Below are 56013 nucleotides of genomic sequence, written 5' to 3' on the forward strand. Positions count from 1 at the left end.
CGGCATCCGGAGGCCGCCGCCTACGCACCGGGCTCCATCCTCTGACCCGCGCCGTGCCCCCGTACGCCCGGCATCACCGCCGCGGAGTCGGGGGCCGTCCGCGACCGCCCCGTCCCGAGGACGCCGCCGGACGAGCGCAGGGGATCGGCGGGGGCGCCTCGTCGGGTGAGGCACCCCGACCGCTCCCCGCCCTTCGCGCTCGGGGGCGGGTCCGGTCCTGCGGCTCAGCCGGCGGTCACCAGCAGGAGTGATCGGGTACGAGGACCCGTTCGGACGCGGAGTCCGAGGATCGAGTCAGGGCGGATCGACCTCGGTGACGACGGCCAGCAGCTGGTACGGCAGCTCGGCGGCCCACTTCGAGACTCCCAGCACCAGCCACCGTCCGCCGGCCCGCCACAGATGGACGTCCGGCACCGACGCGCTCAGCAGGGCCCAGGGCTCCGGTATGCGCTCCCCCGCGACGGAGGCGGCGAGCATCGAGCCCAGGCTGAAGACCTGGGGAGGGCCCCATCGTGTGCTGAGCACGGCGGCGAGGGCCTCCCGCTCCGCTGCGAACTGCTCCCCGACCGCCTCCAGATGGGATGGGTCGTCCCAGAACTCCTCGCTCGTGCTCAGCTCGGCCGTGTGGTAGCCCGGAGCGCTGCTGCCCACCGCCGACCGGCCCGGCCGCACGGGGAACGGCCGGGAGCGCAGCAGTTCGATGGTCGCCAGATGCCGTGCGCTGGTCATGCGTTCAGTAAACCCTTCCCCACTGACATATGACGGACTGTCAGGTCATTTGGCGATGGGCGATGGGGCGCCCGCCACCGTCGGTGCTCGCCGCACCCGGGTCCGGGATGGACGCACCGCCCGACCCCGATGCCCGACCCCGATGCCCGGCCCGGCCCGGGAGTGCACGGCGGGGAGAGCACGGCGGGGCCGGCGACGGCGGAGCGGCGTCCCGATGTTCACGGCGGAACCGGCCGTCCCGGGATCGCCGGGCGGCGGCTCCGGGTGCTCGCAGCGCCCGTCCGCCATTGAGTACGATCCGCCAGACACGCGTACGAGCGGGGAGGGCACACGGTGGGGCACCTGACCGGAGGCGACCCGTCGCTGCTGCGGCGGATCAATTCCGCGGTGGTGCTCCAGGCGCTGCGGGGATCCGGCTCCCCGACACTCACCGATCTGGCCCGGATCACGGGTCTGTCCCGGCCGACCGTCGAGGGTGCCGTGGAAGGCCTCGTCGCCTCGGGGCTGGCGGTGGAGGCGGGGCACGACGGGGGAGAGACCCGCAGGCAGGGGCGGCCGGCCCGCCGGTTCCGGTTCCGCGCGGAGGCCGGGCATCTGCTGGGTGTGGAGATCGGGCCGCACCGGGTGGCCGTGCTGCTGTCCGGTCTGGACGGCCGGATCATCGGGACCGGCTCGCGAGAGGTCTCCGAGGCGGCCTGCGCCGACGAACGCCTCGAACGGACCCGCGGCGTCGTCGCCGACGTACTGCGCAGGACCTCGGTGGCCAGGAGCAGCCTGCGCGCGGTCGGGGTGGGCACACCGGGCATCGTCGAGGCGGACGGCACGGTACGGCTGGGCACGGCGCTGCCCGGCTGGACCGGGCTCGCCCTGGGCGAGCGGCTGAGGCGGTCGTTCCGGTGCCCGGTGCTCGTGGAGAACGACGCCAACGCGGCGGCCGTGGCCGAGCACTGGAAGGGTGCGGGGACCGACTCCGACGACCTCGTCTTCGTCCTCGCGGGGCTCAGCCCCGGGGCGGGGTCCCTGATCGGCGGGCGGCTGCACCGCGGCTTCGGCGGCGCCGCCGGCGAGATCGGCGCGCTGCATCTGCTGGGCAGGGAGGCCACACCGGAGACGCTGCTGTCGACGACCGGCGAGCCGCTGCACCCGCTGGACGAGCGGGCGGTCGCCGGGGTGTTCGCCGAGGCGCGGGTGGGCGACGAACGCGCCCGCGCGGCGGTCGACCGGTTCATCCAGCGGCTGGTGCACGATGTGGCGGCGCTGGTGCTCGCGCTCGACCCCGAACTGGTGGTGGTCGGGGGCTGGGCCGCGGGGATCGACGGGGTGCTCCCTCCGCTGCGGGAGGAACTGTCCCGCTACTGCCTCCGGCCGCCCCGCGTGGCGCTGTCGCTGCTCGGCGAGGCGGCGGTGGCGACGGGGGCGTTGCGGCTGGCGCTCGACCACGTGGAGAGCAGTTGTTCGCCGTCGAGCCGGCGGCCCGGCGCTGACCCCCGCCGGGCCGGGTGGGTGCGGAGTGGTGCGGGGCGGAGCAGGGCGGTCAGGGCGGAGCAGAGCGGTCAGGAGGCGCGGCGCCGGCCGTCACCCCGGTCCGCGAGGTCACCCCGGTCCACGAGGTCGCCCCGGTCCACGAGGTCGCCCGCGTCGCCGAAGGTCAGCCGGCAGGTGTCGGCCCGGTAGGTCGCGACGGACGCGGCGGCGGTGCGGCCCGCCGAGAAGTACCGGGTGGTGACGACGAGTACCGGCGCGCCGGGGAGCCGGTCCAGTTCCCTGGCGTCGTCGGCGCGGGCGGAGCCGAGTTCGACGGAGCGGTCCTGGCCGTCGAGCGGAAGGCGCCGCAGTTCACGCAGTACCGCTCGGGCGCGGGTCACTCCGGAGGGGGGACCGATCGCGGAGGCGTCGGGTACGAAGGGGGCCGGGACGTAGAGGAGTTCGGCGGCCACCGGCCGGCCGTGCGTCCCGAGGAGTCTGCGGACGATGTGCACGCACTCGTCGCTCTCCGTGTCCAGCAGGCGCGCGACGGCCGCGGGCGGGACCGCGAGGGCGCAGTCGGCGGCCTGCCAGGCGTCACCGCCGGCGCCGGGCCAGTCGTTCGGGGAGGTGGAGACGTCCACGCCCATACGGGGCGGGGCGACGGTGGTGCCGACGCCGCGGCGGCGTTGCAGCCGGCCCTCCAGTTCGAGTTGGTCGAGGGCCTGGCGGAGGGTGGCCCGTGCCACGCCGAAACGGGCGGCGAGTTCACGCTCGTTGGGCAGGATCTCGCCGACCGCGAACTCGGAGTCGAGCGCTTCGCCGATCACGGTCTTCAGGTGCCGGTACTTCGGCTCCGGCACCGTCGCCGGCTGCGTGGTCCCCACCCTGTCCTCCGCGATCACCGTGGCCCCGGCGGTATTTACGCGCCCTTGTTTATTAAAGGTTCCTGCACTATCCCTGCGACCATAGGGCGGCCTCCACCCTTGGTCAAGACCAATCCCGGGCCCGTTTCGCAGGGCGGCCGGCGGATGCCGCGGAGCGCTCACGTGGTGTTCCCGCCGCGGTGAGGTGGTCCCGCCGTCGTCGTCGACCGCGTGGAGAAGGCGGTGGGTGCTCCCACCGCGGTCGGTGTTCACGCCGCGTTGGGTGCTCCCGCCGCGGTGAGGTGGTCGCCGCGCCGGCCGACGTCCCGGCCGGCGCGCCCCCGCGGCGGGGTGCGCACGGAGCCGCCCGCGATCGGGCCGGACTCGAAGGCGGAAGACGCCATGAAGAGCCGCCGCGGGGACGGCGGCAGAGCGCGGCGGCGGGCGCACCGCCCGGGGCGGCCGAGCCCCGCGACGGGAGGGCGCGACGGCGGGTGGCGGCAGCGGGGCGCGCGGTCTTGGAGCGCTATGCCGTGAAGGCGGTGAGCTTGTCGGGGTTGCGGACGATGTGCACGCATGCCACGCGTCCGCCCCTGACCTCGATCTGGATCACGCTGTCCGGCTTCCCCCCGGCCACCACCAGCAGGCCCGGCGCGCCGTTGACGTCGAGGAGGCGGTACTCGGTGTCCGGGAGGGCCTGCCGGGCCACCGCGCACAGGAACCGCCCCACCTTGTCGGCGGAGTGCAGGACGCGTACCGGCGCCTTCGCCTTCCCTCCGCTGTCCCCGACGAGCCGGACGTCGGGGGCGAGCAGTCGGAGCAGCCCGTCGAGGTCACCGCCGGACGCCGCGGCCAGAAACCGTTCGGTCAGGTCGCGGCGTACGGCGGGATCGACGTCGTACCGGGGTCTGCGCTCGTCGACGTGCCGCCGGGCGCGCCCGGCGAGCTGCCGTACGGCCGCCTCGCTGCGGTCGAGGGTGGCGGCGATCTCCCCGTACGGGAAGCCGAAGGCCTCACGCAGCACGAAGACCGCGCGCTCCAGGGGGGAGAGGGACTCCAGTACCACGAGCACGGCGAGCGACACGGACTCCGCCAGTTCGGCGCGCTCGGCGGAGTCGGGGGCGGTGTGCCCGGACCGGGTCGCGACGGGCTCGGGGAGCCAGGGCCCCACGTAGGACTCACGGCGCGACCGCGCCTGCCGCAACCGGTCGATGGCGAGCCGGGTGGTGATGCGCACGAGATACCCGCGGGGCTCGCGGACGTCGGAGCGGTCCTCGGCGGACCACCGGACCCACGCGTCCTGCACCACGTCCTCGGCGTCGGCGAAACGGCCGAGCATGCGGTAGGCCACCCCCGCCAGCACGGAGCGGTGGGCCTCGAAGACCTCGGTCGCCGTATCGCCTGCCACAGGTCCATCCCAGCCCACCGCCAGGGCCGATGTCCACACACTCCCGGTGCGTCGCCGGCCACATCCGCACCGCGGCGCGAGGCCGCGGGACGACGGCGGTGCGGCGGAGCCGCGCCGTTCGGCCAGCCCAGCGCCCGCTTCCGGCGGGCGCGTTGGCGGCACCGCGGCTCCCGGCCCTCTTGCCCGCCGGTGCTACCGAAGGGTAGTCATTGTCGGCAAGGCGTATGAAGTCATCGTCAGGAGCGGCAGCATGGTCTCGAGGGTCTCTTTCACGGTCGACTCCCCCGGCGGTCCCCGCACGCTGCCGGTCGCGTACGAGCGCCGCGGCACGGGTGAGCCGCTGCTGCTGCTGCACGGCATCGGCCACCACTGGCAGGCCTGGGAACCGGTCCTCCCGCTGCTGGCACCGGAGCGCGAGGTGATCGCGATCGACCTGCCCGGGTTCGGCTCGTCGCCCGCGCTGCCCCACGGCATGTCGTACGGACTTCCCGCCGTCGTCCCGGTGCTCGGCGCGCTCTGCGAGGCGCTCGGAGTCGAGCGGCCGCATGTCGCCGGCAACTCGCTCGGCGGGCTGCTGGCGCTGGAACTCGGCCGGCAGCGGCTCGTACGGTCCGTCACCGCCCTGTCGCCCGCGGGTTTCTGGTCGCAGGCCGAGCGCAGATACGCGTTCGGGACGCTGCTCGCCATGCGCCGCGGCGCCCGGCTGGTGCCCGAGCCGGTGCTCGGCAGGCTGTCCCGTACCGCCGCCGGACGGGCGGCGCTGACCGGCACCATCTACGCCCGCCCCGCGCGCCGTTCACCAAAGGCGGTCGTGGCGGAGACCCTCGCCCTGCGCGACGCCACCGGCTTCCGCGAGACGCTCGACGCCGGCCGCGGAGTGCTGTTCACCTCCGATGTGCCCGATGTCCCCGTCACGGTCGCGTGGGGCGCCCGGGACCGGCTGCTGCTGCGCCGCCAGGGCGTCAGGGCCAAGCAGGCCATCCCCGGTGCCCGGCTCGTCCGGCTGCCCGGCTGCGGCCATGTGCCGATGAACGACGACCCCGCCCTCGTCGCCCGCGTCATCCTCGACGGCAGCCGCTGACCGGCGCGCGGCGGGCGCGGTCCGCCGCGGACTCGGTCGCGTCCCGCCAGGTGGCGTCGGCGGTCATGCGCCTCGCCGTCCGGCACCCGGCTCGCGGCGGTCTCCGTGCCGGGTGCGGTACACGAAGCAGCCGAGTCAGGCGCCTGGAGCGCCCCAACCGGTCGAAGTGCTCGGCGTGACCTGCGAGTTCCGATCCGCTGACCGGCTACACCACCCGGCTGGACGCCATCCGCGGGCGCGATCCGCCCGCGGGCCCGGAACCCCGCGGGCCCGGAACCCCGCAGGCCCAGAACCGCGGGCCCGGAACCCCGCAGGCCCAGAACCCCGCAGGCCCAGAACCGCGGGCCCGGAACCCCGCAGGCCCAGAACCGCGGGCCCGGATCCCCGCGGACTCGGCCGAGCCGGCGGGCCAGTCCGAGGGGCCGCCGGGCCGGTCCCCGTACGGCTTCCCGTACGGCGGACGCGGCCGCCTCCCGCGCGAGCCCGCCGCCGCACTTCCAGCCGTCCCTGCTCACCGACCGGCTCGACGTGCCTGCCTTCCGGCAGCCCCGTGGTCCCGTGCCGGCGTGCGGCCCGCGCACCGGTCCTCGCGGCCACTCGCGCGGGCCGGCCGTGGATGGTGTCCCGCCGAGTGGTGTAACAGCGATCGCCGTATAGCCCCTGGTCGAGGCGCGGATCGAGGCGGCCGCGCCCACCCCCTTCTGCCGGTGTGTCAGCAATAGGAGGCCGCGAGCCGTCCGCCGCGTTCTCGGTCGCGATATAGCCCGAGGTCAGCCGGATGAGGTGCGCGGCAGAGGCCGTCGAACCTGACCGCCCATCAGGCAAAGGATGATCACGAACGGGCCGATTGTGACCACGACCTGCACTTTCACCTTGATCCCGTTACACCACACGAGGGGACACGACCCGGCCGTGCCGCTCGGTGGCCCCGCCGCACCGGGGGCGGAGAGCGTCGTGTGCGGGAGGGCCCGCGCTCGCCGCGCCGCGAGCGGATGCGGCCGTGGCCGCCCCCGGCCGGGCGCGAGCACGCCCGCAGACGCCCGTCGTACGACGAACGGCAATGAGGCGGATGGCGTCCCGCCGAGTGGTGTAGCCGATCAAGCTGGCGGAATCCGCATGTCGCGGCCCGAATCGCCGTCGCCGGCGGCCCTGTTGGGGCTCGCCGAGCCGGGACCAGCGGTGATCGCACGACGGACCGCAGCGGCACGTACCGGACGGCTCCGAAGCGGAGGCGACGGACCGTGATCGGCTACACCACGACGCGGGACACGACCATGAGGCGCGGATCCGCCCCGAACCGCCGGGCGCGGGAAGCCGCCTGCTCCCGTCGCGCGGCCGGCGGCCGCCGGGCGGGTCTCGTGGTCACCGGCCCGCGGCCGGCCCGCTCGGCGCAGGTCGGCCGGGAGACGACGTTGCCGGGCTCGTCGCCCTTGGTACGGTCGAGCCGAACCGGCCCGCGGACACGGCCCGATCGGCCTCCGCGACCGGTGCTCACGCGGCGGCGCGTTCGATGCCCGGGGGCGAAGTCGCCCGCCGGCGGCGAGCGTCGGCGGGCACGGAGGGAGACACTCTCCATGGCCGCCGCCCGCGTGGAACGGCGCGTGGCCGCCGCCCGCGCGGAAGGGCGCATGGGCGGCTCGCTTCGAGCAGGCCCGCCGGCCTCCACGAGCCGGCCGTGCGGGGCGGCTCCGCCCCGCGCATCGCCCGAGCGGGCCGGCTGCCGAGCGGGCCGGGTGCCGAGCGGCGCCTTGCGTCAACGCCGCGATCCTTCAACGACAAACTTGGAAGAAAACGGGCCATAACATGCAAGAATCCGCTTTAACCCATCAGTCACAAAGCGTTCGTGATCACGCAACACCACTCGGCCAGAGTGGCGCCATGACCGATGTGAACTCCGCGACACGCACCCGCCGCCACCACTGGCGGCGGGACCTCGTCGAACTGGCCGCACTGTTCACCGCCGTCGCCGTCGCCGACGCCATCGCGAACACGATCGCCCACGGCCCCGACGGGCCCTGTCTGCTGATCGCCTCGGCCGTCACGCTCATCGCCACGGTCGCGTTCCACACCTGGTGGGCACGCCGCCACAGCCACGCACCTCCGGCCGCCGACACCGGCGGTGCCACAACCGGCGGCTCGGGGACCACCGGTGCGTCCCGGACCACCGGCGCGTCCGGTGCCGGCGGCCCGGCCGGCGCGCGGGGACCGGCTCCCCGTGAGACCGCGCTGTGGCGCATGCGGACGACCGTCCGGGACGAGCCGGGCAGCCTCGCCGCCCTGTGCGGGGCCCTGGCACGGCACCGGGTGGACATCCTGACGCTCCAGACGCATCCGCTGGCCGACGGCACCGTCGACGAGTTCCTGCTGCGGGCACCCGCCGCCCTCGAGGCCGAGGAGATCACCCGGGCGGTGTCGTCCGCCGGCGGCAGCGGCACCTGGATCGAGCGCGCGGACGCCCACGATCTGGTCGACACCCCGACCAGGTTGCTGGGCCTCGCCACCCGGACCGCTCTGGACACGGCCGAACTCCCGCTGGCACTCAGGCAGTTGCTGGGCCGCTGCACCATCCGCTCGCGGCCCGCCGAAACCCTCGGGGGCCGGCCGGGCGTCGAGCAGGTCCCCGAGGAAGGCGTCCTGGACGAGACGGTGATCCGGCTGCGCGACCCGAACGGCGGTACGATCACGGTCGAGCGCCCGTGTCCGCCCTTCACCCCGACCGAGTTCGCCCGGGCCCGCGCCCTGGTCGAACTCGACGCCCGCCTCGGCCCGCGCGTCCCGCGCTCCCAGGACGTGCTGACGCTGCCGGAGGGAAACGAGATCACCGTCCGCCGCGCGGACCAGGGGGACGTCGCCGCCGCCCGCGCGATGCACGACCGCTGCTCGGCGCGGACCCTGGGGATGCGCTACCACGGGCCGGTCGCCGACGCGGACCGCTATCTGAACCATCTCCTCAGCCCCCGGTTCGGCCGCACCCTCGCCGTGGAGACGGTGTCCGGCCGGATCGTCGCCCTCGGCCATCTGCTGTGGGACGGCGACGAGACCGAGGTCGCGCTCCTCGTCGAGGACGAGTGGCAGCGGCGCGGGATCGGCGCCGGACTGCTGGGCCGGCTGGTGGCACTGGCCGTCGAGGCGGGGTGCGAGAACGTGTACGCCGTGACCCGGTCGTCCAACACCGGCATGGTCGCCGCCATGCGCGGGCTCGGCCTCCCGCTCGACTACCAGGTGGAGGAGGGCACCCTCGTGATCACCGCACGCCTCGACCCGGCTCCGGCGCGCTCAGGGCTTCCGCCGGACGCATCGTGTTCGCTGACCCGGGAGCCGGAGCGGGAGCCAGAGCCGGAGCGGGAGCAGGGGCCTGAGCCGGAGCGGGAGCCAGAGCCCGAGTGGTCCCGTCCGGGCCGGGCCGAGCGCTGAGCGCCCCGCACAGATCGGCCCAGAGGTCCTCGACGTCCTCCAGCCCGACCGACATCCGCAGCAGCCGGTCGCTGACGCCCGCGGCGCGCCGGTCTCCCTCGGCCACGATCCGGTGGCTGATGGAGGCCGGGTGCTGGATCAGCGTGTCGACGCTGCCGAGGCTGACGGCGGGCGTGATCAGCCGGACGGCGGCGATCACGTCGCGCGGGTCCCCGCAGACCTCGAAGGAGACCATCGCGCCGCCGACCGACGGATAGTGGACCCGGGCGACGCGAGGGTCGGCGGAGAGCCGGCGGGCGAGGTCGGCGGCGGTCGCCGACGCGGCCCGGACCCGGACCGGCAGCGTTGACAGCCCCCGCAGCAGCAGGTAGCCGGCCATCGGGTGCAGCACTCCTCCGGTCGCGAAGCGCACCTGCCGCAGCGCGGCGGCGAACTCCTCGTCGCAGGCCACCACACCGCCCATCACGTCGCCGTGGCCGCCGAGGTACTTGGTCGCGCTGTGCAGCACGAGCCGGGCGCCCTGCTCGGCGGGCCGCTGGAGCACCGGGGTGGCGAAGGTGTTGTCGACGAGCAGCGGGACCGAGCCGCAGGAGTGGGCGAGCGCCGCGATGTCGGCCTCGGCCAGCGTCGGGTTGGCCGGGCTCTCGACCATCACGAGCCCGGTGTCGGGCCGGATCGCCGCGGCGACGCCCGCCGGGTCGGTCCAGGTCACCTCGGTGCCGAGCAGTCCGCCGTCCAGCAGGTGGTCGCTGCACCCGTACAGCGGCCGGACCGCCACCACATGGCGCAGCCCCATCGAGGCCCGGACCAGCAGCACCGCGGTCAGGGCGGCCATTCCGCTGGCGAAGGCCACCGCGTCCTCCGTACCCTCGAGCCGGGCCAGCGCGGTCTCGAAGCGGGCCGTCGTCGGGTTGTCCAGCCGGGCGTAGACGGGCGGACCGTCCAGCCGCCCGCCGGTGGAGGCGAAGGCGTCGATGCGCGCGGCCTCCCCCTCCACGTCGTAGGAGGGGTAGGTGGTGGACAGGTCGATCGGCGCGGCGTGCAGGCCGAGCCGCACGAGGTCCTCGCGTCCGGCGTGCACGGCTTCGGTGGCGAGCGCCCGGGTGGGTGCGGGGGCGTTCGAGGGGGCGAATTCCATGGCGCGCACTCTGGACAATTACCGGACGGTAGGGCGGTTACTCCGTGCTACGTTCGGGCCATGGCTGATTCTGTCGTTCTGGACCCGGTCGATCTTCACATACTGCGCGTCCTGCAGAACGACGCACGGACCACCTACCGGGAGGTGGCCGCCGAAGTGGGCGTCGCGCCCTCCACATGCCTGGACCGGGTGAGCCGGCTGCGCCGCAGCGGGGTCATCCTCGGGCACCAGCTGCGACTGGATCCGGCCAAACTCGGAAGAGGGCTCGAGGCGCTCCTGATGGTTCAGGTCCGTCCGCACCGGAGGGAACTGATCGGTCCGTTCGTCGAACGGATCCGGGCCCTGCCGGAGTCACGTGCGCTCTTCCATCTCACGGGGCCCGACGACTATCTGGTGCATGTCGCCGTGACCGACACGGCGGACCTGCAGCGGCTGGTGCTGGACGAGTTCACGTCACGGCGTGAAGTCGCCCGTGTGGAGACCCGACTGATCTTCCAGCAGTGGGACTGCGGTCCCCTGCTGCCGCCCGCTCAGGACGCCACCGGGCATGCTCATTTGTCAGCCGACCGGAGCCCCGCGAGACCGGCCGGTGATGACGCCGGCCACCCGCGCGTATCAGGATGAGCGCATGCCAGAGACACCGAGCAGCGTGCTGCCCCGCCAGGTCGCCGACGCCTATGTCGACGCCCTCGTCGCCCTCGACCCGATCATCGGTACCTACCTCGGAGTCCCGGAGAGCGCGGGCCTCCTCCCCGACTTCTCCCCGGCCGGCCGGGAGGCCGTGGCCGAGCTCGCCCGCGCGACGCTCGTCCGGCTCGACGAGGCCGAGAAGCTGCCCGGCGCGGACTCGGACGCCGAACGGCGCTGCGGCCGTCTGCTGCGGGAACGGCTCACCGCCGAACTCGCCGTGCACGACGCCGAGGAGGGCCTGCGCATCGTCAGCAACCTGAGGTCCCCCGCGCACAGCGTGCGCAACGTCTTCACCGTGATGCCGACGGCGTCCAAGGAGGACTGGACGGCGGTCGCCGAACGCATGCGGGCGGTGCCGGACGCCCTCGCCGGCTACCGCGCCTCGCTGGCCCTCGGGCTGGAGCGCGGGCTCCCCGCCGGTCCGCGCGCCACGGCCGCCTTCCTCGCACAGCTCGACCAGTGGACGGGCGGGACCGGCCGCGCGGACGGGACCGACGGAGCAGACGGAGCAGACGGAGCGAACGGCAGCGGCTGGTTCGAGGACTTCGCCGCCACCGGCCCGGACGGACTCCGCGCCGAACTCGACGCCGCCGCGGCGGTCGCCACGTCCGCCCTCCGCTCCCTGCGCGACTGGATGCGCGAGGTGTACGCCCCCGGAGTCGAGGGTGCCCCCGACACGGTGGGCCGAGAGCGCTACGCCCGGTGGGTCCGCTTCTTCAACGGTACGGACATCGACCTCGACGAGGCCTACGCGTACGGCTGGTCCGAGTACCACCGGCTGCTCGGCGAGATGGAGTCCGAGGCCGACAAGATCCTTCCGGGTGCGGGCCCCTGGGACGCACTGGCCCACCTCGACGTGCACGGCACCCACATCGAGGGTGTGGAGGAGGTGCGCGAGTGGCTGCAGGGGCTCATGGACGAGGCCATCGCCGCCCTGGACGGCACCCACTTCGAACTCGCCGACCGGGTAAGGGTGGTGGAGTCCCGGATCGCGCCGGCCGGCAGCGCCGCCGCTCCCTACTACACGGGACCCTCCGAGGACTTCTCACGCCCCGGCCGGACCTGGCTGCCGACCATGGGCGAGACCCGCTTCCCCGTGTACGACCTGGTCTCCACCTGGTACCACGAGGGCGTACCCGGCCACCATCTGCAGATCGCGCAGTGGGTCCACGTGGCCGACCGGCTGTCGCGCTACCAGGCGACCGTCGGCGGGGTGAGCGCCAACGCGGAGGGCTGGGCGCTGTACGCCGAGCGGCTCATGGACGAACTCGGCTTCCTGCCGGACGCCGAGCGCAGGCTGGGCTATCTGGACGCCCAGATGATGCGCGCCTGCCGGGTCATCGTCGACATCGGCATGCATCTGGAACTGGAGATCCCCGCGGGGTCGCCGTTCCACCCCGGCGAGCGCTGGACACCGGAGCTGGCACAGGAGTTCTTCGGCCGGCACAGCGGACGGCCCGGCGACTTCGTCGAGAGCGAGCTGACCCGCTATCTGTCCATGCCCGCGCAGGCCATCGGCTACAAGCTGGGAGAACGGGCCTGGCTGCTGGGAAGGGAGCGTGCCCGGGAGGCACACGGCGACGCCTTCGACGCGAAGGCATGGCACATGGCGGCACTGTCGCAGGGTCCGCTGGGCCTGGACGACCTGGTGGACGAGCTGTCGAGGCTGTGACGGCGGGAGTCGTACCGCGAGGTCCGGACGCACGGGCCGCCGGGCGGTCCGCCCGTGCGTCCGGACCGAGCGGGATCCCGTGGTGCGGCGGCGCCCGATGAGCGCCGCCGCACCGCTCGGCACCGGCGGCAGCCGCCCCCGGCCGGTGGGGCAGCCCCGCGGTCCGCTCCGTCTTCTGCGCCGCGGGGGCGGATGCGACGGCGGTGCCGTTCGCCCCGCACCGGGACACGGCCGCAGCGCTGTGCCGCCGCGCTGCGATGAGGGCTGCCGGGCGAGCGGCCCGAAGGGCGCAGGAAGACGTCCTGGTGGCCGTCCATGAGGCGCGGCAGGACGGGCGGACCCAGGCGGGACATCGCGTACATGATCGGGGGCGACTCGCCCTCGGGCATCGCCGCGAAGGACGCCGGGGGGAGAGAGGATCCTCAAGGAAAGCCTCGCCTTCGTCCGGCTCCGCCACCCGCACGGCGGCTGCAAACCGTTCCACGATCTGCTCGGCACGACTCCCGAGATCCTCGAGGCACACCGTGTCACGGGCGACGACTGCTCCGTGCTGAAGGTCGCCGCCCGGTCCATGAGCCACCTCGAGGAGATCGCGGGCCGGATCGGACTCGGCGCCGTGACGACGAGCGTCGTGTACTCCTCGCCCCTCCCCCGGCGGCCGCTCAGCCGCCGACCGGGGACGACCGCAGCCGCACGGCCGAACCGTCGCGCTCCTTGACCACCTCGAGCCGGGCGGGGATCCGGCGGCGCAGGTCGGCGACATGGCTGACGATGCCCACGCTGCGGTCGCGTTCCCGGAGCGAGTCGAGGACGTCGAGCACCTCGTCGAGGGTCTGGTCGTCGAGGCTGCCGAAGCCCTCGTCGATGAACAGGGTGTCCAGCCGCGCGCCGCCGGCCTCGTCGGTGACGACGTCGGCGAGGCCCAGGGCGAGCGCGAGCGAGACGAAGAAGGTCTCCCCGCCGGACAGCGTCGCCGTGTCCCGCTCCCTGCCGGTCCACGCGTCGACGACGTGCAGACCGAGTCCGGAGCGCTTGCCGCCGGAACGGGCGTCGGAGTGGACCAGCGTGTAGCGGCCCGCGGACATGCGCCGGAGCCGTACGGTGGCCGCCGCGGCGACCTGCTCCAGCCGGCCCGCCAGGACGTACGACTCCAGGCGCATCCTGCGCTCGTTGTCGGCGGAGGTGCCCGCGGTGAGGCCGGCGAGCCGGGCGACGCGCTCGTAGTCGTCGCGCAGCGGGCCGAGGCGGCGTGCCTCGGCCGCGGCCAGACGCGACAGCCGGTCGAGTTCCGCACAGCGTTCCCGGGCGGAGTCGAGCGCCGAGACCGCGTCGCGCAGTGCGCTCTCGGCGGCGTCGAAGACGCGCAGCGCCGCCTCGGGCCGGGCGGGCGGGCCGGCTGCGGCCGCGCGGGGTCCCGGTTCGGCGAGGCGGTCGGCCACCGCGGCCTCCTCGGCCTGCCAGGCGTCGAGCCGCCGCTGAAGGTCGCGCTGTCCGGCGTCGTCCAGCAGCGCGGTGGCCGCGTCGGCCGGGGTGCCGTACCCGGCCCGGAACGCCGCGTCGGAGAGCCGGTCGTCGGCTTCCTTCAGACGGCGCGCCGCGGTGTCCGCCGCGCGGACGGCCTCCGCGGCCTCGTGGAGCAGGGCGATGCGCCGCTCCAGCAGCGCGGTCCGATCGGCGACGGTGCCGCTGCCGCCGACGGCCCGCGCCACCTCCGCGTCCAGCACGGTCTGCTCGCTCTCGAGGGCCTCCCGCCGCGACGTCCGCGCGACGGCCCGCCGTTCGGCCTCCTGCCGCGCCGCCAGCCGCTCGCCGTGCTCCCGCTCGGCCCGGTCCAGTGCCTCGCGGGCGTCGTGCGTCCCGGCCGCCAGCGCGTGGGCTTGCCGGTGCTCGCGCTCCAGCCGGGCCACGACCTCCTCCAGGGCCGTGAGGGCGGGGTCGGCGGGCGCGGCGTCCGCCGTGCCGCCGCCTGAGTGCTCGGCGACGGCCACGGCACGGGGGGACCCGCCCACCGCGGTGGGGTCCGGGGCGGCGGCGGGGTCCCGCCGGACCTCCGCGGCGCCGCCGGCCGGTGCCTGAGTTCCCCGAGCGCCCGGGCCCGTCGGCTCACCGGCGCCGTCCGCCGCCTCTCCGCCGCGCAGGTCGTCGGGCGCCGCGGACGGTGACGGCACGGACGGCGACGGAACTCCCGGCTCGGACACGAACGACGACGGAACACCCGGCTCGGACACGAACGACGACGGAACACCCGGCTCAGGCACGGACGACGACGGGACACCCGGCTCGGACACGAACGACGACGGAACACCCGGCTCGGACACGAACGACGACGGAACACCCGGCTCGGACACGAACGACGACGCACGCCGGCCTCCACCGTCACCCGGGACCTCGGGGGCCGACTCGCGCGCCGCCTCCCTCGCAGCCGTGAACGCCCCCCGCAGCACGGCCAGTTCCCGTTCGGCCTCGGCGCGGGCGCGGTCGGCGGCGGCGTACTCCTCATAGGCGGCGTCCTCCGCCGCGCGGTCGACATGGGCCTGGCCCGGCCTCGCCGGTGCGGGGTGCTCCGTGGCGCCGCAGACGGCACAGGGTTCGCCGGGGGCGAGCCCGGCGGCGAGTTCGGCGGCGATGCCGAGGAGCCGGCGCTCCTTGAGGTCGAGCCACTGCTCACGGGCCGCGCCGGCCCGCTCGCCCGCGCTGCGTCGGTCGTGCTCGACGGCATCGGCCCTGGCGGCCAGCCCGTCGCGGTCACGGGCGGCGGTCACCCGGCGGCGGGCCGGTTCCAGCCGTCCCGCGAGGTGTTCGGCGCGGGTCGCGGCCTCCTGCGCGGCCTCGATCCGGTCCTGTAGCGAGCGGCGCACCGTGTCCCAGTCGGCGAGCCAGCCCTCCGCGTCCCGGAGGATCACGTCGTCATCGCGGGACTGCCGGTCGAGTTCGCCGAGTTCGCGGGCGATGCCGGCGCTGCGCAGTTCGGCGCGGCGCGCGGCGTCCAGGCCGCCCAGTTCCTGCCGGAGTTCGTGCTCCAGTTCGGAGAGCCGCTCCGCTCCCGTGTCGGCCAGTGCCGCGGGGAGGGCGGCCCGGACCCGCCGGGCGGCGGCGTCGGCCGAGTCGTGCTCCCGTTCGGCGTCCTCGCGCAACCGCAGCGCCGGACCGACCAGTTCGGCCCGGCGGGCCTGCTCCAGGCGTGCTCGTGCGCGTTCCGTCGCGGGCCGCCGCTCCGCCAGTTCCCCGGCCCGCCGTACGGCGTCGTCGTGGCGCCGCTGGAGTGCGGCCAGTTCCCGTTCCGCGTCCAGCTCGTGCCGGGCGGCGGACTGGCGGGTCCGGGCCGCGGACCGGGCCGAGGCGGCGACGGCGAGGGATTCCCGGGCGTCCGCGCGGGCCACGGCGGCCCACTGCAGCACCGCGTCGGCGAGGCCGGGGTCTCCCGGCCGGTGGGTGGGGGCGGGCCAGGCGCCGGCCGCGTTCCCGGCCGCCTGGCCCATCCGGTGGGCCAGGGCCAGCAGTCGCTCGTCGCCGTCCCGCACCTGCTGCTCGGCGGCGCGGCGCAGTTCGGCGAGGCGTGCCTCGACCAGGGCGAACCGGCGGGTGTCGAAGAGCCTGCCGAGCAGCTTTCCGCGTGCTTCGGCGTCCGCCCGCAGAAAGCGCGCGAACTCGCCCTGCGGCAGCAGGACGACCTGGCAGAACTGGTCCCGGCTCATGCCGACGAGCTGGGCGATCTCGTCGCCGATCTCCTGGTGGGAGCGGCTGAGTGCGGTCCACTCGCCGCGCGCGGCGTCGTACTCCCGAAGTCGGCTCTGCGCCTTCTCGGTGGTGACGCCCGTGCCCTTCTTCTTGGGGCGGGGCTGTGCGGGACGGCGGGTGATCTCCAGTCGGCGGCCGCCCGCGGTCAGGTCCAGGCACACCTCGGTGCAGGTGCCGGCGGGGGCGTGGTCGCTGCGCAGGGAGGTACCGGGGCCCTGCCGGTCGCCGGGCACCGCGCCGTACAGGGCGTAGCAGACGGCGTCGAGGACGGACGTCTTGCCCGCCCCCGTCGGTCCGTGCAGCAGGAAGAGGCCAGCGGCGGACAGCGTGTCGAAGTCGATCTGCTGCCGTGTGGCGAAGGGACCGAAGGCGGTGATCTCCAGCCGGTGCAGTCTCACCCGGCCACCTCGCGGACGGCGGTGTCGACCCGTACGTCGTCGAAGGCGTCGCGGAGCAGGGCGCGTTCGAGTTCGTCGGGGCCGCCGCCCCCTCGGACATGGGTCACGAAGTCCTCGGCGATCTGGTGGTCGTCGCGGTCGCGCACCCGCTCCGCGTAGGTGGCGGGCGCGGCCCCGCCGGTGCGTTCGGGGGCGAAGACGAGACTCAGGGTGTGCGGGAAGCGTGCGGTGAGCCGCGCCATGGGGTCGGCGGGCCGTACCGGGTCGGTGAGGGTGGCCTCGACCCAGGCCGTCTCGTGGCGTGCCAGCGCGGGGTCGGCCAGCAGTTCCTCGATCCGGCCCTCGATGCGGGCGAGGGGCCGGGGCACCGGGCAGTCCAGCCGCTCGGCGGCGATCTCCCCGGCCGGGCCGAGGTCGACGAGCCACATGGTCTTGCGGTGGCGGGTCTCGGAGAAGGAGTACGCGAGGGGGGAACCGGAGTACCGAACCCGCTCGCTGACGGTCTGGCAGCCGTGCAGATGGCCGAGGGCCGCGTAGTGGGCGCCGTCGAAGAGCGCGGCGGGGACTGCGGAGACACCGCCGACGGTGATGTCCCGCTCGCTGTCGCTCGGTTCGCCGCCCGCGACGAAGGCGTGTGCGAGGACGACGGAGCGGGTGCCCGGCGCCCGCTCCGCGAGGTCCGCGCGCACCCGGTCCATCGCCGCGCCGAGCACCGCCTCGTGGCCCGCGGCCGTGCCGAACTCGTCCCGGACGAGGGCGGGTTCCAGATACGGCAGGCCGTAGAAGGCGACGTCGCCGTGCCGGTCCCGCAGCACCACGGGGGTGGCGCAGCCCGCCGGGTCGGTGCGCAGATGGATTCCGGCGCGCTCGATCAGCCCGGAGGCCACCCCGAGCCGGCGGGCCGAGTCGTGGTTCCCGGAGATCATCACGGTGGGCACGCCCGCGTCCGCCAGCCGGTGCAGCACGTCGTCGAACAACTCCACGGCGGCCAGGGGCGGTACGGCCCTGTCGTAGACGTCCCCCGCCACGAGTACGGCGTCCGCCTCGTGTGCGAGAGCCGTGTTGACCAGGTGGTCGAGGAACGCCTGCTGTGCGCCGAGCAGGCTCACCCTGTGGAACGTACGCCCCAAGTGCCAGTCCGACGTGTGCAGAAATCTCAAGAAACAGCTCCGACCTGATCGTGTCCCCTCCCCGGCCCGGAAGCCGGCGCCCGGCCAGGGCTCGGGGCCCACCGGACGGCACCGACCACGTTAGCGCCGTTGGTCGTCCGCTTCCCCCGGAGCCTCGGTTTTCACCCGGTTCCGGGAGCGGTCCCACCGGACCGGGTCCCACCAGGCCGGGTCCCACCGGACCGGGCCGTCCGACTCTCAGGTGTCCCCGTACGCCTCGCCACCGAGTTCCAGCGCGGCCGTGCCCGCGGTGGTGTCCGCGAGCCAGGCGCGGAAGGCGTCCACGTCGGAGTCCGGCAGGCCGATCTCGATGGTCACCGACTCCCCGTAGCGCACGTCCCGTACCTCCCGGCCGGTCGCGCGCAGATCGTTCTCGACCTTGCCGGCGCGCTGGTGGCCGACGGTGACGGTGGCGAGCCGGAAACGCCGCCGGGTCACGGTGCCGAGCGCGTCCAGGGCCTCGCCGACGGCACCGCCGTAGGCGCGGATGAGCCCGCCCGCGCCGAGCTTCACCCCGCCGTAGTAGCGCGTGACCACGGCCACGGCGTAGCGGACGTCGCGGCGGAGGAGCATCTGCAGCATCGGCACCCCGGCCGTGCCTCCGGGCTCGCCGTCGTCGCTCGCCTTCTGCACGGCGGCGTCGGCGCCGACGACGTACGCGAAGCAGTTGTGGGTGGCGGTCGGGTGCGCCCGGCGGACGCGCGCGACGAAGTCCTGCGCCTCCCGCTCGGTCGCGGCCGGGGCGAGCGCGCAGACGAAGCGCGATCGGCTGATCTCGGTCTCGTGGACGCCCTCGCGGGCGACCGTCCGGTACTGCTCCTGCATCCCGCCACCCTATGCCGCCGCGCGGTCCGCAGGATCCGCCTGGCGTGCCTGGTACGCCTGATCCACCTGGCCCTTCCGGTCCGCCTGATTCTTCCGGTGCGTGGGGCGTGCCTGGTGCGGGGGTCGGTGGCCCCCCGGGGCCGGGGACCCGGGCGGGTGGGGGGCGGTCGTCACGGCTCGCGGAGGCGGCCGCCGCGGGGGCCCGGGCCCCCAGTGCGGTACGGGGCCGTCGGCGGCCTCCCCGCGTCCACCGGGAATGCCGAGGGGCCGCCGGCCGTTGCCCATTGCGGCGGCCAGACCGGCTCAGTGGCGGGAGACCGGCGCCGCGGCGAGCGAACGACCAGGGAGGCAGCACGTGCACAGCGAGACGGACAGCGTCCGCAGGATCCTCAACGATCTCGGCGACACATGGGCGATCGTCGGCCTCTCCTCGAACGAGCGGCGCGCCGCCTACGGGGTCGCGAAGGTGCTCCAGCGCTACGGCAAACGCATCGTGCCGGTGCACCCGAAGGCCGAGAGGGTCCACGGGGAGCAGGGCTATCCGTCCCTCGACGCCGTTCCGTTCGACATCGACGTCGTGGACGTCTTCGTCAACAGCGCCCTGGCCGGCGCGGTCGCCGACCAGGCCGTGGCCAGGGGTGCCGGTGCCGTGTGGTTCCAGTTGGGCGTCATCGACGAGGCGGCGTACGAGCGGACCCGCGCCGCGGGCCTGGACATGGTCATGGACCGCTGCCCGGCGATCGAGATCCCGCTCCTCGACTGAGGCCGTCCTCCGAGGAGCACAAGCGCGGCCCCACCGGGGGCCGCCTGGTGCAGCCCCGCCGACGGCCTGCATTGGCGCCCGGCCGGGGGCACGAGCGGGCACGGACGGCCACGGGCGGGCACGGGCGGGCACGGACAGACCCAGACAGACACAGACGGGCACAAACGGGTACGACCCGCCCGGCGATGCGGGCGGGGGCCGCGACCCCGCTCGGCGCCGAACACCGACGCGCCTTCAGGCGGTCAGGCGGTCAGGCGGTGCCGAGGCCTTCGAGCACCACGGCGCCGGGGAGCCCGGCGAAGACCTTCCCGGGCACGATCAGCTTGCCGCGGCGGCGGCCGCTGCCGACGAGCACCCACTCGGTGCCGACGACCGCGGAGTCGACGAGCAGGGGCCAGCCGGCGGGCAGGCCGATCGGGGTGATCCCGCCGTACTCCATGCCCGACTCGTCCGTCGCGGTCTCCATGGGCGCGAACGAAGCCTTGCGGGCGCCGAGTTGCCTGCGCACGACGCCGTTGACGTCGACCCGGGTCCTGGACGGGACCAGGCACGCGGCGAGGGTCGACGCACCGCCGCGCCTGCCGGCCACCACGACGCAGTTGGCCGAGGCGGAGAGGAGGCCGGCGCCGTGGTGCTCGACGAACACGGCGGTGTCGGCGATGGCCGGGTCGGTGTCGACGTACAGCAGTTGCCGGGCCGGGACGCCACCGCTCCAGGCCCGTACGGCGTCGGCGACGGGGGCGACCAGGAGGTCGAGGCACTCCGGGGCGGGCCGTGCGTCGTCGAAGTCTCCGATGGGTGCGCGCATGACGGGCACGCTACAGCGGACGGGGTCCACCGGGCCGGACCTCTCGGCGGACAGGGCCCCTCGGCCGGGTCCTCAGCCGGGGTCCTCGGCCGGGTCCTCGGCCGGGCCCTCAGCGGACGGGAGGGATGGAGACGGCCATGGTCATCTCGACCGTCCCGGCGCCCGCGTTGCGGTAGACGTGGGGGACGTTCGCCTCGTAGGTCGCCGAGGTTCCGGCCGGCACCGTGTACGGCTGCCCCTCGACGACGAGGGTGAGTTCCCCGGATGTGACGTGCAGGAGTTCGACGGTGCCGTCGGGGTGGGGGTCGGACGCGCTCTCCTCACCCGGCGCCAGCGTCCAGGACCAGAGTTCCAGCGGGCCACGGGCCTCGGCGCCGACGAGCAGCGTGGTCGAGCTGCCGCCGGGGGTGGACCACATGCGTACGGCCTGCTCCCGCGGCACGAGCCGGACCTGCGGTCCCTGGTCGTAGTCGAGCAGTGTGGTGATGCTGACGCCGAGCGCGTCGGCGAGCTTGACCGTGGTGCCCACGCTGGGATTGGTGCGCGCCTGCTCGATCTGGATGATCATGCCGCGGCTGACGCCCGAGCGGGCGGCGAGGGCGTCGAGCGTGAAACCCCGCTCGCCGCGCCAGCGCTTCAGGTTGCGGGCGAGCGACTGCGTGAGCTGTTCGAGGTCCGACACATTCCGTCCAATATTTTTGATAGACCAGTTCAACCAGCTGTACTACGGTGTGGTGCACCCGATTGTTCACCGAACTGTACTGCGAGGCATCGATGACAGCCCTGTTCGCCCTGGCCACCAGTCTTCTTTGGGGGCTGGCCGACTTCGGCGGCGGACTGCTGACGCGACGCACCCCCGCGCTGACGGTCGTGGTCGTCTCGCAGACCATCGCCGTGGCCGTCCTCGGCGTGATCGTCGCGCTCATCGGCGGCTGGAGCGAGGCGGGGCCCCTGCTCTGGTACGCGGTGGCGGCAGGTGTCGTCGGCCCGGTGGCGATGCTGAGTTTCTACAAGGCGTTGGCCCTCGGCCCCATGGGCGTCGTCTCCCCCCTGGGATCGCTCGGGGTCGTGGTGCCCGTCTCGGTGGGTCTGCTCCTGGGCGAGCGGCCCGGGCTGCTCCAGTTCGCGGGCATCGGCGTCGCCGTCGCCGGCGTTCTGCTCGCGGGCGGCCCGGAACTGCGGGGCGCGCCGGTTCAGCGCCAGGCGATCCTGCTGACCCTGCTCGCCGCGTTCGGTTTCGGCTCCGTGATGGCGCTCATCGCCGAGGCATCGACCACGATCACCGGCCTGTTCCTGGCACTGTTCGTGCAGCGCGTCACCAATGTCCTGGTGGGCGGCGCGGCGCTGGTCGTCTCGGTGAAGCGGGGCGGCCGCCTGCTCCCCGAGGACGGCGGGCCCGGCCTGATCGTCCGCTCGCTGCCGGCCCTCGCCTTCGTCGGCCTGGCGGATGTCGCCGCCAACGGCACGTACTCCATCGCCGCGCAGCAGGGCCCGGTGGCGATCGCGGCGGTGCTCGCCTCGCTCTATCCCGTGGTCACCGCCCTGGCCGCGCGCGGCGTGCTCAAGGAGCGGCTGCGCGCGGTGCAGACCGCCGGCGCCGGGCTCGCGCTCGTCGGGACGGTCCTCCTGGCGACGGGCTGACCGCCGTCCGCGGTCCCACCGGGCCACCGGGCCACCGGCCGGTCAGCGTTCGTCGAGGTCGGCGAGACCGGAGAGACCGGAGAGATCGTCGCGATCGGGAAGATCCGCGAGACCGGCCAGGGCGACCAGTTGCTCCGGTGTCACACCCTCCGGGATCGGCAGCGGCGCGGGCGTCCGCATCGGCGGCTGCCAGCCCTCGACCGGGTCCCAGCTGCGGACCACCCTGGCGGGCGCACCGGCGACCACCGAGTGGTCGGGCACCTCGCCGCGGACGACGGCCCCCGCCGCGACCACGACGTTGCGGCCGAGGCGGGCCCCCGGCAGGATCACGGCGCCCGTGCCCAGCCAGCAGCCGGGCCCGATCTCCACGGGCTCGGCGCGCGGCCACTGCTTGCCGACCGGCGTACACGGGTCGTCGTAGCTGTGGTTGGTCGATGTGATGTAGACGTACGGGCCGCAGTACGTGTCGGAACCGATCCGCACCCGGGTGTCGGCGATGACATGGCTGCCGCGACCGAGCACCACACCGTCGCCGAAGGTGAGGATCGGGTCGGGTCCGAGGTCGAGGCCGGGCATCATGCCCGCGGTCAGCGTCACCTGCTCGGCGATGATGCAGTGCTCGCCTAGCTCGATCCACGCCTCCCCGAACACCGTTCCCTGCGGGAACGCCAGCCGGGTACCGGCGCCGATGGCACGGAAGCGCAGCGGGCCGGGCCGCTCCGCCGTCACCGCGCCCGCCTCCCGCACCCAGCGCCAGCCGGCGTGCACGGCCCGCGACACCAGTCGCCGCCACCAGGAGACCGGCGGGAGGAACGTGTTTCGGTTCTTCGGCACCAGGCCACGTTAGTGGGCCCGGACGCGGGCAACCCGGGACGTGCGCTGTGACCTTCACCCCACGCCGTGCGGCGCGTGGATCCGCGGGGGAAGCGCCGCGGAGCGCTGCGGGTGGAATTGCGAGGGGCGGTCCAGACGGCAGTCTGGGGTGGGAGGACCCGAGTGCCCGCGACGAGCCGGAGCGAGGCGGAGCCGAAGGAAGGTGAACCGGAGGCGGAGCCGAAGGAGGCGAATGAACCGGAGGGGGATGCGGGGGCGCGGGAACGAGAGGACGCGGGAACGCGGGAACAAAAGGACGCGGCGCCGGGAAGCTGACGAGTACACGCGGGAACGAGGAGAAGGGACCAGGGTGGCAGCAACCAGCGAACCCCTGCGTGATCTGGTACGGCGCCATCGGGAGCCGGCAGTCGTCCAGACGGTGCGATCCACCGCCGCCGCGGTCGTCTCCTATGTCATCGCCCTCCGGTTGAGCGGCGAACCGGTACCCCTGACCGCACCGCTGACGGCGCTGCTCGTCGTCCAGGTCACGCTCTACTCGACGCTCACCACCGGCATCCGGCGGGTCAACTCGGTCGTGGCCGGTGTGCTGATCGCGATCGGTTTCAGCGCCCTGGTGGGACTGAGCTGGTGGAGCCTGGGGCTGGTGATCCTCGCGTCGCTGGTGATCGGGCGGTTCGTGAAGGTCGGCGAGTTCGTGCCCGAAGTGGCGATCAGCGCCATGCTCGTCCTCGGTGTGACACAGGTGACGGAGACGGCCTGGGACCGGGTGCTCGAGACCCTGATCGGTGCGGTGGTGGGGCTGCTCTTCAACGTCCTCTTCGTACCGCCCGTCTGGGTGGGCGACGCCAGCGCGGCGATCAACGACCTCTCGGGGCGGATGCGGGGCCTGCTGGCGCACATCGCCGAGGAACTCGGCGAGCACACCCCGGTGGCACGGGCGGCTGCCCGGCTGCACGAGGCCCGCCGGCTCGACCACGACATCGTGCAGGTGGACGCGGCGCTTCGGCAGGCGGAGGAGAGCCTGCGGCTCAATCCACGGGTCAAGGAGCCGGAGCTGTCCCGGGTCGTGCTCAGAACCGGGCTGGACACCCTGGAGATCTGCGCGGTGATCCTCCGGGTCTCCTGCCGGACGCTCACCGACCTGGCGAAGACCCAGCCCACCGGCACCATCTTCCCGCCTGCCGCGACCAGGGGGCTACAGGACCTGTTCGGTCATCTGTCCGATGCCATCGGGGCCTTCACCGCCCTGATCACCACCCAGATGTCCGTCGCCGGTGCGGACGCCGAGGCCCGCCTCTCCCAGGAACTCTCCGAGGGCCGCGCCTGCCGGGACCGCGTCGCCGCGGTGCTCCTCGACGGCCTCCGCGAGGACCGGCGGAACTGGCAGCTGCACGGGGCGCTGCTGGCCGAGGCCGACCGGATCCTCGACGAACTGGACGTCGAGAAGCGGTCCGAGCGCCTCATCGAGGAACTCGACCGGCACGCCCGCGAGCGCCTAACGCGCCGCAGGCGGCTCGACGAGGTGAAGGTCCGAGTCCGCCGCGGTCTGGGGCGGAACGGGGAGTGAGACGGGGCGGGCGGGGGCGCCTCGGCGACCGCCGGCGCTGGGGCACACCGGGGCGGCCGCACCGGCACCGAAGTGCGGTGCGGCCGCCCCGGGTATGAGCGGCGCGGGCCGGGCTCAGCGGCCGGACTTCCTCATCCGCTCGCCGGCGTCGTGCGCGGCCTCCTGGGCCTTGCCCGCCATCTGCTCGCCACGGCCCTCGGCCTGCATCCCGCGGTCGCCCATGGCCTTCCCGGCGGATTCCTTCATCTTGCCCTTGGCCTGCTTCGCCTTGGCCTTTGCCTTGCCCATGTCGGTTGTCCCTTCGTTGTGGGGGGTGGACTTGCATATCCACCTTGCGCTCCTCACGCAGGGTCCGCAATCGATGACGCTCGGCACACGGGCGCAGTGGGGCGGCGTCGGTCCGGTGGCTCGGGCGCCGGATGAGTGAACGGTTCGGGGTCGACGGGTGGGCCCGGGTCGGGGTCCGATCGGCTCGGGATCGACGGGCGGAGCCGGATCGGGGTCCGATCGGGGCCGTCGGGCCGTCGGGCCGTCGGGCCGTCGGGCCGTCGGGCCGTGTGACGGTGCGGACGGCCGGGGATCGCGGAGTACGGGATCGGAGCCGCTCGGCACCGGTTCGGGGCCGTCCGGGTGCGGTCCCTTCGAGGTCGTCGTGACTGCGCCTTCCGGGTCCTCGGAGGGGGGGTTCGCACGTCCGGGCACCCGAACCCGAACCCGCATGGAGCGATGAAGTACCGGAGGCCTGCCGTGCGGGCGGGCATGCCGGATCCCCGGGCACGGCGGATCGCGCGGACACGGCGGCAGCGGACAGCGCGCCGCCGTACGGCGCGGCCGTCGCAGGAGGGCGCCACACGCCGGCGGGCCGCACCGCCCGCGGTCCGGAGGCCGCGGCCGGACGCTCCCGCGGCGGGCTGCACCGCCGCTACCGCCCCCGTATGGGGCCCCGTATGGGTCGCACCGCCCGGCTGCCCGACCGCAGTTGTGTCAGCCCTCGGCCGCCGCCCGGTGGTTCTTCACCAGCCCCAGGTACATCGCGGCGTTGAGCCTGACGCCCTCGCGCTCCTCGTCCGTCAGCTCCCGCTTGATCCTGGCCGGGACGCCTGCGACGAGGGAGCCCGGCGGCACCCGCATGCCCTGCGGCACGAGTGCCTGCGCCGCCACGAGGGAACCGGCGCCGATGTGGGCGCCGTTGAGGACGGTCGCGCCCATGCCGACGAGGACGTCGTCCTCGACGGTGCAGCCGTGGAGCACGGCGTTGTGTCCCACGGAGACGCGTTCACCGATGGTCACGGGGAAGCCGGGGTCGACATGGACGGTGCAGTTGTCCTGGATGTTGCTGTCGGCGCCGAGGACGATCGGGCCGCAGTCGGCGCGCAGCACGGTGTGGTACCAGACGCTCGCGCCGGCGGCCATGGTGACGTCGCCGATCACGACGGACGTGGGCGCGGTGAACGCCTCCGGGGAGATCCTCGGCTCCTTGCCGCCGACCGCCGAGACCAGTGCTCGCTCACGCTCCGCCATCGCCCTCTCCTCACCCCGGCCGCCGTGCCACTCTCCCGTGCACCGTAGGCGATGCCTCGGCGGGTCCGTCCGCCGGGGGCGGCACTTGCGCCTCCCGGCGGACGGACCCAACTTCTCGACGCTCGGGGTCGTACCCGGGTCCGGGCCGCGCCCCTGAGGCACCGCTCGGGCCCGCCCGCGACCGGGCCCGGGCCGCCCGGCGCGCACCGCCCGGCGTGCACCGCCCGGCGTGCACCATCCGGCGGCACACGCAGGGCAGTCCGTCTCGGGGTGAGGGCCGCCCCCGGGCCGTGGGCGCGGCAACGTACCGGGTATGCGGAACCCCCGGGGAGGGTCAGCCGTTCGGACGCAGCGTCCAGACGACCGTCATCTCACCGGTCACCGCGTCGTCGGACTCGCGGGTGATGTGGACGGCGACGGGGAACTCGGGCCGCCCCCCGGCGTCCAGCTCCGCGACGACCTCCGCGGCGGGGCGCCCGAGGGTCGCGGTGGCGGTGACGACGCCCCTGGCCAGCTTCCGGTAGGCGATCTCGGCCTTCACCGCGAGCGGGACGGCCCGGGACAGCTGCTCGCCGAAGGCGGCGAGCACGATCGCGCCACTGGCGGACTCGGCCAGCGTGAACATCGCACCGGCATGCGGCCCGCCCACGTGGTTGTGGTAGTCGGCCTGGTCCGGCAACCGGACTACGGCGCGCTCGGGGGAGGTCTCCAGGAACTCCAGGTTCAGGGTCCTGGCCATCGGGACCGTGGCGGCGAGCAGCTCACCCACGGACATCTGGTCTGCACTCATGGGACCGGATGTTACCCACGGGTAGAACGCCTTGGCCATCCCCTCGCCAGGGGGCGGACCGACCACCGCGCACCCGCCCCGCGACGGCGACCGCGACCGATGCCGATGCCGGTGCCGGTGTGGAGGCCGGTGTGGAGGCCGAGGCCGGTGTGAAGAAGGACGGCGTGTGCGGCAGCGACGGCAAGGTGATCGCCCTCTCCGGCAGGAAGGCCGGGGGGACTTCCGCGTCCCGGGCCGGCCACGCCGCCAAGGGCGTCGACGGCGGTATCCCGGACGCGACGATCCTGCGGACCCCGGACCCCGGACCCCGGACCCCGGACACCGTTCACCGGGCACCGGGCACCGGGCACCGGGCGGCCGGCAGAGGCCCCGTCGTCCTGAACCGCCCGGCGGGGAGGCGGCGGTGAAACCGGTTTGGCAGGCGGGGGCGGCTGCGGCGATAGTCCCGGAGTGGATACCCGTACGCCGCTCCTCAGCCGCCGTCCCGAATGGGCCGGCCGCAACTACTCGTTGCTGACCGCCGCCGCGGTCGTCACCAATCTGGGCTCGCACGGCGCGCTGATCGCCGCGGCGTTCGCGGTGCTGGAGTCCGGCGGCGACGGCGGCGACGTCGGTCTCGTCGCGGCTGCCCGCACCCTCCCCCTGGTGCTCTTCCTGCTCATCGGAGGGGCGATCGCCGACCGGCTGCCGCGGCACCGCGTGATGGTGGCCGCCAACGCCCTCAACTGCGTGTCCCAGGCCGCATTCGCCGCGCTGGTGCTGGCCGGCGATCCGCAGCTGTGGCAGATGATGCTGCTCACCGCGCTCTGCGGCACCGGGCAGGCGTTCTTCGCCCCCGCCGCCGAGGGCATGCTGATCTCCAGTGTCGACGGGGAGCAGGCCGCACGGGCGTTCGCGCTCTTCCGCATGGCGATGCACGGGGCGGGCATCGGCGGCGCGGCGCTCGGCGGAGCCATGATCGCCGCGATCGGCCCCGGCTGGGTGCTCGCCGTCGACGCCGCCGCCTTCGCGGTCGCCGGCGCGCTCCGGGCGTTCCTCGACGTCGGTCACATCCCGGCGCGGGCCCCGGGCGGCGGGCTGCTCGGCGATCTGCGGGACGGCTGGCAGGAGGTCACGAGCCGCCCGTGGCTGTGGTCGATCGTGGCGCAGTTCTCCGTGGTGGTCGCGGTCGTGGGTGCCGCCGACGCCGTGTACGGACCGCTGGTCGCCGAGGAGTCGCTGGGCGGAGCCCGCCCGTGGGGCCTGGCGCTCGCGGCGTTCGGCGCCGGCACCCTGGTCGGGGCGCTGCTGATGATGCGCTGGAAGCCCCGGCGGATGCTGCTCGTCGGCACACTGTGCGTGTTCCCGCTGGCGCTGCCGTCGGCGGCGCTCGCCGTACCGGTGCAGATCGGCGCGCTGGTCGCGGTGATGTTCGTCAGCGGGGTCGCGATCGAGGTGTTCGGGGTGGCCTGGATGACCGCGCTGCACCAGGAGATCCCGGAGGAGAAGCTGTCCAGGGTCTCCGCGTACGACTGGTTCGGTTCGACCGCGATGCTGCCGCTGTCGACGGCCCTGGCCGGCCCCGCCGAGAGCCTCTTCGGCCGGGAGACGGCACTGTGGGGTTGCGCGGCGCTGATCGTCGTGGTGACGGCGCTGGTGCTGCTGGTCCCGGACGTACGGAATCTGACGCGCCGTACGAGGCAGGTGGCCGCGCGTGGTCCCGTACCGGCCCCGGCCGCCGCGGCGGCCGCCGAACTCCAGCCGCGGGAGACGGCCTGACCCCCCGTGCCCCCTGCCCGGGCCGGCACCCACGGGGCGTCCGGGCCCGGGAGCCGGCCGCGCAGACCGGCCGCCGCGGCCCGGCCGGCACCGTCCGGCCGGCACCGTCCGGCCGACCCGACTGCGGTCACCCGATGCCGAACGACCCCTCCGGCGGCTCGGGGGACCCGGTCGCGTCCTCGTCGCCCACGGTCCCGGCGTCGCCGACGAAACGCCGCAGGCCGTCGCCGTACTCCACCCGGGCCGGGAAGACGTCGGACGCCGTCCGGCGGGCCAGGGCGGCGACGTCGATCGCCGCCTGCGAGGCCAGCAGGACGGCGTTGCCGAAGCGGCGTCCGCGCAGCACACCCGGCTCGGCGATCAGGGCGAGTTCCCGGAACACGGCCGCGAAGGTGGCCAGTTGCGAGCGGAGGAAGCCGAACGGGGCGCTGTCGGCGAGGTTCGCCGCGTAGACGCCGCCGGGACGGAGGGCACGGTCGGCGGCCCACGCGTACTCCCGGGAGGTGAGGTGCGCCGGGACGCGCGAGCCTCCGAAGACATCGGCGATCAGTACATCGGCCGAGTCCTCGGGCGCCCGCTCCAGCCATGTGCGCGCGTCCGCCGCGTGCACGGCTATGCCCGAGCCGGACGGCAGCGGCAGCCGCTCGGCGACGAGTGACAGCAGACCGCGGTCCGCCTCCACCACGTCCTGCCGTGAGCCGGGGCGGGTGGCCGCGACGTAGCGGGGCAGGGTGAGGGCCCCGCCGCCGAGGTGCACGACGTCGAGCGGTGCGCGTTCCCGCGCCGTGACGTCGAGGACGTGGGCGAGGCGCCGGGCGTACTCGAACTCCAGATGCGTGGGGTCGTCCAGGTCGACGTAGGACTGGGGTGCTCCCCCCACGGTGAGCAGCCAGGCCCGGGGTCTGTCGATGTCCGGCAGCAGCCTGGCGGTTCCGTGGTCCACGGCGCGCTCGACGGGAATCGGTTCGTCCACCCTGCCCATTGTCCGCCCCCCGGCGTCTCCGCGAACGGCGGGGAGGCCCAGGGCCCGGGCAGTGGCTGGGCTGGGCTGGGCGTGACCGCGACAGGGGCGCGACGGAGGCCGGGGGCGTGGCAGGACGGGACGGAGGCAGGACGAGACGGGGACAGGGACAGGACGACAGGCGGGCAGGGCTCCGGAGCCCGGAGCCCGGAGCCTTCGGCGCCCCGGCTCAGACCGGCAGTACCGCCCGTACCTCGTCCGCGTGGGCGACCGCCTGGCCGCGCCCGGCGCGGGCGGAGGGCGCCCGGCGCGCGGGGTCGAGGACGTTGCGCCCGAACGCCTTCCGGGCCGCGCGGTCCGGGGTGATCAGCACGACCCGGGCGCCGGCGGCGGCGAGCCGGGACGCCTGCGCGCGGGCAGACGGCACGGGTCCCCCACCGACCGAGATGGGCGCCACGATGACGACCGTGGCGTATCCGGCCGCGAGGTCGGCGTTCGTGGACGAGCGCACCCCGCCGTCGATGAAGCGGCGCCCGCCGATGGTGACGGGCGGCCAGACTCCGGGAACGGCGCAACTGGCGCCGACGGCGTCGAGCAGCCCCACCCCGCTGCTCCGGTCGAACGCGTGGAGCTGCCCGGTGAGCGCGTCCACCGCGGTGACGACGAGGCGGCGCGCCGACGGCCATTCGTGGGTGAGGAGCCGGGCGGCGAACACGGCGCGGCGGGCCTCCTCCGGCTCGGTGCGGGCGGACAGCGCGAGCCGTCCCATGCGCGCGCCGTACGCCTCGGCGTCGCGGGAACGGAGCACCCCCCAGACATAGCGTGCGAGCACGGTGGGGCCCATTCCGGCGGGCACCTCCCCCTCGGGATCCGCGAGCTGACGGTCATACAGCTCCGGAAGGGTGAGCAGCCCCGAGGAGAGCTGGGCACCGACCACGGATCCCGCCGACGTGCCGACGATGAGATCGGCCCGGGAGACGTCCGCTCCGGCCTCGGCGAGGCCGTGCAGGATGCCGACCTCCCAGCCGATGCCGGCGAGTCCGCCGCCCCCGAGCACCAGGGCGGTTCCCCGGTGCCGCGAAGGCCCGTCCCCGTCCGTTCCCGTGTCCGCGCCCGCGCCCGTACCCGCGTGGTCCATGTCCGCCATGGATGCAGTGTGACGTGTACGGGGCGGTTCCGCCGCCCGCCGCGGGCGGGAGGCGGAACCGCCGATTCAGACCAGAGCGGTGACGGTACCCGCTCCCACGGTCCGGCCGCCCTCGCGGATCGCGAAGCCCAGCCCGGGCTCCAACGGCACGTCCCGCCCCAGTTCGACCGTCATATGGACCGTGTCGCCGGGCCGGGCGACCGCCGCCCCGCCCAGGTCCACGTCACCGACGACATCCGCCGTCCGGATGTAGAACTGAGGCCGGTAGCCGGTGCTGATCGCCGTCGTCCGCCCTCCCTCACGGCCGGAGAGCACATACACCTGTGCGGTGAAGCGGCGGCTCGGCGTCACACTGCCGGGCGCGGCCACCACATGGCCGCGGCGGACCGCGTCGCGCGGCACGCCCCGCAGCAGCAGGGCCACGTTGTCCCCGGCCTCGGCGGAGTCCATCGGCTTGCCGAACGTCTCCAGGCCGGTGACGACCGTGGCCGTGCCGGACCCGAGCAGCTCCACCCGGTCGCCGACGCGTACGGTGCCGCGCTCGACCGCTCCGGTGACGACCGTGCCCCGGCCGGTGATGGTGAGGACGTTCTCCACCGGGAGGAGGAACGGCGCGTCCGTGTACCGCACCGGCATCGGCACATAGGTGTCGACGGCGTCGAGCAGCGCCTCCACGGCCGCCGTCCAGCGGGGGTCGCCGTCGAGGGCCCGGAGGCCGGAGACCCGGACGACCGGCACCGAGTCCCCGCCGTATCCGTGCGCGGTGAGCAGTTCGCGCACCTCCAGCTCCACGAGGTCGGTCAGCTCGGGGTCGCCCGCGTCGGCCTTGTTGAGGGCGACGACGATGTGGTCGACGCCGACCTGACGGGCCAGCAGGACGTGCTCGGCGGTCTGCGGCATGATCCCGTCCAGCGCGGAAACCACGAGGATCGCCCCGTCGAGCTGGGCGGCGCCGGTGACCATGTTCTTGACGTAGTCGGCGTGCCCGGGCATGTCGACGTGGGCGTAGTGGCGGGTGTCGGTCTCGTACTCGACGTGCGCGATGTTGATGGTGATCCCGCGGGCGGCCTCCTCGGGCGCGCGGTCGATCCTGTCGAAGGGCACGAAGGTGCCGGTCCCGCGCTCGCTGAGGACCTTGGTGATGGCCGCGGTCAGGGTGGTCTTGCCGTGGTCGACATGGCCCATGGTGCCGATGTTGAGGTGCGGCTTGGTGCGCACGTATGCCGTCTTGGGCATGGCGGTGTCGGTTCCTTCCCGGAACTCGAAAGGTGACTCCGTTCGCGGAGGGGGACCCCTGGGCCGTACCGACCCTCCCCCTGCGGGGTCCGCCGGACGATCCGGGGAGGGTCAGCTTCGGGCGCCGCCGGCGGGCGCCGCCGCGGCAGCGGGGGCGGCGGCCTGCGTGGCCTCGACGGCGGCCGCCGCGGCCGTCGCGCCGACGAGACCCGCGAGGCCCGCGAGGCCCGCGAGACCGACAGCGGCCGTGGATCCCGCGGGGAAGGCCGTGATGTCCGTGACGCCCGTGACGCCCGTGGAAGCGGGGGAGGCCGCGAAGGCGGGGAAGTGGGCAGCCTTCGGCGCGTCCGCGACTGCGGACGGCGCTGCGGGGAAGGCCTGCCGGAACATGCGTCGATACTCGCCGACGGCGGGCACGTACGTCGAACGGTTTTGGGCGGGCACCCACGTCGACGGTCGTCGGCGGGCCGGGAAACGGCCCGGGTCAGAGATGCTTCAGCGCTTCCCGCACGGACAGCGGCGCGAGCCGGTCCCGGGCGGACTCGACGAAGCCCCGCACGGCCCCCGGGTCGGTCCTGGCGTACTCGCGCAGGCTCCAGCCGATCGCCTTGCGGACGAAGAAGTCCGGGTGTGCGGACTGGCGGAGGCAGTACCGGAAGAGCCGTTCCGCGTCCGTGGTCTCCTTGCGGCGCAGTTGGTGGAGCAGGGCCGTCCGTACCACCCAGAGGTCGTCGTCCCCGATCCAGCGGTCCATCACGCGGGCCAGCCCGGGATCGGCGGCGACGAGCGGACCCACGACATGCGCGGCGAGGGTGTCCACGGTGTCCCACCAGGAGACGGCGGTGATCAGACGGCGGGCGACCGGTAGGAACCCGGAGGAGCAGCGGCCGACGTGGCGCCTCAGGTAGTCGGCGGCGAAGTGGTGGTACTCCCGCTCGGGCAGCTCCCAGCAGCGCAGGGCGATCGCCGTGCAGTCGGCCTCCGTGGGCTGCGGTGTGCCGTCGAGGACCGTCCGGGACAGCCTGCGGCGCTCCGGGGTGCGGATCCCGAGGAAGGGCGCGACGCCCCTCATGTACGCGGCGGCCTCCCCTGCCCGGACCGGGTCGGCCGCGGCCGGGTAGACCGCGGTGAGCCGTCCGAGCACCGTGTCGGCGAGGGCGCTGCGCGGTACGGGGAGCGTCATGTGCCACACCTTACGGCGATCACACGGCAGGGTCGGTTACTCTCCCCGGATGCTCGACCCAGTCCCCGGGCCGCGCGACGGCCTCGCTCTCCGCGCCGGCCGCGTCCTCCTCTCCCCCCGGTCACGCCTGGCCCTGCTCGTCGCCGTCCTGGCGTCAGCGGCGTCGGCGGTCGTGGCGTACGAGCCGCAGCGGCTGCTGTCGGCGGGCTGGCCGCCGCAGGTCGGCGGCGCCACGGCGGTGGCGCTCTTCGCCCTGGCGTACGGGCTGTGCACCGCGGCCTTCGTCCCGCGGCCCCTGCTGAACCTGGCGGCCGGCGCGCTCTTCGGCTCGCATGCGGGGCTGGCGGCGGCGATCGCCGGCACCGTGCTGGGCGCGGGGCTCTCCTTCACCCTGGGGCGGTACCTGGGCCAGGAGGCCCTCCGTCCACTGCTGCGCGGACGCTGGCTGAAGGCCGCCGACGGCCAGTTGAGCCGGCACGGGTTCCGCTCGGTGCTGGCGCTGCGGCTGTTCCCCGGCATCCCCTTCGCCGCTTCCAACTACTGCGCGGCGGTGTCCCGGATGGGATACCTCCCCTTCCTGCTGGGCACCGGTATCGGCTCGGTCCCGAACACCGCGGCGTATGTGATCGCCGGAAGCAGCGCGGCGTCGCCGACGTCCCCCGTGTTCCTGGCCTCGGCGGGCTTTATCGCCGTCTCGGCGCTGGTCGGGGCAGTTGTCGCGTGGTGCAAGCGCCACCGGCTGACCCGCGGCTCCTGAGCGGCGGGAACGACTCGGGGCCGGGGCCCGGCTCCACCGAGCCCCCGCAGGCGCGCACCGGCGCCGCCCCGCCCCCGCCCTGCCCCGGCCCGGCGCGGCCCGCCCTCCCGGATGTCGCGTTCCTCGCGGGCCGGCACCCCCGCCGTCAACCCGCCCGCGCCACGGCCCGCGCCTCGGACCGCCCCTCGGACCGCCCCTCGGGCCGGTCCACCGGCACCGGGTCCACCGGCCCCGGTCGGCGCCCGCCAGTCCCGAAGTCCCGCCAGTCCCGCGAGTCCCGCCGGACGGTCGCCGGGGTCGCCGGGGTCGCCGGACGACTCGGTGCCGGCAGGGGACTCCTCGGGGCAGGCCGGCCTGGGACGATTCAGGGCGGCCTCGGGACGGTTCCGGAACGGCTCGGCGCCGGCCGGATACGTGCGCCGCGGCCGCCGGGGCAACCCGCCCGACACCCCGAAACCCGCTGGCGCTACGCTGCCACGCGATGGGCGCATGATCGCGGCCCGTACCGTACGTTCCGACCTGACCAGTGCTTGGACGGCTTAGCTTTCATGTCGTGGTTCGAATCACTCATCCTCGGGCTCGTCCAGGGGCTGACGGAGTTCCTCCCCATCTCCTCCAGCGCGCATCTGCGCCTGACGGCCGCCTTCGCCGGCTGGCAAGACCCGGGTGCTGCGTTCACCGCGATCACCCAGATCGGCACCGAGGCGGCGGTCCTCATCTACTTCCGCAAGGACATCGTCCGCATCGTCAGCGCCTGGTTCCGATCGCTGACGGACAAGGCGATGAGGCAGGACCACGACGCCCAGATGGGCTGGCTGGTGATCGTCGGATCGATCCCGATCGGGCTGCTCGGCATCACCCTCAAGGACCAGATCGAGGGACCGTTCCGTGATCTGCGCCTGACCGCCACCATGCTCATCGTCATGGGCATCGTCCTCGGCGTCGCGGACCGCCTGGCGGCCCGCGACGAGACGGGCGGCAAGCACCGTGTCGTGCGGGAGCGGAAGACGCTGCGGGACCTGTCCGTCAAGGACGGCCTGATCTTCGGCATGTGCCAGGCCATGGCCCTGATCCCGGGCGTCTCCCGGTCCGGCGCCACCATCAGCGGCGGTCTGCTGATGGGCTACACCCGCGAGTCCGCGGCCCGCTACTCGTTCCTGCTGGCGATCCCGGCGGTGCTCGCCTCGGGCGCCTTCGAGTTGAGGGAGGCGGGCGAGGGCCACGTCTCCTGGGGGCCGACCGTCTTCGCGACGGTCATCGCCTTCGCCGTCGGCTACGCGGTCATCGCCTGGTTCATGAAGTTCATCACGACCAAGAGCTTCATGCCCTTCGTCGTCTACCGGATCATCCTCGGCATCGTCATCTTCGCATTGGTCGGCACCGATGTGCTGAGCCCGCACGCGGGCGAATCCGGCGGCTGAGACCGGGCCACGCAGGTAGCGCTATCCAGCATTTCCCAGCGCCTGATTGCAGCACCACGCCATGATCATCTCCCACTCGTCTCCCACCCAGGAGACCGGGAGACGATCAGCCAGAAGTGCGCACCTGCAAAGTCGGGAGCAGAAAGAAGGGCCCGCACAGCAGGGCGACGAGTTCGACCTCGTCGAGCTTCTCGGTCTCGTCGCTGACCTGGACCAGGTCGGAGATCAGGTCGTCGCCGGGCTGGGCACGGCGCGCGCCTATCAGCCGGATGACCGTGTCGACCATGCCGTACAGCGCGGGCGGCAGGATCTCCGGGTCGGGGCGAACGAAGGTGGTGAACGCCTCGGACCACTTCAGCCACTGGTCGCGGTACTCCAGGGCTTGATCAAGTTCCGTGAGTGTCCGGGTTGTTGGTGATGCCCAGGATGGCGAGTGCTCGTTCGGGTTCGTGGTGGATGGCGCGGGTGGTCTTGGCGATGTTGTCGGCTCCGAGGATCTTCAGGGTGCCGATGGCGAGGTTGCGGATGGTGGCCATGGCGCGGGGTGCGGTGCCGGTGTGAACGGTCGAGGCGTCCTCGGCGAACGTGACGTCTCGGATGTAGTGGGAGGAATTGTACGAGTCGACCAGGGGCGCGTTTCCGTCGTTTCTGGCGGGCGTTTCCCCTGGCCGCTCGTCCGAACCCGGCGTGCCAGTTACCCGGCACCGGGCTCTCCACGAGTCCCTCAGGTGGTGGCGTGGGCTGGTCGTGCGGACCACGGGGTGGGGATGGTGTTGCCCCGGTAGCGGTATCGCCGGATGGGTACCTTCGCGGGGTTGAACAGTTCCACGCCGTCGGCGGTGAAGCCCCACCGGTTGTGGGGGCTGCCGTAGGTGCGGGTGATCCACCTCCAGTGCCGGCGCCGGTGGCGTCGGCGGAGCCACTTCCACACACGGTGCCACAGGTAGTGCTCCAGCTCACTGAAAGTGATCTTGGATGCGCCGTGGCGGAAGTAGGTGGTCCAGCCCCGGAGTCTCTGCCCCAGGAGGGTGAAGACTGTGCCGGGGTCCATGTTCATCGTCTGCCGCCCGGTCAGTTCCTTGACCCGGGACCTGACCGACGTGACGGCCTTGTCGCTGGGATAGGTGTAGACCATACGACGGCTCGAGCCCCGCTGGGTGTGGCGCTGGATGTGCCAGCCCAGGAAGTCGAAGCCGTCGTCGATATGGACGGTTCGGGTCTTGTCCTCGGCCAGACGTAGCCCGATGGTGGCGGCAACGCCTGCGACTTCGTCGCGGAGCGCTTCAGCGTGCTCCTGAGTGCCGAACACCATCACGGCGAGGTCGTCGGCGTACCGGACCAGTCGGTACGTCGCTCCCCCTTCACGGCGGTGTCGGCGCCGGTGCCATTCCTTGGAAAGGCTTCGGCGCTTCGTGTCGAAGTGCTCGTCGATCTCGCCCAGGGCGATGTTCGCGAGCAACGGGGACAGGATCCCGCCTTGCGGCGTGCCCGACACGGTCTCCCGCAGGGTGCCCTCCCCGGTCAGGATCCCTGCATGCAGGAAGGACTTGACCAGCCGCAGGACTTGCCTGTCGCCGATACGCTGACGCACCCGGTTCATGAGGGCCGTGTGGTCGATCTCGTCGAAGCAGGCGGCGATGTCGGTCTCGAACACCCACACATAGCCCGAGCGGGCGTGGTGGATGACGTCCTCGATCGCGTCCTGCGCTCGTCGGCCGGGCCTGAACCCGTAGCTGGACGAGCTGAACCCGGGCTCGAAGATCGGTTCGAGTACCAGTTTCAGGCTGGCTTGCACCACGCGGTCTCGCGCGGTCGGGATGCCCAGGCGGCGCATCTTCCCGTTGGATTTCGGGATCATGCGTTCGGCCACGGGCAGGGGGACGAACGTCCGCGCCTTCAAGTCCGCGCGGATCTGGTCGAGGAACCCGAGCACACCGCGCTCGGACGCCTCGATCCCCGGAGCGGTCCAGCCGTCGATCCCGGCTGTTCGCGCTCCTTTGTTCGTTCTGACCCGGCGCCATGCTTCGAGCAGGAACGCCGGGTCTGCCACAAGATTGAACAGATCATCGAACACGCGGCCAGGGTCGGCCACTGCCCGATCGTGCAGCTTGGACTGAATCCGCAGTACCCGCGAGGCTGCCGCATACTCGGCGGCCTCGGGAACGCTGGGGTTCCCCGGCGTATCTCCTGCCATTTCCTCTCCTCATCTACGTGACTCGCTGCGGTCCTTCCCCATGCGGACGGCGCTACCGTCCCCGGAGTACTACGACCGCTCCGCCCCACACAGGGCCCGACAGCGGACAGCGCGCCTGCCACCCGTCCCCTGGCTGGGGAGCGGGGAGGGCAGACCCTGCATGGTTCCCATGTTCACTTTGTCCCGGTTCTCACGGGAGGGACCCGGCTATACCCCGGCGGTCTTCGTCACGCCCGCAGACACACGTGACGACCTGTCCGTCGCGGCCGGTTGCCGCGACGGACGGGAGCCTGCTTGTCGAAACAGCCCAGCTCGCACCGCACTCCCGCCCCATATCCACCAGGTTTGGGAGCGGTTCTGGCTAACGAGGCGTCAAGCACCGGTTCCTTTCGTATCCCTTCGTGAGTCGCTGGCCGGACCCGCACGGTCTGGTAGTACCCGCACGTCCCGACGGTGTCAGGGCCGCTTGCCACCGCCACGCCCACGCTTCCTGCGGCATGACGGCTGCCCTCTGCTTCACCCGGCTGCTGCGACAGCCAGGCGCCGGGGGTCTCTCACCCCCGTCCGGAAACAAAGCGCCTCATGGCGCACCTCGATTCCCCAGTGCTCGCGAATGGCGGTGGCGGGGTCGGCGGGGCGGGTTTGGTGGGCGGCGAGGCTGGTGACCGCGTAGACGTTTTCGCGGGTTTCGGGCCGGCCGGTGGGCTTGCGGCGGCGGTGGACCCGGATGGCGAGGTGGGCGTGGGGGAAAGCGATGCCGCCGAGGTTGTCGGCGATGGCGCAGGTCTTGATCGAGCGGGACTCGCGGCGGCCGTGGGCGGTGGCGGAGGCGGTGTGCTGGACTGTGATCGAGGTCCAGGGCAGGGCGGAGAGCTGGGCATAGGCAGTGGGCTGGTTGGTCTTGATGACGGCGATGTAGTGGGCCTTCTTCGTCTCGACCAGCCAGGTGATGTTGGCCTTCACCGAGTGGAGGGCATCGAAGGTGACGACGCTGCCGGCGAGGTCGAGTGGCGCCAGCAGGGGCTTGAAATGGCGCACTTCGTTGGTCTTCGCACCGACTTCGACCTGGGCAATCGTGGCGACGCGGTCGTGGGTGACCGCCGAGAGCAGGTGACGGCGCGGCGTGTCCGGGCGCGCTGAGCCCTTGAGTGCCTTGCCGTCCACGGCGATGACCTGCCGCGATCGGGCCCCGGGCACGTCCGCGGACGCGGTGATGCGGTGCCGGTCGGCCAGCAGCCTGGTCCAGGGCGTCGCCGTCAAGCGCCTGAAGGACGCGTCCGAGCGTGACCGGCCTGGGGCTGCGCCGCCAGCCGAGCAGGTGACGGCGTACCCCGAGGGATGCCAGCAGCGAGTTCGTGGCCCGCTCTCCGAACTCGCCGAACTCGGCGAGCTCGTCGATGCTCTTCGCGCCGCAGACGGCCGCGCAGGCACACACCAGCAAGATCGACGTCAGCGAGTACCACCGGCCCCGGCGTGAGCGCGGATCCGGAACCGATTCGAGATAGGGACGCAGGTCAGCGATCCGGTCCGCATCCAGCGGACCCAGCTTCTCCAGCACGGCAGGGATGGGGGAAGATGCGACAGCAGGCACGGGACGTCCTCGTGATCATCTGGCTTCGACACCACAATGATCACGAACCCCCGTGCCTGCGCTGCTATCCGCCCCTACCAGCCTGAACGTCAACCCTCCACGCAAGCACGGAACTTGACGGAGCCCTGGCGGTACTCGTCGTCGACGCCGAGGAGTTCGCAGATGACCGTGGTGGAGATGGGATGGGCGTACTCGGCGACGAGGTCCGTCTCGCTTTCGGGATCCATCCGGTCGGGCAGCTGGTCCGCAAGCAGCTCGATCCGGGGGCGCAGGGACTTGACCCGGCGCACCGAGAACGCCCGGTCGATCAGGGACCGCACGCGCCGGTGGTCCTCCGGCACCATCGTCATGATCGTCGAGTCGAAGTACTTGAGCAGTTCCTCGGGCACGCCGCGGCGGCGCATGCTGTCGAGGTGGACGCCCTCCGGCGGGTGGTTGCTGACCCGGCGGTCGGCGAACAGGCTGCGGACCGCCTCATATTGGGTGACGACGTAGACGTCGTTGCCGTCGGAGAAGCGGCCCGGGCACACCGGTCGGGGCGCGCCTGTCCAGCGCTCCCCCGCCTCACGGTCGGTCACGAAATTAACGTCGGACAGGTCGAACTCGATGTCCGTCCAGTCAAATGTTCCGGTCACCAACATCCCCATTCACTAGCTTCGCCACGCTGATCCGGGTGTTGACGGGGGTCGCCGGCGAGCCATGCGACACACCCCGGGTTGAACCATGCAGTATTCAGATACAGGACTGTATCAGAATGCGGTACTGTATCTGAGTTCTCGGAAGGAGGCCGATCATCAGCAAACGACTCACCCGCCAGGAGAGCCGGGAAATCACGCGCCAGGAGCTGCTGCAGGCGGCGGCCGACCTGTTCGCCGAATGCGGCGTCAACGGCACCTCGGTCGAACAGATCGTGGAACGCGCCGGGTACAGCCGGGGCGCCTTCTACGGCAACTTCGACGGCAAGCAGCAGCTGATCCTGGCCCTCCTGGAGCAGCGCACCGAGCGCGAACTGGCCGAGGTACAGGCACTCAGCGCCAACGCCGGCTCGTTCGAGGAGACGATCGAGCACCTGCGCAACTGGCACCGCGAGCGGGACAAGAACTTCGCGAGCTGGCTGGCCCTGCGCACCGAACTGTGGCTCTACGGCATGCGCGATCCGGCAGTGCTGTCCCTGCTGGCCGACCGGGAGCGCCGTTCCCGCGAGGCGATGGCCCAGGCCCTCACGCAGGGCTTCGCCGCCCGGTCGGTCACGCCACCCGCACCGGTGGAGCTGCTCGCCCTGATCGTGCACGCCCTGGACGACGGGCTCTCCATCCAGCGCGTGCTCTCGGCCGGTGACAGCACGGCGGGAGGCGTCATGGACGTGGTGGATCTGCTGATGCGGTCGTGGACCGCACTGGCCCGCACCGGCGCCACCGAACCCGCCGAGCCGCCCGCCCCGGAGAACGGCACCACTCCCTGAGTCGATGGCCGGCGCCTTCTGCCGGCCACGCCATACCGAAGAACTGGAGTACCACCCATGAGCGAGGAAGCGACGTCGACGACGGCGGAGGCGGCTCTCGGACCGCCCGTCGCCGCCGACGGCCCGGACCCCAAGCGCTGGCTGGCGCTGATCGTCCTGCTTGCCGCGACCTTCATGGATCTGCTCGACGTCAACATCGTCACCGTGGCGATCCCGAGCATCCAGGAGGACCTCGGCGCCTCCTCGGCCGCCGTCCAGGCGCTGAACGTCGGTTACACCCTGTCCTTCGCCGTCACTCTGATCACCGGCGGCCGTCTCGGTGACATCTTCGGCCGCAAGCGAGCCTTCCTGTTCGGCGTCGTCGGCTTCGTCGTGGCCTCGGCCCTGTGCGCCTTCGCCCCCAGCGCCGAAGTCCTCGTGGCCTCCCGGGTTCTGCAGGGCATCGCCGCCGCGATCATGGTGCCGCAGGTCCTGGCGATCATCTACGTGACCTTCCCGGCAGAGGAGATCGGACGGGTCGTCGGCCTGTACGCCAGCATGATCGGCCTGGCCATCGTCGCCGGACCGTTGCTGGGCGGCGTGCTGATCTCCTGGAGTCCGGCCGACCTGGGATGGCGGACCGTCTTCGTGGTCAACCTGCCGTTCGGCGTGGCCGCCCTGATCGCCGGCTCGATGTGGATGCGAGAGTCGAAGTCGCCCCGCGCCACCCGGCTGGACCTGGTCGGCATGGTGCTGGTGAGCACCGGCCTGCTGGTGCTGCTGCTGCCCCTGCTGCGCGGCCGCGAACTCGGCTGGCCGGCCTGGAGCATCGCCTCGCTCATCGCCTCCGTGCCGGTCCTCGTGGCGTTCGTGTACTACGAGCGGTACAAGACCGCCAAGGACGGCTCGCCGCTGGTCGTCCTCTCCCTGTTCAAGATCCGGACCTTCGGTGCCGGGGTCGGCGCCCAACTGCTGTTCAGCTGCATCCCGGCCGGGTTCTTCCTCAGCTGGACGCTCTATCTGCAGGGCGGTCTCGGCTGGTCGGCGCTGCACACCGGTCTCACCGCGATCCCGTTCTCGCTGGGCGTCCCGATCGCCGGCAACCTCGCCGTCCGCAAACTGTTCCCCCTCTACGGCCGCAACTGCCTGTTCGCGGGGGCGGTGCTGATGATGGCCGGGCTCCTGCTGTACGCCTGGATCGCCGACCAGGCCGGCGACGGGATCACCTCCTGGCACGCCGTCGTCCCGATGCTGCTGCTCGGCTCCGGCATGGGCATGCTGCTGGCCCCGCTGACCGGCATGACCATCAGCGATGTCGAGCCGCGAGAGGCCGGCGCGGCGTCCGGCCTGATCAACGCGGCCGGTCAGCTCGGCGCCGCCCTCGGTGTAGCCGTCATCGGTGCGATCTTCTTCTCCGGCCTCGCCTCCCATGCGGGCACGCAAGCCGACCGGGTGCTGCCGAGCGCCCAGGTCGTCGCCTCGCAGCAAGCCGAGATCCGGGCCTGCGCCGTCGACGCCCACAGCCAGGCCGACCTCACCGCCGTGCCCGAGTCCTGCCGCGCCCTCGCCGGGGACGATCCCGCCGAGCAGAAGGCGATCGGAAACACCCTGGCCGAGATCAACTCCAGGACGTTCACCGCCTCCTTCAGCGAAGCCCTCTACTGGGCGTCCGCAGGCCTGGCCGCGGTGATCTGCCTGCTGTTCCTGCTGCCGCGGCAACCGCGGCGGCTGGGAGTGTCCTGACCGTCCCCGTCCCCCCGACACCTGAGGAGCACCACCACCATGCCCCGCAAGAGTTACCAGATCATCGTCTACGGCAAATTCGCGCCGCTCGACGACGACCAGCGCGCCAAGCTGCTGGCCGTGGCCGACAAGCACGATCTGTTCCAGTCGAAGTTCACCGAGGAGGGCACCGTCACCTATGAGCGGACCCTGCTCACCTTCACCTTCCGCTGTGTCGTGAAGGCCGACGCCGAGGACAAGATCGACGAGGTCGTCGCCGGGGCCGAGGAACTGGCTACGGCCGCCGTCCGAGACCTCGGCGCCGATGTGCGCGATCTGCGGTCCGTCTGCACCGACCTGGAAACCATCAAGATCAAGCGGCGGGGACGATGACGCCCGAGACATTCACCGTTCTCCTTTCCGACTCCGCTCTGCGGCGGGTTTTCTCGGCCATAGCCCTGGGCTCGTCGACGTCCGCGGAGATTCTCGCCGCGACCGGGCTCGCCGCCCCTCAGGCCGCCCCGGCGATCGGCCGGCTGCTGCGCGAAGGCCTGGTAGTCGCCCAGGGCCGGGGCCGGCTGGCCGTCGACGAGGCCGCCCTGGACGCCGCGGCCGAGATCGCCGGACGCCGCCAGCAGGAGCAGGCGGAGGCCGAACAGCCCGATCCCGGGCTGCGCGGCTACGTCCGTGGCACTGTGCTGGTCCGACTGCCGGAGGACGACGACGAGACCCGGCGGGCCGTGCTAGACCACGTCGCGGCGACGACCTTCGAGGCCGACCGGGAGTACGACGAGCGCACCGTGACCGATCTGCTGCGGCCGTGGTGCGAGGGCACCACCGTGGACCCGGTCTCGCTGCGGCGGTTCCTGGTCGACGACGGCTTCCTGCACCGCGCGTCGGGCGCCTACCGGCTCGTTTCCCTCGTCGGGCCCCGGCAGTCATCCTGAGCCCGCCGCAACCGGCGAGGGCCGCGGGCACCGGACGGCCTCCAGGACGGCGGCCTGGTAGGGCGTGAGCACCGGCGCCGGCGGGGCGGACGTCGGCCAGTGCGGGTCGCGGCCGTACGTGAAGAGCGTGCCGAGCGACGACAGCATGGCCCGGCGTTCGGTCCGCCGGCGGCCGGAGGGCAGCACCTCCCCCGGCCGTCCGGCGCTCTCCAGCGTCTGCCGCAGGCTGCTGAGCAGCACCGGATGGGTGCTGACCTCGACGAAGATCTCATGACCGTCCTCGGCCAGCCGGCCGGTGGCGGCGGCGAACCGGACCGGCTCCCGCAGGTTGCGCATCCAGTACGCCGGCCCGAGCTCGGTGCCGGGCACCGGCGCCGCGGTCACGGTCGAGTAGAGCGGCACCCGTGACGGCACCGGGCTCAGCGAGCGCAGCGCCGTGGCCAGGCCGTCGCGGAGTTCATCGACGTAGTGGCTGTGCGAGGCGACCGTGCCCCGTACCATCCGGCAGTAGACGCCGCGTCGGTCGAGGTCCTCGACCACCGCAGTCAGCATGTCGGTGTCCCCAGCCAGCACGGTCGAGCGGGGACTGTTCTCCCCGGCGACGCAGATACGGCCTCCGCTGGAGGCGGCCAGAGCGTGCGCGGCCTCGGGTGACAGCTCGGTGGTGGCCAGCGCGCCCCGGCCGGCAATCCGCCGCAGCAGAGCGCTGCGGCGGCATGCGATCATCAGGGCGTCGTCGAGGGTGAGCGCTCCGGCCGCGTACCCGGCGGAGATCTCGCCCATGCTGTGCCCGGTCACCGCGTCCGGCTCCACGTGCCAGCTGCGCCACAGGGCCACCAGGGCGATCTGCAACGACACCATCGTCGGCTGCAGCACGTCGATCTCACCGAGCCGCGACACCGCCGGGCCGGCCCGTAGCTGCTGGATCACCGAGAAGCCGGCCAGCTCACGTACCCGTTCGTCGCAGCGCCGCAGCGCCGCGCGGAATACCGGTTCGGTGGCAAGCAGCTCCAGGCCCATGCCGTCCCACTGAGCGCCCTGACCGGCGAATACGAACACCAGTCCCGGCTGGCGGGACAGCGGCGGAGCCGACGCCCGGTCGGCCCACCTCTGCACCAGCTTGTCCAGGCCCTGGGCGAGGTCGTCGTACGACTCGGCGGCGACAGCGGCCCGGTGTGCCAGACCGGTCGTCCCGGCTGCCGCGTCGTGGCAGTACCGGGCCAGCGAGGGCAGATCCCGGCCGGAGCGGATCCGGGCGGCGTGCCCGCGGATCGCGGCGAGCAGGCCGTCCTCGGTCTCGGCGGCTACGGCGAACAGCTGTACGGTCACTTCTCCCCCTCACACTCGGACGGCGACCTGGTGCCGATAGCTCTCCATCGGCAGGCCGCTCATCCACGGCACGAGGCCCAGCCGGCTGAGCACCTTGATCGAGGCGGGCGGCTGGTAGTCGGCGAACATGCCACCGAACATCAGGATCTGACTGTGCGTGGCGATCGTGCGCACCAGCGGGTTCATCCGCTGCCGGTCCAGCGTGCGGCGGAAGCGGCTGCCCGGGGCCATCCGGCGGCGCACCGCGGCGCGGACCTCACCGGAGACGTCGTGATCGCTGATCCACTTCAGCTGGGGCATCTCCTCGGTGATCCCGCGCATCGTCCGCAGCCGCTGACGGGTGAACACATCGATGTGGGACAGCGTCCCGCCCGGCCGCAGCACCCGCGCGGCCTCGTGCAGAAAGCGGCCCAGATCGGGATACGTGTGCGAGCTCTCGATGTTGATCAGCACGTCGACCGAGGAGTCTTCGAACGGCAGCTTCTCGGCATCGCCGTGCACGAAGCGCAGGCTCTCGCCCCGGGCCAGAGTGGCCTCGGCCCGGGCGATCGCCTTCGGCGACAGGTCCAGGCCGGTCATCCGGGCGCCGGGAACGAGCCGGGACAGGAAGTTGAGCCCCTCGCCCGTCCCGCAGCCCACCTCGAGGACCGCCCGGCCGGCGCACCCGTCCAAACCGTCGGGAAGATCGCGCAGGGCCAGGTAGTAGAGCTGCTCGCTGAAACCGTCGGTGCCGAACTCGGTGAACCCGGGCAGCTGGGCCTCGATCTCGGCTGCCAGGTCAGGGTCGTACATCCCCCAGTTCCACAGTTCTCCGCGGCCGGACAGGGCGGCCGCCATGTCGTAGATGGAGGAACTGGCCGACTTCATCCCGGCGGCCTTCACCCCCGAGCTGGGTGCTCTGGACTCGTCGAGGTTGATGTCCGCCAGACCGGCAGTGAAGGCGGTCATCACATCGGGTTGGCTCATTGAGTTCACTGGGAGATCGAGAACCGCCTGCACTGGGTCCGCGACGTCGCCTTCGACGAAGACCACTCCCAGATCCGCACCGGCAACGCACCCAGCATCATGGCCGCCCTGCGCAACACCGTCATCACCCTGCTCCGCCTGGCCGGACATCACAACATCGCCGCCGCCCTACGCCACCACGCCAACGACACCGGCCGCCCCATCACCCTGCTCCTGACAGCATGATCAACGACTTTGCCGGAGCCCTGACCGTCGTACCCCTTGTTGAAGCCACCGCAGGCCCACTTACGGGTGCTGGAGAGTGTCTGCGCAGAGGTGCGCTGCACGGAGACTTGCCGTACGACGTTGACCGTCTTGCAGATCCGGTTCACCCTGATCCTGGACAGTGAGGACCTGGCCAAGGCCGTGCAGCGCGACCGCGCTCTGCGCCACCGCAATCGCCCAGCCGGGCCGCGTCACCATCCTGACGTCCGACGTCGAGGGCATCACCATGCTCACCACCGACCACATCCGTGTGACCGCCGAGAAGATCTGATCCCCGCCGCTGTACCCGCGTGGTTCGGCGGCGCGCCGGCAGCTCGCCGGTCTCTGCCTCGAGCGCTTCTGCCTCGCCCGGGCCTCCCGCCCCGCCACGGCAGGGCGGCTCGCCCACCCGAGCCGGTCCCCCGGCCGGCCGACGGCGGCCCGCCGCGCCGCCCGCCACGGCGCGGCGGCGCCGGGCGGCACCGGGTCCCGCGCATAACCTCACGCCGTGCCCCACGTGACGGAGTTCCTCAAGCGGCTGCTACTGGGCAGGGCACTGCGGAGCGAGGAACTCGGCGGGACGCTGCTGCCGAAGCGGCTGGCGCTGCCGATCTTCGCCTCCGACCCCCTCTCCTCGGTGGCCTACGCGACGCAGGAGATCCTGCTGGTCCTCACCCTGGGCGGGCTGGCCTATCTGCACTTCACCCCGTGGATCGCGGCCGCGGTGGTGTTCCTGATGGCCGTCGTGGTGCTGTCGTACCGCCAGGTGGTGCACGCCTACCCGAGCGGCGGCGGCTCCTACGAGGTGGCCTCGGCCAACCTGGGGCCCTCGGCCGGTCTCGTGGTCGGCGCGGCGCTGCTGGTCGACTATGTGATGACGGTGGCGGTGTCGGTGGCCTCCGGAGTGGACAACATCATCTCGGCGGTGCCCGCGCTGGCCGAGCACCGGGTGCCGATGGCGCTGGTCTTCGTCGGCCTGCTGACCGCCGTCAATCTGCGCGGGGTGCGCGAGTCCGGCCGGGCCTTCGCCGCGCCGACGTATCTGTTCGTCACCGGCGTGCTGCTGATGTGCGGGACGGGACTGCTGCGCTACCTCCTGGGCGATCCCCCGGTGGCGGCGACGGCGCGCTACGGCGTCGAGCCGGACCCCGCGGAGGCGGACCTCGTCGGCCTCGCCCTGGTGCTGCTGGTACTGCGGGCCTTCTCCAGCGGCTGCACCGCGCTCACCGGTGTCGAGGCGATCTCGAACGGGGTGCCGGCCTTCCGCAGACCGAAGCCGCGCAACGCGGCGGCCACCCTGGCCGTGATGGGACTCATCGCCGTCGCGATGTTCGCCGGCGTCACCACGCTGGCGATCGTCGCCGACGTCCGCATCGCCGACGACGCCTGCCGGCTGACGGGGCTGCCCGACTGCGAGAACTACACGCAGCGCACCGTCATCGCGCAACTGGCGGCCGCCGTGTTCGGCGGGGAGAGCAGTTTCGGCTTCTTCTACGTGCAGGCCGCCACCGCCCTCGTCCTGGTCCTCGCCGCGAACACGGCCTTCAACGGCTTCCCGCTGCTCGCCTCGGTCCTCGCGCAGCACCGCTACCTGCCCCGCCAGTTGCACAACCGGGGTGACCGGCTCGCCTTCTCCAACGGCATCCTGGCGCTCGCCGTCGTCGCCGGGGCGCTGCTGTGGGCGTACGGGGCGAACGTGACCAGCCTCATCCACCTCTACATCCTCGGGGTGTTCACCTCGTTCACGCTCTGCCAGAGCGGCATGGTCCGGCACTGGACCCGCGAACTGCGCACCGAGGCCGACCCGGTGCTGCGCCGCCGTCATCGCACCTCGCGGATCGTCAACGGGATCGGGGCGGCCATCACCTCGCTCGTCCTGGTGATCGTGCTGGTCACCAAGTTCACCGAGGGCGCGTGGCTGGCGGTGCTCGCGGCCGCGGTGCTGTGGGCGGCGATGCGGAGCATCCGCGGGCACTACGACGCCACGTCCGCCGAGCTGGCCGTCACCGACCCGCGCAGGGAGCTCGCCCCGCCCTCCCGGGTCATCACCGTGGTCCTGGTGTCGCAGCTGCACAAGGCGACGCTCCGGGCACTGGCGTACGCCCGGGCCACCCGCCCCGACCGGCTGGAGGCGGTGACCGTGGCCGTCGACCGGGAGGCCGCCGGGGAACTCCGGCGGGAATGGGAGGAGGCCGGGATCGATGTGCCGCTGAGGATCCTCGACTCGCCCTACCGGGAGATCACCAGACCGGCGCTGGCGTATGTGCGCTCGATCCGGCGGGAGAGCCCGAGGGATGTCGTCTCCGTGTTCATCCCCGAGTACGTGGTCGGCCGCTGGTGGGAGAACCTGCTGCACAACCAGTCCGCGCTGTGGCTGAAGAGCCGGCTGCTGTTCACGCCCGGGGTGATGGTGACGAGCGTCCCCTGGCAGCTGCGGTCGGCCGCCCGCGCCGACCGTCCGGCCGCACGCGCGCCGGGGGCGGTGCGCCGCGGCGAACCGGTCCCGCCCCCCGGGCACTGACCGGCAGCCGACCGGCACCGTCCGCTTCGCACTGACCGGCACCCGACCCGCAGCCGACCCGCAGGGGACCCGCAGCCGACCGGCACCGTCCTCTTGGCGCGGCGGCCTCGCTGCCCGACACTTGGCCGATGACGCAGCGTGTGGATCTCGCGACCGTGATGGACCGGCTGGCCGTCGACGAGGTGGTCACCCGGTACGCGCATGCCGTGGACGACGGCGACTGGCCCGCCTACCGGGCGCTGTTCACCCACGACGGGCGCGCCGACTACCGCGGTGCCGGTGGTGTCGAGGGGCCCGCCGCCGAGGTGGCGGGCTGGCTCGAGGAGACGATGCGGTTGTTCCCGGTGCGCCAGCACCTGATCGTGAACCGGCGGGTGCGGCTGCGGGATGCGGACGGGTACCCGGGAGACCGGGCGGACGTCCGGGCGGACTACGTCAGTCCGGTGCAGCCGGAGTCGGGCGGCGGCTTCCTGGCCGGCGGCCGGTACGCGTTCGGCCTGGCGCGCGGGGACGACGGCTGGCGGCTGCGCTCGGTCGCCGTCCACGAGAAGTGGCGGCGGTCCGCGCTCCTCCGCGCGGCCGAATGATCGACGCGGCCTGTCCCGGCGCCGGCCGCTCCTCCACACTGGAGGCAGAGAACGCTCTCGTGGAGGCGCCGCATGCGGATTCCGGTGGGCCGGCGGGAGCAGCCGGGGCGGCTGCTGTCGTCGCCGTGGTGGCGGGGTGCGGCCGCGGTGGCGGCGGGCGCGCTGCCCGCGCTCGCGTTTCCCGACCCCGGGCTCTGGTGGTTCGCGTTCGTCGCGCTCGTGCCGTGGCTGCTGCTCGTCCGTGCCGCGCCCTCGGCCCGCCGGGCCGCGCTGGACGGCTGGCTCGGCGGTACCGGCTTCATGTTCGCCGTGCACCACTGGCTGACGCCGAACCTGCATGTCTTCATCGTCGTCCTGGCGGCCCTGCTCGGACTGCTGTGGGCCCCGTGGGGGCTGCTGGTCCGCAGGGTGCTGGGCGGCCGCCCCCGCGCCGGCCGGGCGGCGGCGGCGATCGCCGTCGTCCCCTCGGGCTGGCTGGCGATCGAACTGGTCCGGTCCTGGGAGGGGCTGGGCGGCCCGTGGGGGCTGCTGGGCGCGAGCCAGTGGCAGGTCACACCGGCGCTTCGGCTGGCCTCGCTGGGCGGGGTGTGGCTGGTGACTCTGCTGGTGGTGGCGGTGAACACCGCGGTGGCCGTGCTGGTGGCGGTGCCTCCGGCGCGGATTCCCGCGGTAGCGGCCCTGTGCGCGTGCGCCCTGGCCGTCGGCGCGGTGTGGCTGTGGGTGCCGAGGCCGGACCGGACGGGCGGGGTGGTCCGGGTCGCGGTCGTCCAGCCGGGGGTCGTCAACGGCTTGGGCGGGGCGGAGCGGCGGTTCGCCGTGAGTGAGGAGCTGACCCGGGAGCTGGCGGGGCGGCGGCCGGACCTCGTGGTGTGGGGCGAGAGCAGTGTCGGCGCGGACCTGGCGGCACGGCGCGACCTGGCGGAACGGCTCGGCGCTCTGTCCCGGGAGGTGGGGGCCGATCTGCTGGTGAACGTGGACGCACGGCGCTCCGACCTGCCGGGCATCTTCAAGAGCAGTGTGCTGGTGGGTCCCGGCGGTCCGACCGGGGACCGCTACGACAAGATGCGGCTGGTCCCCTTCGGCGAGTACGTCCCGTTCCGCACCGTCCTCGGCTGGGTCACGTCGGTGGGCGAGGCCGCGGGCGAGGACCGGATGCGGGGCGGCCGCCAGGTCGTGATGGAGCTGGCGGCGGACGAGGACCGGGCGGGGCTGCGGGTGGGGCCGCTGGTGTGCTTCGAGTCGGCGTTCCCGGACATGAGCCGAAGCCTGGTGAGGGGCGGCGCCGGGCTTCTCGTGGCCCAGTCCGCGACCTCCACGTTCCAGGACAGCTGGGCTCCGGCGCAGCATGCCTCGCTGGCGGCGCTGAGGGCCGCGGAGTCGGGTCGGCCGATGGTGCACGCCACGCTGACGGGGGTGAGCGCGGTGCACGGGCCGGACGGGGAGCCGCTGGGGCCGCGGCTGGGTACGGACGAGAGCACCGCGGCCGTCTACGAGATCCCGCTCGCTCGGGGCACCACGCCGTACGTCCGGTTCGGGGACTGGGCGGTGTACGGAGCGCTGGCGGTGCTGGCGCTGTTCTGCGGGGCCGAGGGCCTGCGTGCCCTCAGGAGGCCTGCTCCAGGGCCTCCCGCACCACCCGCTCGCACAGCTCATGGGTCGCCAGCGCGTCCCGGGCGCTGAGCGGGGCGTCCGAGCGGACGACGTCGAGGAAGGCCAGCACGGCCTGCTCGATGCCGCGCTGCCGGGCGACCGGTACCCAGTCTCCCCGGCGCCGCACCGACGGCTGGCCCTTGTGGTCGACGACCTCCGCGAGGTTGAGGACCTCGCGCTTGGTGTCCTGTCCGGAGACCTCCAGGATCTCCTCGGCGGATCCGCTCAGCCGGTTCATCATGCCGACCGCGGTGAACCCGTCCCCCGACAGCTGGAGGACCACGTGGTGCATGCGCCCGCCGCGGACGCGGGCCCGCACGGCGGTGTGCTCGACGGGCCCGGGAAGCAGGAAGCGCAGGGTGTCGACGACGTGGATGAAGTCGTCGAGCACCAGGGTGCGGGGGTCCTCGGGAAGGCCGACGCGGTTCTTGCGCATCAGGATCAGATCGCGGGGGTGTTCCAGGCACTGCGCGTACGCGGGGGCGAAGCGGCGGTTGAAGCCGACCGCGAGATGGGTGCCCGTCCGCTCGGAGAGTTCCACCAGCCGCTGCGAGTCGTCGAGTTCGTAGGCGAGGGGCTTGTCCACGTAGGTGGGGACTCCGGCTTCCAGCAGCCGGGCGACGATCCCCGGGTGGGCGTCGGTCGGGGCGTGCACGAACGCGGCGTCGAGCCCGGCCGCGAGGAGGGAGTCCAGGGTGGTATGGCACTGGCGGCCGGGGATGCGGTGGGCGGCGGCGACCCGGTCGAGGGTGGCCGCGGTCCGGGTCTGCAGATGCAGTTCGACGCCCGGCCGGGTGGTGAGGACCGGCAGATAGCCCTTCTGCGCGATGTCCCCGAGCCCGATGCAGCCGACCTTCATCCCGACCTCCCGGTCCGCCCTGTCCTGTGCGCGGTCAGCGCGGTTCCGTCCTCGGTTCCGTCCTCGGTTCCGCCTCCGGCGCCGTCGTGCGCTCCGCCCCGGCAGCATACGTCCGCCCGGGGGGCCGCCAGTCGGCGATACCGTCGAAGCCTCGCAGGACGATGCCGGGCCCCAACCGGGAGATGCCCCTGACGAGGGCGTTGCGCACGGCCACGGCTCCGGCTCCGCCGAGCAGGGCCGTCCGGCCCGTCCTGGTGGCCTGGCGCACGACGGCCATGGTGCGCGGCAGCCGGTCCGCGGTGTACGCGGGGAGCCGGCGCACCACGTCGCCCCCGCCGCCGACGTGGTGGGCGAGGACGATCGCGTCCTCGACGGCCTGGTTGCCGCCCTGGCCGAGGGTGGGCTGCATGGCGTGGGCCGCGTCGCCGAGCAGCGCGACCCGGCCGTGGTGGTAGGCGGGCAGCGGCTCGGCCATGTGGTGCACGTCGTGGCGGAGCACACCGCCGGGTTCGGCGGCCCTGATGATCGCCGGGACGGGGTCGTGCCAGTCGCCGAAGCGGCGCAGCAGTTCGGCTCTCTCGTCGTCGTCGGCGTGGCCGCCGGCGGGGGTGACGGCCGCCGCATAGGCGTAGACGGTGCCGTCCTTGAGCGGGTGGGTACCCCACAGGGCGCGGCGGCCCCAGGTCTCGTGCGGGGTGAAGGAGCGGTCCGGGGCGGGGACGACGACCCGCCAGGTGGTGTAGCCGGAGTAGCGGGGGCCGGGGTGGCCGGGGAACACCGTCTGCCGCATCGCCGAGCCGATCCCGTCGGCCGCCACGACCAGGTCGGCCTCGAGTTCACCGTCCGGTGCGGTCACGACGGCGGGGCGGTGGCCGTCCCCGGCGTCCGCGAGTGCCGCGGGGGCACCGGTCCGTACGGTCCCGGCGGGCAGGGCGGCGGTCAGGATGTCGACGAGGGCCGCCCGGTGCAGCAGGACCAGCGGGCCGCCGAACCGCTTCCGTGCGGCGTCGCTGCTGGTGCGGCTGAGCCAGCGCCCGGCGGGGTCGCGCAGCCCGCCGTCGCCCTGCCAGGCGGAGAGTTCCCTGACCCGGTCGCCGAGGCCGACGATGTCCAGAGCGCGCTGGGCGTTGGGCGCGAGGCCGATGCCCGCGCCGACGGGGGCGAGGCTGCCGGCGCGTTCCAGCACGGTGACCTCCCATCCCCGCTGGTGCAGTGCGACGGCGGCGGTGAGTCCGCCGACGCCGCCTCCGGCGACGACGGCGCGGGGCGGTCGGTGGCTGGGGGACCGGGCCATGGCTCCTCCTGTCACTACATCTGTAGTAGGCCAGCACGCTACTACACATGTAGTGGCGGCGGTAGGTTGTCCCCATGACCGCGCCTCCCGCAGCCGCCCGCCCGTCCGCCCCGCGCGCCGAGCTGATCGCCGACGCCGCACTGGACCTCCTCGCGGACCGCGGCATGCGCGGGCTGACCCACCGGGCGGTGGACGAGCGGGCCGGACTGCCCCAGGGATCGGCCTCCAACCACGCCCGCACCCGGCAGGCGCTGCTGGAGACCGCCGTGCGCAGGCTGGCCGAGCGCGAGACCCGGGTGCTCGCACCCGCGCGGATGCCCTCCCCGCGGGATGGCGCGGAAGAGCTGATCGACGCGCTCGCCCTCACCCTGCACCGCTATCTGACCGATCACCGCCGGCTGCTGGTCTGCCGCTACGAGCTGGCCCTCGAGGCCACCCGGCGTCCTCAGCTGCGGGTCTTCTACGACCGGGCGGGGACCGCGTTCCGCGAGCCGCTGGTGGCGCTGATGGCCGTTGCGGGGTCGGCGGAGCCGGAGCGGCACGCACTCTCACTGGTCGCCTGGTGCGAAGGGCTGATGTTCTCCTGTGCCGCCGGTTCCTACCACGCCTCCGTACCGGGCAGGGAGGAGCTGCGGAGGGGCTTCGCCGAACTGATCGACGGCATGCTCGGGTCGTGAGTCGCGGCCGCCGGCGGGGCCGCTCCCAGGAGATCGGACAGTCGGCGGGGCCGCTCCTCAGAGATCGGACAGCCGGCGGTCCAGCCGGTCGATGGCCGCGCGCACCCCGTCGCCGTAGCCGTCGTCCCCGAGGGCCGCCGAGGCCGCCCGGGCCCGGTCGAGATGGGCCCGGGCGGCCTCGGGGCGGTGGAGCTTCAGATAGTCGGCGGCCAGATTGAGATGGAGCGACGGGTAGAACCCGCGGGCGGCCACCGCGGCGTCCGGCCGCTCCGGCCGCTCCCGGCCGAGCGCATCGGCCGCGGCGAGGGCCCTGAGGTCCCAGGCGAGCTCGTCGCCGGGGTCGTCCTGGGTGTCCGCCAGATAGTGGGCCAGCGTGCAGCGGTGCAGGGGATCGCCGTCCTGCCCCAGCTGCTCCCACAGCGCGGAGAACCGGTTGCGCGCCTCCTCGCGGTCCCCGCCGTGGAGCAGCATGATCGCCTGCCCGATCCTGGTCGTGACCGCGTCGCCCGACGCCCCCTGCTGCTCCACCACTGCGGCCCTCCGGCACCTCGACCCGTCGTGCTGACGCTAGCCGCCGCCGGCGGCGATCCGGCACAGGCTCGGGCGGTGGCCCGAGCCTGTCAGCCAGGTGCGCCAGCCGTCAGCCGAGGCCGGGGATGCGCCAGTCGATGGGCTCGTGGCCCTGCTCGGCCACCGCCGCGTTGATCCGGGTGAACGGGCGCGACCCGAAGAACCGCTTGGCGGACAGCGGAGAGGGGTGCGCGCCCTTCACCACGACATGGCGCGACTCGTCGATCAGCGGCAGCTTCTTCTGGGCGTGGTTGCCCCAGAGCACGAAGACCGCCGGGTCCGGCCGTGAGGCGACCGCGCGGATCACCGCGTCGGTGAACTTCTCCCAGCCCTTGCCCTTGTGCGAGTTCGCCTCGCCGGCACGCACCGTGAGCACCGCGTTGAGCAGCAGCACGCCCTGCTCGGCCCACGGCATCAGATAGCCGCTGTCCGGCACCGGCAGACCGAGTTCCTCCCGCATCTCCTTGTAGATGTTCCGCAGCGAGGGCGGGATCCTGACACCGGGACGCACGGAGAAGCACAGACCGTGCCCCTGCCCTTCACCGTGGTAGGGGTCCTGCCCGAGGACCAGCACCTTCACCCGGTCGTAGGGCGTGGCGTCCAGCGCCGCGAAGACCTCTTCGCGCGGCGGGTACACCGGCCCCCTGGCGCGCTCGTCCGCCACGAAGTCCACAAGCTCCTTGAAGTACGGCTTCTGGAGCTCCTCGCCGAGGACGCCGCGCCACGACGCGGGCAGCATGTCGGTGTCGGTCACGTCAACAACCTCCGGTGTGCGATCAGTTACCGGGTACCGAACCTACCCTCGGCCACTGACAGCGCTCCCGTCGGCGGTGGCGCCCGGCGGACGGCCGCCCGCTACCAGCTGGTCTGCCGGTGCAGCGACCACAGCTGCATGATCATCTGTGGGTCGAGGGCGCGCTCGGTGCCCGCGATCTCCTCGCGGGACGCGATGTAGATCTTGCCCTGCCACAGCGGGAGCAGCCGCACGTCCTCGACCAGGATCGCCTGGGCCCGCTCGAACTTCTTGGACACCGCTCCCCGGTCGCTCAGCTGGCGGGTCTGCGGCAGCAGCTGCTGGGTGATCTCCGGGCTGTCGTAGGGGGTCCCGAGCACGTTCTCCTTGCCGACGAAGGGCGCGATGAAGTTGTCGGGGTCCGGGAAGTCGGGGAACCAGCCTCGCCCGAAGACGGGGTAGCTGCCCTTCTGGTAGCCCTCCTGGAAGTCCTTCCAGGGCTTGCCCTGGATCGTGACCTCGAACAGCTTCGACTGCTCCAGCTGCCGCTTGATCTCGGCGAACTCGGCGGCGGTGGCGGAGCCGTAGCGGTCGGTGGTGAACCACAGGTCGAGCTTGACCGGCGTCTCGACGCCCGCCTCCTCGAGGATGTCCCGCGCCTTCGCGGCGCTGGGGTCCCCGTACTTGTCGAAGAAACTGGTCGCGTGGCCCGCGATGCCCTTGGGGACCATGGAGTACAGCGGCTCGGCCGTGCCCCGGTACACCTTGTTGATGAGTTCGCCCCGGTCGATCAGCTGGGCGATCGCCTGGCGGACCTCGACCTCGCGGACCGAGGGGTCCTTGGGGTTGAAGACCAGGTACCGGATGTCCACACCGGGGCTCTCGACGATCTGGAGGCCCTCGTTCGTCTCCTTCTTCTCCTGGAGGTCGACCACCTCCTCCGCGGTCAGCCCCAGGTAGGTGGCGTCGATCTCCCTGTTCTTCAGGGCGGCGACCATGGCTTCGGACTGCTTGAAGTAGCGAATGGTGACGGCGTCGTTCTTGCGGTCGGCGAAGCCGTTGTAGCGGGTGTTCTTCTTGAGTTCGGCCCGATCGCCCTCTTTGTACGACTCGAGGGTGAAGGGGCCCGAGCCGGTGAGCCCGCCGTCCTCCCGCAGCTTGTCGGCGGGGTACTCGGCCGGGTCGACCAGGGCCATCGCGGGCGTGGCGAGCACGAACGGGAACGTGGCGTCCGCCTTGGAGAGCTCGAAGGTGACGGTGCGCGGCCCCTCGGTGCGTATCTCCTTGAGCGAGCCGAGCAGCCCGTTGGGCCCGCCGTTCACGTCGATGGTGCGGATGCGGTCGATCGAGTGCTTGACCGCGGCCGCGTCCAGCGTGTGCCCGTTGGAGAAGGTCAGCCCCTCGCGGAGGGTGCACCGCAGTTCGGTGTTGGCGGGGTCGGTGAACTTGCACTGCTCAGCGGCGTCCGGCTGGGGGGCGGTGCTCGCCGTGGGGAAGCTCAGGAGCGTCTGGAAGACGTTCCGGTAGAGCTCCCACGAGCTGTCCCAGGCGGCCGCGGGGTCGAGTGTGCTGGGCGCACTCGTCGTGCCGACCACTATGGACTGCGCCCCACTGGAGTCGTCGTCCGAAAACAGACTGCATCCCGTCACCAGGGACATGGACGCAAGGGCTGCGGCCGCCCGCAGCATCGTCCGGTTGAACACGTGCACG

Annotated in this window: 51 protein-coding genes and 4 pseudogenes (1 of these 55 only partly in view); 24 read left to right on the forward strand and 31 right to left on the reverse strand. The window is 73.2% G+C overall.

The annotated features are described in order from the left end of the window. On the forward strand, positions 1 to 45 hold the 3' end of the coding sequence (gene purB, locus DDQ41_RS10595) for an adenylosuccinate lyase (protein ID WP_109297663.1). It extends 1389 nt beyond the left edge of the window; the window shows 45 of its 1434 coding nt (coding positions 1390-1434); the start codon falls outside the window, past its left edge; its stop codon occupies positions 43 to 45. A 249-nt stretch (positions 46 to 294) separates the two neighbouring features. On the opposite strand, the gene DDQ41_RS10600 is transcribed toward purB, so the two are convergent. Beyond that, on the reverse strand, positions 295 to 729 hold the full coding sequence (locus DDQ41_RS10600) for a hypothetical protein (protein ID WP_109294275.1): 435 nt from the start codon (positions 727 to 729) through the stop codon (positions 295 to 297). Positions 730 to 1062: 333 nt separating this feature from the next. On the opposite strand from DDQ41_RS10600, the pseudogene DDQ41_RS10605 reads away from it, so the two are divergent. Continuing rightward, positions 1063 to 2213 (forward strand): annotated as a pseudogene (locus DDQ41_RS10605) (ROK family protein). 69 nt (positions 2214 to 2282) lie between these two features. On the opposite strand, the gene DDQ41_RS10610 reads toward DDQ41_RS10605, so the two are convergent. Together DDQ41_RS10610 and DDQ41_RS10615 are read right to left on the reverse strand one after the other, a co-directional pair. Beyond that, positions 2283 to 3080: a GntR family transcriptional regulator gene (locus DDQ41_RS10610; RefSeq protein WP_262508421.1), complete on the reverse strand. Its 798-nt coding sequence runs from the start codon at positions 3078 to 3080 to the stop codon at positions 2283 to 2285. A gap of 505 nt (positions 3081 to 3585) precedes the next feature. Beyond that, positions 3586 to 4467 carry an RNA polymerase sigma-70 factor gene (locus DDQ41_RS10615; RefSeq protein ID WP_109294276.1) on the reverse strand — a complete coding sequence of 294 codons (882 nt, stop codon included), beginning with the start codon at positions 4465 to 4467 and terminating at the stop codon, positions 3586 to 3588. A 250-nt stretch (positions 4468 to 4717) separates the two neighbouring features. Here DDQ41_RS10615 and DDQ41_RS10620 point away from each other — a divergent pair, with 250 nt between their 5' ends. Both DDQ41_RS10620 and DDQ41_RS10625 read left to right on the forward strand, forming a co-directional pair. Continuing rightward, entirely contained in the window at positions 4718 to 5548 is an 831-nt protein-coding gene (locus DDQ41_RS10620; RefSeq protein ID WP_109294277.1) for an alpha/beta fold hydrolase, read from the forward strand. 1878 nt (positions 5549 to 7426) lie between these two features. Then, entirely contained in the window at positions 7427 to 8962 is a 1536-nt protein-coding gene (locus DDQ41_RS10625; protein ID WP_262508422.1) for a GNAT family N-acetyltransferase, read from the forward strand. Here the strand turns inward: DDQ41_RS10625 and DDQ41_RS10630 are convergent. Next, positions 8889 to 10100, reverse strand: a pseudogene (locus tag DDQ41_RS10630) (trans-sulfuration enzyme family protein); the annotation flags it as partial. The gene DDQ41_RS10625 and the pseudogene DDQ41_RS10630 overlap by 74 nt on opposite strands. 60 nt (positions 10101 to 10160) lie before the next feature. Here DDQ41_RS10630 and DDQ41_RS10635 point away from each other — a divergent pair. The 3 genes and pseudogenes from DDQ41_RS10635 to DDQ41_RS10645 all read left to right on the forward strand — a co-directional run. Further along, positions 10161 to 10724 carry an Lrp/AsnC family transcriptional regulator gene (locus DDQ41_RS10635; RefSeq protein WP_109294279.1) on the forward strand — a complete coding sequence of 188 codons (564 nt, stop codon included), beginning with the start codon at positions 10161 to 10163 and terminating at the stop codon, positions 10722 to 10724. 4 nt (positions 10725 to 10728) lie between these two features. Then, on the forward strand, positions 10729 to 12462 hold the full coding sequence (locus DDQ41_RS10640) for a DUF885 domain-containing protein (protein WP_109294280.1): 1734 nt from the start codon (positions 10729 to 10731) through the stop codon (positions 12460 to 12462). Between the two features lie 430 nt (positions 12463 to 12892). After that, a pseudogene (locus DDQ41_RS10645) lies at positions 12893 to 13180 on the forward strand (Lrp/AsnC ligand binding domain-containing protein); the annotation flags it as partial. On the opposite strand, the gene DDQ41_RS10650 reads toward DDQ41_RS10645, so the two are convergent. The 3 genes from DDQ41_RS10650 to DDQ41_RS10660 all read right to left on the reverse strand — a co-directional run bounded on the left by DDQ41_RS10650 (position 13125) and on the right by DDQ41_RS10660 (position 18592). Then, on the reverse strand, positions 13125 to 16598 hold the full coding sequence (locus tag DDQ41_RS10650; RefSeq protein ID WP_109294281.1) for an AAA family ATPase: 3474 nt from the start codon (positions 16596 to 16598) through the stop codon (positions 13125 to 13127). The pseudogene DDQ41_RS10645 and the gene DDQ41_RS10650 overlap by 56 nt on opposite strands. After that, entirely contained in the window at positions 16595 to 17758 is a 1164-nt protein-coding gene (locus tag DDQ41_RS10655; protein ID WP_109294282.1) for an exonuclease SbcCD subunit D, read from the reverse strand. The genes DDQ41_RS10650 and DDQ41_RS10655 overlap by 4 nt, the downstream gene beginning before the upstream one ends. Before the next feature lie 207 nt (positions 17759 to 17965). Beyond that, a complete protein-coding gene (locus DDQ41_RS10660; RefSeq protein WP_109294283.1) occupies positions 17966 to 18592 on the reverse strand; it encodes a YigZ family protein in 627 nt (208 codons plus the stop codon). Positions 18593 to 18947: 355 nt separating this feature from the next. Here DDQ41_RS10660 and DDQ41_RS10665 point away from each other — a divergent pair, with 355 nt between their 5' ends. Next, positions 18948 to 19355: a CoA-binding protein gene (locus tag DDQ41_RS10665; protein ID WP_262508423.1), complete on the forward strand. Its 408-nt coding sequence runs from the start codon at positions 18948 to 18950 to the stop codon at positions 19353 to 19355. Between the two features lie 250 nt (positions 19356 to 19605). On the opposite strand, the gene DDQ41_RS10670 is transcribed toward DDQ41_RS10665, so the two are convergent. Together DDQ41_RS10670 and DDQ41_RS10675 are read right to left on the reverse strand one after the other, a co-directional pair. Further along, positions 19606 to 20163: a YbaK/EbsC family protein gene (locus DDQ41_RS10670; protein ID WP_109297664.1), complete on the reverse strand. Its 558-nt coding sequence runs from the start codon at positions 20161 to 20163 to the stop codon at positions 19606 to 19608. A gap of 109 nt (positions 20164 to 20272) precedes the next feature. Further along, positions 20273 to 20845, reverse strand: coding sequence for a helix-turn-helix domain-containing protein (locus DDQ41_RS10675; protein ID WP_109294285.1), 573 nt, complete (start codon positions 20843 to 20845; stop codon positions 20273 to 20275). 92 nt (positions 20846 to 20937) lie between these two features. On the opposite strand from DDQ41_RS10675, the gene DDQ41_RS10680 reads away from it, so the two are divergent. Then, positions 20938 to 21804, forward strand: a complete 867-nt coding sequence (locus DDQ41_RS10680) for a DMT family transporter (protein WP_109297665.1) — start codon at positions 20938 to 20940, stop codon at positions 21802 to 21804. Positions 21805 to 21846: 42 nt separating this feature from the next. Here DDQ41_RS10680 and DDQ41_RS10685 read toward each other — a convergent pair whose 3' ends face one another. After that, positions 21847 to 22638, reverse strand: a complete 792-nt coding sequence (locus DDQ41_RS10685) for an acyltransferase (RefSeq protein ID WP_109294286.1) — start codon at positions 22636 to 22638, stop codon at positions 21847 to 21849. A gap of 349 nt (positions 22639 to 22987) precedes the next feature. Here DDQ41_RS10685 and DDQ41_RS10690 point away from each other — a divergent pair, with 349 nt between their 5' ends. After that, entirely contained in the window at positions 22988 to 24205 is a 1218-nt protein-coding gene (locus DDQ41_RS10690) for an FUSC family protein (protein WP_109294287.1), read from the forward strand. Positions 24206 to 24319: 114 nt separating this feature from the next. Here DDQ41_RS10690 and DDQ41_RS10695 read toward each other — a convergent pair whose 3' ends face one another. The 3 genes from DDQ41_RS10695 to DDQ41_RS10710 form a co-directional block, all read right to left on the reverse strand. Further along, positions 24320 to 24493 carry a CsbD family protein gene (locus DDQ41_RS10695; RefSeq protein WP_017948441.1) on the reverse strand — a complete coding sequence of 58 codons (174 nt, stop codon included), beginning with the start codon at positions 24491 to 24493 and terminating at the stop codon, positions 24320 to 24322. Between the two features lie 696 nt (positions 24494 to 25189). Next, entirely contained in the window at positions 25190 to 25726 is a 537-nt protein-coding gene (locus DDQ41_RS10705) for a gamma carbonic anhydrase family protein (RefSeq protein ID WP_109294288.1), read from the reverse strand. A 334-nt stretch (positions 25727 to 26060) separates the two neighbouring features. Then, positions 26061 to 26516 (reverse strand): DUF4442 domain-containing protein, encoded by a 456-nt coding sequence (locus DDQ41_RS10710; RefSeq protein ID WP_172607575.1) that lies wholly within the window; start codon positions 26514 to 26516, stop codon positions 26061 to 26063. Between the two features lie 131 nt (positions 26517 to 26647). Here DDQ41_RS10710 and DDQ41_RS10715 point away from each other — a divergent pair, with 131 nt between their 5' ends. Together DDQ41_RS10715 and DDQ41_RS10720 are read left to right on the forward strand one after the other, a co-directional pair. Beyond that, positions 26648 to 26923 (forward strand): hypothetical protein, encoded by a 276-nt coding sequence (locus DDQ41_RS10715; RefSeq protein ID WP_162602643.1) that lies wholly within the window; start codon positions 26648 to 26650, stop codon positions 26921 to 26923. 43 nt (positions 26924 to 26966) lie between these two features. Further along, complete coding sequence (locus DDQ41_RS10720) at positions 26967 to 28274, forward strand: MFS transporter (protein ID WP_109294291.1); 1308 nt, start codon at positions 26967 to 26969, stop codon at positions 28272 to 28274. 127 nt (positions 28275 to 28401) lie between these two features. Here DDQ41_RS10720 and DDQ41_RS10725 read toward each other — a convergent pair whose 3' ends face one another. From DDQ41_RS10725 to DDQ41_RS10745, 5 genes are all read right to left on the reverse strand, one after another. Continuing rightward, a complete protein-coding gene (locus DDQ41_RS10725; RefSeq protein ID WP_109297666.1) occupies positions 28402 to 29247 on the reverse strand; it encodes a spermidine synthase in 846 nt (281 codons plus the stop codon). Positions 29248 to 29464: 217 nt separating this feature from the next. Further along, positions 29465 to 30382, reverse strand: a complete 918-nt coding sequence (locus DDQ41_RS10730) for a patatin-like phospholipase family protein (RefSeq protein WP_109294292.1) — start codon at positions 30380 to 30382, stop codon at positions 29465 to 29467. Between the two features lie 66 nt (positions 30383 to 30448). After that, positions 30449 to 31618 carry an elongation factor Tu gene (gene tuf / locus DDQ41_RS10735; RefSeq protein ID WP_109294293.1) on the reverse strand — a complete coding sequence of 390 codons (1170 nt, stop codon included), beginning with the start codon at positions 31616 to 31618 and terminating at the stop codon, positions 30449 to 30451. A 111-nt stretch (positions 31619 to 31729) separates the two neighbouring features. Further along, positions 31730 to 32008, reverse strand: a complete 279-nt coding sequence (locus DDQ41_RS10740; protein WP_109294294.1) for a hypothetical protein — start codon at positions 32006 to 32008, stop codon at positions 31730 to 31732. Positions 32009 to 32102: 94 nt separating this feature from the next. Beyond that, positions 32103 to 32801 (reverse strand): DNA alkylation repair protein, encoded by a 699-nt coding sequence (locus DDQ41_RS10745; protein ID WP_109294295.1) that lies wholly within the window; start codon positions 32799 to 32801, stop codon positions 32103 to 32105. A 49-nt stretch (positions 32802 to 32850) separates the two neighbouring features. Between DDQ41_RS10745 and DDQ41_RS10750 the strand changes: the two genes are divergently transcribed. Together DDQ41_RS10750 and DDQ41_RS10755 are read left to right on the forward strand one after the other, a co-directional pair. Beyond that, positions 32851 to 33558, forward strand: coding sequence for a TVP38/TMEM64 family protein (locus DDQ41_RS10750; RefSeq protein WP_109294296.1), 708 nt, complete (start codon positions 32851 to 32853; stop codon positions 33556 to 33558). Between the two features lie 548 nt (positions 33559 to 34106). Continuing rightward, positions 34107 to 34979 carry an undecaprenyl-diphosphate phosphatase gene (locus DDQ41_RS10755; protein WP_109294297.1) on the forward strand — a complete coding sequence of 291 codons (873 nt, stop codon included), beginning with the start codon at positions 34107 to 34109 and terminating at the stop codon, positions 34977 to 34979. A 106-nt stretch (positions 34980 to 35085) separates the two neighbouring features. Here DDQ41_RS10755 and DDQ41_RS10760 read toward each other — a convergent pair whose 3' ends face one another. The 6 genes and pseudogenes from DDQ41_RS10760 to DDQ41_RS10780 all read right to left on the reverse strand — a co-directional run bounded on the left by DDQ41_RS10760 (position 35086) and on the right by DDQ41_RS10780 (position 39399). Beyond that, entirely contained in the window at positions 35086 to 35265 is a 180-nt protein-coding gene (locus DDQ41_RS10760; RefSeq protein ID WP_109294298.1) for a hypothetical protein, read from the reverse strand. Positions 35266 to 35365: 100 nt separating this feature from the next. Beyond that, on the reverse strand, positions 35366 to 35515 hold the full coding sequence (locus DDQ41_RS10765) for a hypothetical protein (protein ID WP_316681748.1): 150 nt from the start codon (positions 35513 to 35515) through the stop codon (positions 35366 to 35368). Between the two features lie 188 nt (positions 35516 to 35703). After that, a complete protein-coding gene (ltrA, locus tag DDQ41_RS10770; RefSeq protein ID WP_109294299.1) occupies positions 35704 to 37173 on the reverse strand; it encodes a group II intron reverse transcriptase/maturase in 1470 nt (489 codons plus the stop codon). 516 nt (positions 37174 to 37689) lie between these two features. Continuing rightward, entirely contained in the window at positions 37690 to 38433 is a 744-nt protein-coding gene (locus DDQ41_RS10775; protein WP_262508424.1) for an ISAs1 family transposase, read from the reverse strand. Positions 38434 to 38464: 31 nt separating this feature from the next. Next, positions 38465 to 38764, reverse strand: a pseudogene (locus DDQ41_RS32360) (transposase family protein); the annotation flags it as partial. Positions 38765 to 38853: 89 nt separating this feature from the next. Then, on the reverse strand, positions 38854 to 39399 hold the full coding sequence (locus DDQ41_RS10780) for a cytochrome P450 (RefSeq protein ID WP_162602644.1): 546 nt from the start codon (positions 39397 to 39399) through the stop codon (positions 38854 to 38856). 212 nt (positions 39400 to 39611) lie between these two features. Between DDQ41_RS10780 and DDQ41_RS10785 the strand changes: the two genes are divergently transcribed. From DDQ41_RS10785 to DDQ41_RS10800, 4 genes are read left to right on the forward strand one after another with little or no spacing between them, the layout of a single operon-like run. After that, entirely contained in the window at positions 39612 to 40226 is a 615-nt protein-coding gene (locus tag DDQ41_RS10785) for a TetR/AcrR family transcriptional regulator (RefSeq protein ID WP_262508657.1), read from the forward strand. Positions 40227 to 40283: 57 nt separating this feature from the next. Next, positions 40284 to 41948, forward strand: coding sequence for an MFS transporter (locus tag DDQ41_RS10790; protein WP_109294302.1), 1665 nt, complete (start codon positions 40284 to 40286; stop codon positions 41946 to 41948). A 39-nt stretch (positions 41949 to 41987) separates the two neighbouring features. Further along, positions 41988 to 42320 (forward strand): DUF6204 family protein, encoded by a 333-nt coding sequence (locus DDQ41_RS10795; protein ID WP_109294303.1) that lies wholly within the window; start codon positions 41988 to 41990, stop codon positions 42318 to 42320. Continuing rightward, complete coding sequence (locus DDQ41_RS10800) at positions 42317 to 42874, forward strand: DUF2087 domain-containing protein (RefSeq protein WP_109294304.1); 558 nt, start codon at positions 42317 to 42319, stop codon at positions 42872 to 42874. The genes DDQ41_RS10795 and DDQ41_RS10800 overlap by 4 nt, the downstream gene beginning before the upstream one ends. On the opposite strand, the gene DDQ41_RS10805 is transcribed toward DDQ41_RS10800, so the two are convergent. Beyond that, positions 42866 to 44203, reverse strand: coding sequence for an acyltransferase domain-containing protein (locus DDQ41_RS10805; RefSeq protein WP_109294305.1), 1338 nt, complete (start codon positions 44201 to 44203; stop codon positions 42866 to 42868). The two genes, DDQ41_RS10800 and DDQ41_RS10805, sit on opposite strands and share 9 nt — an antisense overlap. 9 nt (positions 44204 to 44212) lie before the next feature. Further along, complete coding sequence (locus DDQ41_RS10810) at positions 44213 to 45169, reverse strand: class I SAM-dependent methyltransferase (protein WP_109294306.1); 957 nt, start codon at positions 45167 to 45169, stop codon at positions 44213 to 44215. Between the two features lie 99 nt (positions 45170 to 45268). Between DDQ41_RS10810 and DDQ41_RS32880 the strand changes: the two genes are divergently transcribed. The 5 genes from DDQ41_RS32880 (at position 45269) to lnt (ending at position 50200) form a co-directional block, all read left to right on the forward strand. Continuing rightward, entirely contained in the window at positions 45269 to 45394 is a 126-nt protein-coding gene (locus DDQ41_RS32880) for a hypothetical protein (RefSeq protein ID WP_316681755.1), read from the forward strand. Positions 45395 to 45554: 160 nt separating this feature from the next. Continuing rightward, the gene (locus DDQ41_RS10820) at positions 45555 to 45704 is read left to right on the forward strand and encodes a hypothetical protein (RefSeq protein ID WP_245990732.1); all 150 of its coding nucleotides are present in this window, start codon (positions 45555 to 45557) and stop codon (positions 45702 to 45704) included. A 216-nt stretch (positions 45705 to 45920) separates the two neighbouring features. Continuing rightward, positions 45921 to 47933 (forward strand): APC family permease, encoded by a 2013-nt coding sequence (locus DDQ41_RS10825; RefSeq protein ID WP_109294307.1) that lies wholly within the window; start codon positions 45921 to 45923, stop codon positions 47931 to 47933. Positions 47934 to 48061: 128 nt separating this feature from the next. Beyond that, positions 48062 to 48520: a nuclear transport factor 2 family protein gene (locus DDQ41_RS10830; protein WP_172607574.1), complete on the forward strand. Its 459-nt coding sequence runs from the start codon at positions 48062 to 48064 to the stop codon at positions 48518 to 48520. A gap of 72 nt (positions 48521 to 48592) precedes the next feature. Then, complete coding sequence (gene lnt / locus DDQ41_RS10835; RefSeq protein ID WP_109294309.1) at positions 48593 to 50200, forward strand: apolipoprotein N-acyltransferase; 1608 nt, start codon at positions 48593 to 48595, stop codon at positions 50198 to 50200. Here lnt and DDQ41_RS10840 read toward each other — a convergent pair. Continuing rightward, a complete protein-coding gene (locus tag DDQ41_RS10840) occupies positions 50124 to 51029 on the reverse strand; it encodes a Gfo/Idh/MocA family protein (RefSeq protein ID WP_109294310.1) in 906 nt (301 codons plus the stop codon). The two genes, lnt and DDQ41_RS10840, sit on opposite strands and share 77 nt — an antisense overlap. A 34-nt stretch (positions 51030 to 51063) precedes the next feature. Next, positions 51064 to 52323, reverse strand: coding sequence for an FAD-dependent monooxygenase (locus DDQ41_RS10845; RefSeq protein WP_109294311.1), 1260 nt, complete (start codon positions 52321 to 52323; stop codon positions 51064 to 51066). 74 nt (positions 52324 to 52397) lie between these two features. On the opposite strand from DDQ41_RS10845, the gene DDQ41_RS10850 reads away from it, so the two are divergent. Beyond that, a complete protein-coding gene (locus tag DDQ41_RS10850; protein WP_109294312.1) occupies positions 52398 to 53000 on the forward strand; it encodes a TetR/AcrR family transcriptional regulator in 603 nt (200 codons plus the stop codon). A gap of 57 nt (positions 53001 to 53057) precedes the next feature. Here DDQ41_RS10850 and DDQ41_RS10855 read toward each other — a convergent pair whose 3' ends face one another. From DDQ41_RS10855 to DDQ41_RS10865, 3 genes are all read right to left on the reverse strand, one after another. Then, entirely contained in the window at positions 53058 to 53531 is a 474-nt protein-coding gene (locus DDQ41_RS10855; protein ID WP_109294313.1) for a hypothetical protein, read from the reverse strand. A 109-nt stretch (positions 53532 to 53640) separates the two neighbouring features. Beyond that, positions 53641 to 54324 (reverse strand): uracil-DNA glycosylase, encoded by a 684-nt coding sequence (ung, locus tag DDQ41_RS10860; RefSeq protein ID WP_109294314.1) that lies wholly within the window; start codon positions 54322 to 54324, stop codon positions 53641 to 53643. A gap of 101 nt (positions 54325 to 54425) precedes the next feature. Continuing rightward, on the reverse strand, positions 54426 to 56006 hold the full coding sequence (locus tag DDQ41_RS10865; RefSeq protein WP_109294315.1) for an ABC transporter substrate-binding protein: 1581 nt from the start codon (positions 56004 to 56006) through the stop codon (positions 54426 to 54428). Between the last annotated feature and the right edge of the window lie 7 nt (positions 56007 to 56013).

It is taken from the genome of Streptomyces spongiicola (assembly GCF_003122365.1).
GTDB lineage: Bacteria > Actinomycetota > Actinomycetes > Streptomycetales > Streptomycetaceae > Streptomyces > Streptomyces spongiicola.

Excerpts from the sequence above, each read along its gene's own strand:
- DDQ41_RS10600 (WP_109294275.1), bottom strand. The coding sequence starts at position 729 with ATGACCAGCGCACGGCATCTGGCGACCATCGAACTGCTGCGCTCCCGG.
- DDQ41_RS10620 (WP_109294277.1), top strand. The coding sequence starts at position 4,718 with ATGGTCTCGAGGGTCTCTTTCACGGTCGACTCCCCCGGCGGTCCCCGC.
- DDQ41_RS10625 (WP_262508422.1), top strand. The coding sequence starts at position 7,427 with ATGACCGATGTGAACTCCGCGACACGCACCCGCCGCCACCACTGGCGG.
- DDQ41_RS10635 (WP_109294279.1), top strand. The coding sequence starts at position 10,161 with ATGGCTGATTCTGTCGTTCTGGACCCGGTCGATCTTCACATACTGCGC.
- DDQ41_RS10640 (WP_109294280.1), top strand. The coding sequence starts at position 10,729 with ATGCCAGAGACACCGAGCAGCGTGCTGCCCCGCCAGGTCGCCGACGCC.
- DDQ41_RS10660 (WP_109294283.1), bottom strand. The coding sequence starts at position 18,592 with ATGCAGGAGCAGTACCGGACGGTCGCCCGCGAGGGCGTCCACGAGACC.
- DDQ41_RS10670 (WP_109297664.1), bottom strand. The coding sequence starts at position 20,163 with ATGCGCGCACCCATCGGAGACTTCGACGACGCACGGCCCGCCCCGGAG.
- DDQ41_RS10680 (WP_109297665.1), top strand. The coding sequence starts at position 20,938 with ATGACAGCCCTGTTCGCCCTGGCCACCAGTCTTCTTTGGGGGCTGGCC.
- DDQ41_RS10695 (WP_017948441.1), bottom strand. The coding sequence starts at position 24,493 with ATGGGCAAGGCAAAGGCCAAGGCGAAGCAGGCCAAGGGCAAGATGAAG.
- DDQ41_RS10705 (WP_109294288.1), bottom strand. The coding sequence starts at position 25,726 with ATGGCGGAGCGTGAGCGAGCACTGGTCTCGGCGGTCGGCGGCAAGGAG.
- DDQ41_RS10710 (WP_172607575.1), bottom strand. The coding sequence starts at position 26,516 with ATGAGTGCAGACCAGATGTCCGTGGGTGAGCTGCTCGCCGCCACGGTC.
- DDQ41_RS10730 (WP_109294292.1), bottom strand. The coding sequence starts at position 30,382 with ATGGCGGACATGGACCACGCGGGTACGGGCGCGGGCGCGGACACGGGA.
- tuf (WP_109294293.1), bottom strand. The coding sequence starts at position 31,618 with ATGCCCAAGACGGCATACGTGCGCACCAAGCCGCACCTCAACATCGGC.
- DDQ41_RS10740 (WP_109294294.1), bottom strand. The coding sequence starts at position 32,008 with ATGTTCCGGCAGGCCTTCCCCGCAGCGCCGTCCGCAGTCGCGGACGCG.
- DDQ41_RS10745 (WP_109294295.1), bottom strand. The coding sequence starts at position 32,801 with ATGACGCTCCCCGTACCGCGCAGCGCCCTCGCCGACACGGTGCTCGGA.
- DDQ41_RS10750 (WP_109294296.1), top strand. The coding sequence starts at position 32,851 with ATGCTCGACCCAGTCCCCGGGCCGCGCGACGGCCTCGCTCTCCGCGCC.
- DDQ41_RS10755 (WP_109294297.1), top strand. The coding sequence starts at position 34,107 with ATGTCGTGGTTCGAATCACTCATCCTCGGGCTCGTCCAGGGGCTGACG.
- DDQ41_RS10760 (WP_109294298.1), bottom strand. The coding sequence starts at position 35,265 with ATGGTCGACACGGTCATCCGGCTGATAGGCGCGCGCCGTGCCCAGCCC.
- DDQ41_RS10765 (WP_316681748.1), bottom strand. The coding sequence starts at position 35,515 with ATGGCCACCATCCGCAACCTCGCCATCGGCACCCTGAAGATCCTCGGA.
- ltrA (WP_109294299.1), bottom strand. The coding sequence starts at position 37,173 with ATGGCAGGAGATACGCCGGGGAACCCCAGCGTTCCCGAGGCCGCCGAG.
- DDQ41_RS10790 (WP_109294302.1), top strand. The coding sequence starts at position 40,284 with ATGAGCGAGGAAGCGACGTCGACGACGGCGGAGGCGGCTCTCGGACCG.
- DDQ41_RS10795 (WP_109294303.1), top strand. The coding sequence starts at position 41,988 with ATGCCCCGCAAGAGTTACCAGATCATCGTCTACGGCAAATTCGCGCCG.
- DDQ41_RS10800 (WP_109294304.1), top strand. The coding sequence starts at position 42,317 with ATGACGCCCGAGACATTCACCGTTCTCCTTTCCGACTCCGCTCTGCGG.
- DDQ41_RS10810 (WP_109294306.1), bottom strand. The coding sequence starts at position 45,169 with ATGAGCCAACCCGATGTGATGACCGCCTTCACTGCCGGTCTGGCGGAC.
- DDQ41_RS32880 (WP_316681755.1), top strand. The coding sequence starts at position 45,269 with ATGGCCGCCCTGCGCAACACCGTCATCACCCTGCTCCGCCTGGCCGGA.
- DDQ41_RS10830 (WP_172607574.1), top strand. The coding sequence starts at position 48,062 with ATGACGCAGCGTGTGGATCTCGCGACCGTGATGGACCGGCTGGCCGTC.
- lnt (WP_109294309.1), top strand. The coding sequence starts at position 48,593 with ATGCGGATTCCGGTGGGCCGGCGGGAGCAGCCGGGGCGGCTGCTGTCG.
- DDQ41_RS10840 (WP_109294310.1), bottom strand. The coding sequence starts at position 51,029 with ATGAAGGTCGGCTGCATCGGGCTCGGGGACATCGCGCAGAAGGGCTAT.
- DDQ41_RS10845 (WP_109294311.1), bottom strand. The coding sequence starts at position 52,323 with ATGGCCCGGTCCCCCAGCCACCGACCGCCCCGCGCCGTCGTCGCCGGA.
- DDQ41_RS10850 (WP_109294312.1), top strand. The coding sequence starts at position 52,398 with ATGACCGCGCCTCCCGCAGCCGCCCGCCCGTCCGCCCCGCGCGCCGAG.